We start from the raw sequence: 57,671 nt of genomic DNA on the forward strand, positions 1-57,671 counted from the left end.
ATTGTGACTGATATTGAAGGGACAACGACCGACATCCGCTTCGTGCATCAGGTGCTGTTCCCCTATGCTCGTGCCCGGTTGGCCGATTTTATCACCCGCCATGGGCAAGACCTGGAAGTATTGCAGGCATTGGATGCGCTGCGTGAAGAGATTAATGAACCGCAGGCTGAAATCGTCGAACTGGTCGATCAGCTCTACGTCTACATGGACAAGGACGAGAAATCCCCGGCGCTGAAAACGCTGCAAGGTATTATCTGGCGCACCGGTTATACCGCAGGGGATTTCCGAGGGCACGTTTATCCCGACGTTGTACCGCAGCTGGTGCAGTGGCAGCAGCAGGGCATCAAGCTGTTTGTTTACTCATCTGGCTCGGTCGACGCGCAAAAGCTGCTGTTTGGCTACAGTGAAGAGGGCGACCTTCTGCCGCTGTTCACCGACTATTTCGACACTCGCGTGGGGGCCAAGCGCGAGGTGACGTCCTATCAGAATATAGCCGAACAGCTGCTGCTGCCGGCGCAGGATATCCTCTTTTTATCAGACATTCGCCAGGAGCTGGACGCTGCGCGCGAAGCGGGCTGGAATACGTGCCAGCTGATTCGCGATGAGCCAGACGAGCAGAGTGACCACAAGCAGGTTAACCGTTTTGATCAGGTTGTGATTGACTGATCCACTGACCAGGAGTTTGCAATGAGTGCACTGACCATTTTCAGCGACAGCGACCCTTCGGCCCCTATCTGGGAAAGCCGCGACGGGGAGGCGATCGCCGCCGAGCTCAAGAAGATTGATGTCCGATTCGAACGCTGGCAGGCTGACCGTGAGCTCGGCAGCAATCCGCAGCCGGAGCAGGTTATCGAGGCCTATCAGCGCGAAATCAATAAGCTGGTGGCGGAGAAAGGCTATCAGAGCTGGGACGTTATCAGCATGCGCCCTGACCACGAACAGCGCGAAGCGTTACGCAGCAAATTCCTGTCCGAGCATACCCATGGCGAAGATGAGGTGCGCTTCTTTGTCGAGGGCGCGGGGTTATTCTGTCTGCATCTCAACGGCAAGATTTTCCAAATCCTCTGTGAAAAGAATGACCTGATTTCGGTCCCTGCCAACACGCGTCACTGGTTTGATATGGGCGGTTCACCGTCGTTTACCGCGATTCGCGTTTTTGACAATCAAGAAGGCTGGGTGGCGCACTTCACCGGCGACAAGATAGCCGATGCCTATCCGAGAATGGGGGAGTAATACGGCCATTTTCGGCTGGCGCACCGCCTAAATGGGTGAGAGACAACAGGGGAAGGTGTCATCTCTTGTCTCTCAACCCTAATCTTGGCCGGGCTTAATCAAATTTGCGTTTAAAGATCCCTTCTGCCACCTGTGCCGGCGTCACCACGCCACTGTCCAACACCCACCCACTGATAAGCTCGGCAGGCGTAACGTCAAACGCCGGGTTATAGACGTCAGCATCGACCGGTGCCCACTGCACGTCGCCAAAACTGCCCGATACGCCAGTCACTTCTTTGGCTGCGCGCTGCTCGATGGGGATGGCATCGCCGTTCGGACAGTGTGGATCGTGCGTCGTATGCGGCGCGGCGACATAGAAAGGAATACCGTGATAGCGAGCCAGTACCGCCAGACTGTAGGTGCCAATCTTGTTGGCGACGTCGCCGTTGGCCGCAATGCGGTCGGCGCCGACCCACACGGCATCGACCTGCCGCTTGGCCATTAGGCTGGCCGCCATCGAATCACAAATCAGCTTATAGGGAATGCCGAGCTCGCCCAATTCCCAGGCCGTCAGTCGACCGCCCTGCAATAAAGGACGCGTTTCATCGACCCATACCTGCGACACCTTTCCCTGCTGATGTGCGCGGTGGATAACGCCGAGCGCCGTGCCAACGCCCGCAGTGGCTAGCCCCCCGGTGTTGCAGTGGGTCAGCAGACGGCTACCTTGCGTCACCAGCGCCGCGCCATTATTGGCAATCCGGCTGCAAAGCTCGCGGTCTTCACCGACCAGACCTTCGGCTTCCTGAACCATCGCCGGGACGTGAAAGCGCTGCTCCAGTGCCACTTTCATGCGGTCGAGATTATTCATCAGATTTACCGCCGTCGGGCGTGACTCGCGTAGCGTTATCAGTGCTTTATGCAGATCCGCAACCGGCATGCCTTCTTCTGCGAGCTGGGCAAGCAGCAGGCTGGCGGATAAACCAATCAGCGGTGCACCGCGAACGCGCAGGGCGTGGATGTGCCCCACGAGGTCGTCAACGCTGCGGCAGAGGTGCCACTCGGCGCGCTGCGGCAGGGCCTGCTGGTCCAATATCCACAGCTGACTTTTGCGGATACGTAAACTGGTGGTGGTAAGAGTCTGCATTGTGATTTAAATCCCTGTTGCGCGGTTGCATCTGGCTGCTTATTCTGCCAACATAAGTTTCGGATGTATAGACGTCTAAATGCTTTTATGGCTATATGCTTTGGGTCAATAGAATTCAGTTTCACAATAAAACAAGTCGGGTTGTATAAGAAAGATTACGAGAGGTTAGGATGTCACGTTATTACACGTTTAGCGCCGCAGATGCCGTAGAGTACGCCCGCCAGTTTGGTGGCGTTGAAGACCCGCAATCGTTAGTCAGCGCCGAAGAGGTCGGTGACGGTAACCTGAATCTGGTGTTCAAAATTCGCGATACCGCAGGCGTGAGCCGCGTCATTGTGAAGCAGGCGCTGCCCTATGTGCGCTGTGTAGGTGAATCCTGGCCGCTGACTATCGACCGCTCGCGTATAGAAGCAGAAACCCTGATTGTGCACGCTGAATACTGCCCACAGCACACCGTGAAAGTCCTGCATCATGACCCGGAGTTGGCGGTCATGGTACAGGAAGATCTCTCCGACCATCTTATCTGGCGCGGCGAGCTGGTGAAGGGAAAATACTATCCTCAGGCGGCCAGCCAACTGGGTGAATATCTGGCTCAGACACTGTTCCACACTTCAGATCTTTATCAGGATGCCCAGAAGAAAAAATCAGAAGTCGGTCGCTTCCTTAACCCTGAGCTTTGTCTGATAACCGAAGATCTGTTCTTCACCGATCCTTATATCGAACACGAGCGTAACCGCTTTGAGCCGGCCCTCAAGCCTGAGGTTGATGCATTGCAGGCCGACATGACGTTGCGTCTTGCGGTGGCTTCGCTCAAGCAGCGGTTCCTCAGCAATGCCGAAGCCCTGCTGCACGGCGATGTACACAGTGGTTCGATTTTTGTGGCCGAAGGCAGTCTGAAAGTCATCGACGCCGAATTTGGCTTCTACGGCCCAATCGGCTTTGATCCAGGCTCTGCGATGGGAAATCTGCTGCTCAACTACTGTGCGTTGCCGGGACTGGTCGCCACCCGTGAAGCCGCCGACGGACGTGAGCAACGCCTACAGGAGCTGCGTGACCTTTGGTTGAGTTTCTCCGAACGTTTCCTACAGTTGGCGCGTGATAAAACGCAGGACGTCGTGTTTAAAGTACCGGGTTATGCCGAGCATTTCTTGCAGCAAATCTGGCACGACGCCGTAGGTTACTGTGGATCGGAGCTTATTCGTCGCACTATTGGTTTCTCACAGATTGCTGACCTCAAAAACATTCGCGATGACGAGATGCGTCATGATTGCCAGCGCCACGCGGTAAGCCTGGGCCAATGGTTGATCATCACCGCACCGCAGATTAACGATATCGAAGCGCTAATCGCCCGCATTCGCCAAAACGGCTAGATTTTCCTCTCTGTTTCGCCTAAAAACGCCGCGAACCCCTTCAGGGTGCGCGGCGTGTCAAATAAGTCATCAGAAAGAAGGGGCACTTGCGCCGCAGACTTGTATAATGCCCGGCTACGAGGTGCCAGCGGGTAAACCCAGTGCAGTTCCTCGGTTTACCAACTAACCCACACGGGAATACAGAATTATGATGAATAACGATGTCTTGCGCAGCGTTCGCTACATGCTCGATCTGAGCGAAGGCAGGCTGATTGAGATTTTGGCGTCTACCGGAACCATCATTACTCCAGCGGTGATGTCGCGTTATCTGAAAAAAGAAGACGAAGCGGACTATATGGTTTGCCCTGATGAAGTGATGGCAAACTTCCTGAACGGTCTGATTTTCTTCAAACGTGGTAAAGACGATCGCTTCCCCGCTCCGGAAGTTGAAAAGCGCGTCACCAACAACGTGATGCTGAAAAAGCTGCGCGTTGCCTTTGAGCTGAAAACTGAAGATTTGCAGGCCATTCTTGCGGCCGCAGATTTCAAAGTGTCTGAAGGTGAGCTGAGCGCGTTCTTCCGTAAGGAAGGCCACAAGAATTACCGCCCGTGCGGCGATCAGGTTCTGCGCTACTTCCTGAAAGGCCTGACCATGCGTGTGCGTCCGAAGAAAGGCTGATTGTTCTCTGATTTTTTCCTGAGAATACCGCCCACAAAAAAACCGCCTGATGGCGGTTTTTTTGTGCGGGTCCGGTCAGCGGCCTTTCCAGCAAGTTTTATGTTACATCACCCAAGCCTGAGTCAGTGACGTCACTGTGCTCGGATCAAGAGGGGAGGTCAAGCCGCTTCAATATGTTGAGTTGACGGCTTTTCCTGTTCTTTTTTCTCAGGTTTTTGCTGTGCCAGCTGGTCGGCCTCAAACTCGTCGACGTTAATCGAGCGCAGGCGGCTTTCCTCGGCGCGAGCCAGAATGCGGGCGTCATCGGCGCTCAAATGACCGGCGTCCATCCCCATTTGTGCCAGCTTGTCCAGACGGGTAAACGACAGTTTTTTACCCATCGCATCACACAGTCTTTTATGTACCGGTTCGGCGGCGATAATATCGGCCAATGCCTGCTCCATCTGACCCACCGGGTTATGCTCGCTTGGGGTCAGATATTGACCCCGCGCGATACGGCTACGGGTCGCAGACGGTACCTGAAGAATGCGCGCCAGCTGGTGGTCAAGCAGGTCAGACGGTGCACGATGCACGCGGCCAAGTGGGAAAATAATCATCGTCATCACCGCCGCAATAAAGCCGTTCGGGAAGTTGCGCAGCAGATCGGCGATGGCCGTTTCAGCCTGATTTAGACAGTCTTGCACGCCCCAATGTACCAGCGGCAGGTCAGCCTCGATGCGGCCCTCTTCGTCATAACGTTTTAGCGTCGCCGTTGCCAGATAAAGCTGGCTAAGGATATCGCCAAGGCGTGCCGAGATACGTTCACGGCGTTTCAGACTGCCGCCGAGCACGCCCATCGAGATATCGGAAAGCAGCGCCAGGTTGGCACTCAATCGATTGATATGCTGGTAATAGCGACGTGTCGCATCGTTCACCGGCGCACGGCTGGTGCGGCCATGCGTCAGTCCCAGCCACAGGCTGCGCACCTTATTGCTGCCGACGTGTCCAATATGACCAAACAGCGCACGGTCAAAGGCGTTGAGGTCGTTGCTCTCGGCCGCAGCCATCTCTTTGAGCACGTAAGGATGGCAGCGAATTGCGCCTTGTCCAAAGATTATCATACTGCGGGTGAGGATGTTTGCGCCCTCAACGGTAATGGCTATTGGAGCCCCCTGATACGAGCGGGCAACAAAGTTACTGTTACCGAGCATAATACCTTTACCGCCGGTGATATCCATGGCGTCCATTACCGCGCGCTGACCGCGATGGGTACAGTGGTATTTCACAATAGCCGACAGCACGGCGGGTTTTTCCCCGAGCATAATACCGTTAGTAATCAGCGTTGCGGCGGCGTCCATCACATAGGCGTTACCGGCGATGCGGGCCAGTGGCTCCTCAATACCTTCCATTTTACCAATCGGCAGTTTGAACTGACGGCGAATGTAGGCGTAGGCACCGGTGGCAACAGCCAGTGATTTCAGGCTACCGGTAGAGTTGGACGGCAAGGTAATACCGCGACCGACCGACAGACATTCAACCAGCATACGCCAGCCCTGACCGGCCATTTTTGGCCCGCCAATAATGTAATCGATCGGCACGAAAATACCGTTACCGCGGGTAGGACCGTTCTGGAACGGAATATTCAGCGGGAAGTGGCGATGGCCAATTTCTACCCCTTGAGTATCGGTCGGAATCAGCGCACAGGTAATGCCAAGTTCCTCGACGTCGCCCAGCAGATGGTCAGGGTCTTTCAGTTTGAAGGCCAGCCCCAGCACCGTAGCGATAGGTGCCAAGGTGATATAGCGTTTGTTCCAGGTCAGTTTCATACCGAGAACCTGTTTACCCTGCCATTCGCCCATGCACACCACGCCGAAATCTGGGATAGCGCCAGCATCTGACCCTGCCTCAGGGCTGGTCAATGCGAAGCAAGGTATTTCAAGACCTTTGGCCAGGCGAGGCAGATAGTGATTTTTCTGCTCGTCGGTGCCGTAGTGTTGCAGCAGTTCGCCTGGGCCGAGGGAGTTAGGGACACCCACGGTGATAGCCAGAATGCCGGAAACGCCCGCCAGTTTTTGCAGCACACGCGCCTGAGCGTAGGCTGAAAACTCGAGGCCGCCGTACTCTTTTTTAATGATCATCGCGAAGAAGCGATGCTCTTTCAGATAGGCCCACAGTTCGGGCGGCAAGTCTGCCAGCTCGTGAGTAATCTGGAAGTCATTTGCCATGCGGCAAGCTTCCTCAACCGGGCCGTCAATGAAGCGTTGTTCTTCTTCGGTCAGCGTTTGCTGAGGATAATCATGCAATTTCTTCCAGTCGGGCGTGCCGCTGAACAAATCGCCTTCCCACCAGGTTGTACCGGCCTCAATCGCTTCCTTCTCTGTGCGCGACATGCTCGGCATGACCTTACGGAAACTGCGCAGCGCAGCGCGTGAGAACAGGGCGCGGCGCAGCGGCAGCACATTCAAAGGCAGCAAAATAATCACCAGCGGCAGCAGGAGCCAAGGGGTCCACAGGCCTAAAAAGGCCATTGCGGCAGTGTAGACCAGCAGAATAGCGCTGCTCGCCGGCAGGTTGATGCGGTGATAAAACAAGGCTCCAATAAGAACCAGTAGGGCAACAATGCTAAGAACCATCATAGTAAAACTCCTGAGTTGTAGGAGGTCTGACCTGTTGAGTGGATACTATGGTTTTAGTCCAAGCGAAAGGCTTTATCAACGCGTTTACATCCTAATTACAACTTACGTCACAAAGTCGCAGCACGATGTGTCAAAAGCGTAAAGTATCTTATTTGGGACGGCTGGAAGACTTCTCGCTTTTTCGGCTTTCCGCTACACTGCACGGCAAAACAATTCAATGCTCGGTTAACCCGCGGCAACAGAAACGATAAGAGGCTGCCATGTACCTGGATATCATTCGTACTGAACTTAACGAAGCTGCTGAAGTTCTTAATAAATTCATCAGCGACGAGAACAACATTGCGTCTATTCAGCGCGCTGCAAAATTGATTGCTGACTCCTTCAAGGCCGGTGGCAAAGTGCTGTCCTGCGGCAACGGCGGCTCACACTGCGACGCGATGCACTTCGCCGAAGAGCTGACCGGTCGTTATCGCGACAATCGTCCCGGCTATCCAGCGATCGCCATTTCCGACGTCAGTCACATCTCCTGTGTCAGCAACGATTTCGGTTATGAATACATCTTCTCCCGCTATCTTGAAGCCGTAGGCCAAAAAGGCGACGTGCTGCTGGGCATCTCTACTTCAGGTAATTCCGGTAACGTCATCAAGGCGCTGGAAACCGCGAAAGCCAAAGGCATGAAAGTGATTACCCTCACCGGCAAAGACGGCGGTAAAATGGCGTCACTGGGTGCCGATGTTGAAATCCGCGTTCCACACTTCGGTTACGCCGATCGCGTGCAGGAAATTCACATCAAAATCATCCATATCCTGATATTATTAATCGAAAAAGAGATGGCGGAATAATAAGCTTGCTCAGGCAGGTTTTATTATTCCAATGTGAAAGTTAAGGAGACTGGCGATGTGCGAACTGCTCGGGATGAGTGCAAATGTCCCTACCGATATTTGCTTCAGCTTTACCGGGTTGGTGCAGCGTGGGGGGCTTACTGGTCCACATAAAGACGGCTGGGGTATTACCTTTTATGAAGGTAACGGCTGCCGAACTTTTAAAGATCCACAGCCCAGCTTTAATTCGCCCATTGCCCGCCTGGTGCAGGAATACCCGATCAAGTCTCTGGCTGTCATCTCGCATATCCGTCAGGCTAATCGCGGTGAAGTCTCACTGGAAAACACCCATCCGTTTACCCGCGAGCTATGGGGCCGTAACTGGACTTATGCGCACAACGGCCAGCTGCGAGGTTATCGCCAGCTAGACACCGGCACCTTGCGCCCGGTCGGACAAACCGACAGCGAATACGCATTCTGCTGGCTGCTGCACAAATTAACCCAACGTTATCCGCGCACGCCGCGCAGTTGGCCGTCGGTGTTTCGCTATATTGCCTCACTGGCGGATGAGCTACGTCAGAAGGGCGTGTTTAATATGCTGTTGTCGGATGGGCATTTTGTGATGGCGTACTGCTCGACCAATCTTCACTGGATAACCCGTCGTGCCCCCTTTGGCAAGGCGACACTGTTGGATCAGGACGTGGAAATTGATTTTCAGCAGCAGACGACGCCGGATGATGTTGTCACGGTCATTGCGACCCAGCCGCTGACGGGCAATGAAACCTGGAACAAGATTGCTCCAGGCGAGTTTGCATTATTTCACTGTGGCGAACGCCAGCTGTGAAGGCTGTGGCGTCAAGGCCTGTGACTGATTAACCACGTAATTGCCGTTGATCACTGAAACGCTCGGCGGCTGGTGGTATTTCTGGAAGTAGGCATAGCCAGGCTGCAGCTGACGCCAGAAATTGATGTAGTAAGAGCCTCTGTGCAACTGCATGTTGGAGTCGGTCATCTTGAACGGGTAGATGCTAATTTCAACGTTGCGCTGACCATTGTCGAACGCCGCCTGAACGTAGTTATAAATCACATTCATGTAGGCATCGGTCATTGCATAGCAGCCGATAGAAAGACAGTTACCGTGGATCATCAGATATTTACCTGAATAACCCTGAGCGCGGTCATAATCATTCGGGAAGCCGATATTAATAGCGCGATAGAAACGGCTGTCTGGCTTCAAGTGATGAATATCGATGTTATAAAAACCTTCTGGGCTTTTAAAATCGCCTTCACGACGTTTGTTGCCTAATCCACCTGAAAAATCACAAATGCGATACGCACCCACTAGCTGGAATTTATCTTCGACTTTGGCATAGAGTTCGAGAGTACGCTCTTGCTTAAATATCTGAATATAAACGGGTGAACCTAATAATTGCTGTTTAACACCACTCTCAACCGGGACCTGTTCGCTGGCGACAGCGGTGCTCACGGCAAAAAAGGGCAAACTGAAAAGCATCGCAAGCAGCAGCGCGATTCTGACCATTCTTAATCCTGCTTTATATACAACTCTATTATTTATTATCCGCAAACCAGACGTCGCGGACTGCCACTGATATTCACTAACCTTGAACGCAGCCATCTTAATACTGATTAATTTTTTATCAATGGTAAGAAATGTAATTTATTTCTATAACGGGCTAAAAAAAGCCTTTATTTGCAGCTTTTTACAAAACTCCCACAAATTAAGCTAAATTAAAGCGATTAATAGCCCGCGGTGAAGGCTTGAGATTTGGTAAGCTCACTGTATACTTATACAGTTATCAGAAAGCGGAGGGGGGCTATGCGCAAGATCATTCACGTCGACATGGACTGCTTTTTCGCCGCCGTTGAAATGCGCGACGATCCCTCACTGCGCGATATCCCGCTGGCCATCGGCGGCAGTAAAGAGCGGCGTGGGGTGATAAGCACCGCGAACTATCCGGCGCGACGCTACGGCGTACACAGTGCCATGTCCACCGCGATGGCACTCAAGCTGTGTCCGCATCTAAAAGTCATTCCCGGCAGGGGGGAAGCCTATAAAGAAGCGTCGCGGCATATTCGGCAGATTTTCTCTCGTTATACTCCGCTGATTGAACCGCTTTCTCTCGACGAAGCCTATCTCGACGTCACCAACAGCCCGCACTGTAGCGGCTCGGCGACGCTGATTGCCAGCGAGATCCGCCAGGCCATTTCCGACGAGCTTAATCTCACCGCGTCGGCGGGTATTGCGCCCATCAAATTTTTAGCGAAAATCGCCTCTGATCTGAACAAGCCCAACGGACAGTTCGTCATCACGCCGGACAAGGTGGCCGATTTTTTGCAAGATCTGCCGCTGGCTAAAATTCCTGGCGTTGGGAAAGTCACGGCGGCCAAACTCGAAGAGCAGGGGCTTATCACCTGTGGGGATGTACAGCGCTATGATGTGGCGCTGTTGCTGAAAAGGTTTGGCAAGTTTGGTCGGGTACTTTGGGAGCGCTGTCAGGGAATCGACGAACGTGAGATTTCAGCTGAGCGCCTGCGTAAATCGGTCGGCGTCGAACGTACACTGGCGGAAGATATTCACGACTGGGAAAGCTGTGTGGCGCTGATTGAGCGTTTATATCCCGAGCTTGAGACGCGTTTGACCCGCGTGAGCCCCAGTCTGCGTATCGCGCGTCAGGGCGTTAAACTCAAATTCCATGATTTTCAGCAAACGACGCAGGAGCATGTCTGGCCGATACTCAATAAAGATGATTTGCTCAAGGTGGCGAGAGAAGCCTGGGAAATGCGTCGGGGAGGGCGAGGCGTCAGGCTGGTCGGACTGCACGTCACGCTACAGGATCCGCAAATAGAACGGCAGCTTTTATTACCCTGGGAATAAAAATCCCCATCATCCTTCACGCAGCCAACGCACTTGCTGCCTGAAATCTAATGGGGATTGACGCATTTTAGAAATTAACCGCGTTCTGGAATTGCCTTCAGCAGCGCCGTCAACAGCTGCCAATACAGGTCAACGCTGCCGATGTGCACTTGCTCATCCGGCGAGTGAGGTCCGGTAATGGTCGGCCCAATCGAGACCATATCCATCTCCGGATAAGGCTTCTTGAACAGACCACATTCCAGGCCTGCGTGGATAACCATGATGTTCGGGGTTTTATTGAACAGACCCTGATAGATTTCGCGAACCTGCGCCATCACCGGTGATTCCGGATCGGGTTTCCAGCCTGGATAGCCGCCTTTCGGCTTGGTGATTGCGCCCGCCAGCTGGCCTACGGAAGTCAGCATGCTCACCACGTAGTCTTTACCGCTATCGATAAGAGAACGAATTAGGCAGATGATTTCTGCTTCGCCTTCTTTCATCGTAACAACGCCAACGTTGAGGGAGGTTTCAACTACGCCTTTTACGTCATCGCTCATGCGGATCACGCCGTTTGGCGTCGCGTTCAGCAGGCCCAGGAAACGGCTCTGGCTGTCTTTATTCAGCGCTTGGGTGCTGGTTGCGAAGTCTTCAACCAACAGCTTGATGTTTTTCTCAACGGCCGCCAGTTCAAACTGTACGGTTGCCAGGAATTCATCAGCGGCAGCTTTGAACGCTTCGACCTTGTCGGCTGGAACGGCCAACTGCGCGATAGCTTCGCGCGGGATGGCGTTACGCAGCGTGCCGCCGGTGAAGTCCAGCAGACGTACGTTCAGTTTCTCGGCATGTTCGCACAGGAAACGGGCCAGCAGCTTGTTAGCGTTGCCCAGACCCAGGTGAATTTCAGCACCGGAGTGGCCGCCTTTCAGGCCTTTCAGCGTCAGCTTCAACGGAGTGAAACCCGCCGGTACCGCTTCACGTTGCAGAGGCAGGGTGGTGATAAAGTCGATACCCCCGGCGCAACCCATGTAGATCTCACCCTCGGTTTCCGAGTCGGTGTTGATCAGAATTTCAGCCTGCAGCCAGTTTGGCTGGAGTCCAAATGCGCCATCCATACCGGCTTCTTCGGTCATGGTCAGCAGCACTTCCAGCGGGCCGTGCTCAACGCTTTTATCAACCAGTGCTGCCAGAGCAGACGCCAGACCGATGCCGTTATCGGCTCCCAGCGTGGTGCCGCGTGCTTTAACCCAGCCGTTATCAACGTAGGGCTGAATAGGATCTTTCAGGAAGTCATGAACGGTGTCGTTGTTTTTTTGTGGAACCATGTCAAGGTGCGCTTGCAGCACAACTGGTTTACGGTTTTCCATGCCTGCCGTTGCGGGCTTGCGCAGCAGGATATTGCCCACCTGGTCGCGCTCTGCATGGATACCTTGTTCGGCGGCCCAGTCTACAATGTGTTTTGCCAGCTCTTCTTCATGATAAGAAGGATGAGGAATAGAGCAAACTTTAGCAAAAATATCCCACAACGGTTGTGGAGAAAGTTGAGACAGTTCAGACACTGTGAGTCTCCCGGTTTTGGATGGTCAAAAGATGTGACGAGATGGCCGACAGAATAGCACTTTCTCCGGCGCTGTGCGCGATAGGCAAAGGGGATAATTCGCTAATTTTGGCCTTTGCGTACGGGATAACCGCTGGTTTTTAGCCGCAGGACTCACTATAATCTCGCGCAACAATTTTTCCCTGAATAAATTTTTTAAAAGCCGTTAATCTTAAAGGCTGGGGATCCCTATCTTGAGAGTTAAAAAATGAGCGAAAAGTACGTTGTAACTTGGGACATGCTGCAAATTCACGCCCGCACGTTGGCTAAGCGCCTGCTGCCGGTAGAACAATGGACCGGCATTATTGCCGTTAGCCGTGGTGGCCTGGTTCCAGCAGCGTTGCTGGCTCGTGAGTTAAACATCCGTCACGTTGATACCGTGTGCATCTCCAGCTATGACCACGACAATCAGCGTGAAATGCACGTCCTTAAGCGTGCAGAAGGCGATGGCGAAGGCTTTATCGTAATTGACGATCTGGTTGATACCGGGGGTACCGCGCAGGCTATCCGTGAAATGTATCCCAAAGCTCATTTCGTGACCGTGTTCGCAAAACCGGCTGGTCGTCCGCTGGTTGATGATTATGTGGTAGATATCCCACAAAACACCTGGATCGAACAGCCATGGGATATGGGCGTCGTCTTCGTTCCACCTATCGCAGGTAAGTAATCCCCGTTAAGCGGGAGAATCTTAATCGCGCCAAACGCCCGCCTCTGCGGGCGTTTTTGATTTAGGTCCTGATACGACTTCGCCAGACTTTGTTATAATCCGAGGCTGGGGAGGGTGCGCCCGCGCCTTCTCATCTGCCAAAAGAGGAAGTTAACTGTTATGGCGCCCACGAATCTTTCTGAAAAACTGTTCAAACCAAGATTTAAATATCCTGAGACTTCCACGCTGGTCGCGCGATCCGATCGTCATTCCTCGCCCACTGTCCATTCTGCGCTCGAAGGAGACTCGGCACCTTGCTGGTACAGGATAATTAACCGCCTGATGTGGCTGTGGCGCGGTATTGATCCCCTTGAGGTTGAAGAGGTCTTGTCCCGCATTGCCGTTTCGACCGCCGAGCGAACCGACGCCCAGCTGCTCGATACCGTGGTCGGTTATCGCGGCGGCAACTGGATCTACGAGTGGTCGAATCAGGCAATGTTTTGGCAGAAGAAAGCACAGGAAGAGCCGCACGCCGAAAAGGCCAGCGAGTATTGGCTAAAGGCCGCCAACTTTTACAGCATTGCCGGTTATCCGCACATTAAAGGTGATGCACTCGCCGAGCAGGCCGAGGTCTTGGGCAATAAGGCCTTCGAGCAATCTGCCGAGGGGTCGAGCTATAAACTGAAAGAGTTTTCTCTGCCGGTTGAAGGGACTAAGCCTATCGTCGGATTTGTTCATTTGCCGAATCAGGGTGAAGCCCCCTTTCCCGCCGTACTGGTTTGCGGTGGGCTGGATGCCTTACAGAGCGATTATCACCGCCTGTTCCGCAGCTACCTGGCACCGCTCGGTATCGCAATGATTACTATCGACATGCCATCGGTCGGATTCTCGGCGCACGCCAAACTGACGCAGGACACCAGCGCGTTACATCAGCAGGTGCTGACTCGGCTGGATAAAATTCCGTGGGTGAACGCGACGCGCATCGCCGTCTTTGGTACTCGTTTCGGCGGCAACGTGGCCGTGCGGCTTGCTTATCTTGAGCCACGCCGCATCAAGGCGGTTGCCTGTCTTGGGCCTATCGTCCATCAGATGCTCACCGACAGCGCCTGCCAAAAACGTATCCCCGATATGTATATGGACGTGCTGGCGAGCCGCATCGGCATGCATTACGCCAGTGACGCGGCGCTCAAGGTGGAGCTGAATCGGTATTCTCTGAAAATGCAGGGACTGCTGGGCCGACGAACGCCGGTGCCGATGCTGTCCTGTTATTGGGACAACGATCCCTTCAGTCCGAAAGAAGAATCGAGGCTGATAGCGGATTCCAGCCCCGACGGCAAGGTTATTGCTATCCCCTCAAAGCCGCTGTATGGCGGCTATGACAAGGCGCTAAAAGATATTTGCCAGTGGTTGAAACTAAAAATTGAATAACAAATAGATTGCTAATTCTTAACGGTTTGCTACAAATGTGGGTCTACATAAGGAGGTTGTACATGACGTTACCAAGTGGTCATCCTAAAAGCAGACTGATGAAACGTTTCGGCACGTTAGGCCCTTATATCCGCGAAGCGAAATGCGAGAACGAGCGTTTCTTCTTCGATTGTCTGGCAGTTTGCGTTAACGTGAAGCCAGCACCCGAGAAACGTGAATTCTGGGGATGGTGGATTGAGCTGCAGGCTGAAAGCGACCGTTTTACCTATGTTTACGAATATGGCCTATTCGACAAGGATGGTAATTGGAAAGCTCAACAGATTAAAAATACTGAAGTGATGGAGAAGCTTGAAACCACGCTGCAGGATTTTTATAAGAACCTGAACGCGATGATTGTGGAAATGGAACTCAAGCTCGAACCCGCAGAAGAACTCCCCAAAGACCCCATCAAGCTTCCCGCATAAAGCTGGATTTCGCTCTATCCAATTTGTATGTCATTATTTAGCGTTATGTCAGTTGGCATAACGCGCCCCAACTGTTAAAAAGACAGCATAGTGACGGCATACGTCCTTTCGATTCTTTAATTCAAGACAAATGGCAGAAAGATTATGAGTGGCAGCCAAACGTTGGTTGTAAAACTGGGCACCAGCGTGCTCACCGGTGGCTCACGCCGCCTTAACCGTGCCCACATTGTTGAACTGGTGCGCCAGTGCGCTCAGCAACACGCGGCAGGGCATCGTATTGTTATCGTCACCTCTGGCGCGATTGCAGCCGGACGCGAGCACCTTGGCTACCCCGAACTCCCCGCCACCATCGCCTCCAAGCAGCTGCTGGCGGCGGTAGGTCAAAGCCGTTTGATCCAACTGTGGGAACAGCTGTTCTCGATCTATGGGATCCACGTCGGGCAGATGCTGCTGACCCGTGCCGATCTCGAAGATCGCGAGCGTTTTCTGAATGCCCGCGACACCATGAATGCGCTGCTCGATAATCATATCGTACCGGTGATCAACGAGAATGACGCCGTTGCCACCGCCGAGATTAAAGTAGGCGATAACGACAATCTTTCTGCACTGGCCGCTATTCTCGCGGGTGCAGATAAACTGCTGTTGCTGACCGATCAGCCCGGCCTGTTTACCGCCGATCCGCGCACCAACCCTGACGCAGAGCTTATCCGCGAGGTGAGGGGAATTGACGACGCCCTGCGTGGTATCGCCGGCGACAGCGTTTCCGGACTCGGCACTGGCGGCATGGCAACCAAGCTTCAGGCTGCCGACATCGCCTGCCGTGCGGGCATCGATACCATCATCGCCGCTGGCAGCCTGCCGGGCGTGGTCGGTGACGTGATTGCCGGTCACTCTGTCGGTACCCGTTTCCACGCGATGGAAACCCCGCTGGAGAACCGTAAACGCTGGATCTTCGGTGCGCCCCCTGCGGGTGAAATCACCGTCGACGACGGTGCCGTTGCCGCCATGCTGGAACGTGGAAGCTCACTGCTGCCAAAAGGCATCCGCGACGTGAAGGGTGACTTCTCGCGCGGCGAAGTGATCCGCATCCGCAACCTGTCGGGACGTGACCTGGCGCACGGCGTGAGCCGCTATAACAGTGATGCAATGCGTATGATTGCCGGTCATCACTCTCAGCAGATAAGCGATATCCTCGGATATGAGTACGGTCCTGTTGCCGTTCACCGCGACGATATGATCGTAAGTTAAGGAGTTATTATGTTGGAGCAAATGGGTAAGGCCGCCAGACAGGCTTCCTACCAGCTTTCTACATTGAGTACTGCGCAGAAGAACGCGGCGCTGATGCTGATTGCCGACATGCTTGAGGCCAACAGCCAGAGCATTATTCAGGCTAACGAACTCGACATGGCGGCCGCGCGTGAAAGCGGCATGAAAGAGTCGCTGCTCGACCGACTGCTGCTGACGCCAGCGCGTCTGACCGCCATTGCCAACGACGTGCGCGACGTCTGCCGACTGAGTGACCCGGTCGGACAGGTCATTGACGGCGCACAAATGGACAGCGGCTTAAAACTGCAACGTCGCCGCGTCCCGCTCGGCGTTGTCGGGGTGATTTACGAAGCGCGTCCTAACGTAACCATCGATGTTGCTAGCCTGTGTCTTAAAACCGGCAATGCTGTGATTTTGCGCGGCGGTAAAGAGACGCATCACACCAATCTGGCGACCGTTAACGTTATTCAGAAAGCGCTCGAAGAGTGCGGACTGCCTGCTGCGTCCGTTCAGGCTATTCAAAGCCCGGACCGCGCGCTGGTTGCCGAGATGCTGCGCCTCGACAAGTATATTGACATGCTCATTCCACGCGGGGGCGCGGCGCTGCACAAGCTGTGTCGCGAGCAGTCTACCATTCCAGTGATCACCGGCGGGATTGGCGTGTGCCATACCTTCGTGGACGAAAGCGTTGATTTCGAGAAAGCCTTGACCGTGATTGAGAGCGCTAAAGTTCAGCGCCCAAGCGCCTGTAATAGTCTTGAGACCCTGCTGGTGCACGAGGCGATCGCCAGCCGATTCCTGCCTGCGCTGAGCGAGAAAATGCACTTTGCGGGCGTGACACTGCACGCCAGCAGCTCCGCGTTACCGCACCTGAAAGACGGTCCTGCCAGAGTCGTTGATGTAAAGGAAGAAGACTACCAGGACGAATGGCTGTCTCTGGATCTCAATGTCACCGTGGTAGCCAGTCTTGACGCCGCCGTGGCGCATATTCGCCAGTACGGCACCGAGCATTCCGATGCCATCCTGACCCGCTCAATCAGCAGTGCAGAACGCTTCGTCAATGAAGTTGACTCCTCGGCCGTCTACGTCAATGCCAGCACCCGCTTCACAGACGGTGGTCAGTTCGGTCTTGGCGCAGAGGTGGCGGTAAGCACTCAAAAACTCCACGCGCGTGGCCCTATGGGCCTCGAGGCGCTGACCACCTATAAGTGGATCGGCTATGGGGATGATTTGGTAAGACCTTGATTTAAAAACCTTTGAAATAATAAACCGGTGAAGCGCTTGGCGTAACACTGGTTTTTTTTAATTTATTTCTCTTAAGTTCTTCGTACCCTGATTTAACTTCCCGAGGGTGACTTACAGGAAAAATAAAAATATTTTATTAGCCGTCATTAACGTCGTTTTTTGCATTTTAGCCCCTTTTATTTGTGCTATCGTCATCCGAAAATTGGAGCGATGTTATGGATGACATAAAGTTTTTGAGTCTGCTAAATCGAACAGGAAAGTTACGCAAATTATTGATTTTAATTATAAATTTTAGCTCCCTCTCACAGGGGGAGTCTAATGAGTGATATTCCGCTCAGTGTTTCTACTCACCTCCCTTTGGCGAGATTTGCATGGGTCGCCGAGCCGCTTGAATCATCAACCCATTATCTTACTCCTCCACCGAATATCGCTAACGTTTCCCAAAGTGCCACCAGGCCTAACTCATTTTTTGAGTATCCTGAAACGGATTGCCAAGAGAGACAAAAGGGAAACGACTTACTGCCCTCTACGGCCGAATTTTATGGGTTACCGTTAAGCACCAAGCGTAATTTCAGTGAAAACAAAGTCAGTTACGCGCTTCGTATTAAAATGCTTTATCCAAACTTAAGCATGAGCAATACGGCAAAAATTGTGGGCGTCAGGGCGTGCGAACTATGGCATCTTCCTGTATTCAATGAGCTAACCGAGTCTGGCGCTGCCGCACAATGGCTAATGCCGCGAGAGCCTGACGAGAGTGACCATGAGTATGTAAGCCGCCTGAGAAGTATTTTTCCCGACCCCGAACTTACCGTTAAAGACCTGTGTCGCTTATCAGGTGTACAGGAACGTCGTATGCGAACGATGCCTGAATTTCTGACCTTGTCGTCCTCTGCTCAAGCGGCAATTGATGCCATAAAGAAAAGCAGTGATGAATCTTCCCGAGATTATGCGGTGCGTCTGACTAAGAACTTTAGCGGTTTACGTAAAAGGGATTTAAGCTGCATTTCAGGTCTCAGTTTACGTGAGTTGCGAAATACTCCCGAGTTGAGGGAGTTATCTCCGACAGCGCAGGCCGCGAGAATAGCTTGTCCAAAAACAGATGACGAGAACATGAGTGCTTATGCACGGCGGATAAAGTTAGCCCATCCGCATCTTACGATTTTAGAATGTTCATCGTTATCCGGCACCGATCCCTATAATCTGAGACGGATGAAAGTATTTATAGGGATGTCGGACAACGCTGTCAAAGCCGGAATGGAGGTGCCGCGCGTGCCGGGGGAATGCGACGCGTATTTCGCCAGACGAGTTAAAGCCAGTCATCCTAAGCTGACCTCTTCTGAGTGCGCCGCTATAGTGGGATGCTCCGAAAATACGTTTAGTCACTATGCTGAATTTAATATTATGTTAGAGGCTGCCCTGGACGTCAGGCAGACGGCTGCAACCAATCCCTCTGAGAGTTTCAACTCCCAGCTTAACCAGGCTTTATTGCTTGAGGTATATCGCGATGATTGCTCAGTCAGCGATATTCTTCCGCCAAGCAGCAAAAAAAGTAAACTCTGAAGCGAATAAATCGCGTTATAAACCGGGACAACTGAGGTTTGAAACCCGTTTAATACCTCATGTTGGCCGGTTTTTTCCTTTCTGAAATGCCATTTCGATAAAATCTCTAAATGTGTGCTCTTTCACACCTCAACGGAAGGTTCTTCTGTATCATTCTGATTTTTATAATTAAAAAACCGAATTAAGCTTTGGTGTGACCGCTTGAGCTTACTTGATTTTTTCCTACTCTTGGCGTCAGGTAAGTAAAGTTTCTATAAAATCAGAGTGGCACTTTGTTCAAAAATGAACTATTTTTATGACTTAACGTTTATGAGTCAATGCGTTACGGAAGACACTGTGTTTCAGCGAGCGCTTTAAAAATATTCTGTATTATAAATAGTTAATTTTTATTTTAGTGTGGGCAACATTTCTTTATGCCCAACCTAGAATTGAATTAGACGCAGTCATACTTGTAGGTACATGTATCCATGATCTTCAAAAGGAATGATATGACGAGTTTCCGACGGAGAAAATTCCATTATAGTGCACCGGTCACATCGCTCATACAAATTGTCTCGGATGTGTTGACCATTTTCTCTGGACTGTATCTTACACGCCTGCTGTTTGACGAAAAGTTCATGTATCAAGATCTTAACAGAGTCCTGGCGTCAATTATTGCTTTCCAGATGATTGGCAGCTTTACTGACTTTTATCGTTCATGGCGTGGAGTTAGGCTGAGTTATGAACTTAAGATTGTAATAAAGAGCTGGATTTTAACCATTTTAATGACCTTTGGTTTTTTATCCATTCTCAATGCGGAATATGAAAACTTTGTCATTTTTTCGGTATGGTTCCTTACGGTATATCTTGGGCTTGTTGTATCGAGGGTAATTATAAGGCTCGTCATCGGCTATCTTCGTAATAAAGGCTATAACACGCGTAATGTGGCTATTATGGGCGCTATGCCGGTAGGTCTTAAGCTCGCGGAGTCTTTACGTGATGCCCAATGGATGGGGTTTAATGTCTTAGGTGTTTATGATGACAGCGAGACGACATTAGATACAACTATTCCAAAGCGAGGGGGATTTGAACAATTAATCATTGATGCCAAGCTAGGTAAAATCGACCGTGTTTATATTGCATTACCCATGACTCAAGAGAAGATAATTAGAGATGTGGTCGAAGAGCTTGCTGATTCAACCTGTACCGTCGTACTTATTCCAGATATTTTCATGTTTGATTTACTTCATTCGCGCACGGAGGAAATTGATGGTGTGCCCGTTGTTTCCCTTGTCGATACTCCAATGATTGGTATGAACAAACTTATCAAAAGACTTGAGGACATCATTCTATCCGTAGCCATTTTATTGTTTATATCACCTATCTTCATACTTATCGCCATATTAGTGAAAGTAACTTCTCCTGGGCCTATCATCTTTAAACAGCAGAGATATGGTATTGATGGGCGGGGAATTGCGGTATGGAAGTTTAGAAGCATGGCCGTTATGGAAAATGGTGATGATGTCATTCAGGCTAAAAAGGGTGATAGCCGTATAACGCCCCTTGGCAGTTTTCTACGTAAAACTTCACTCGATGAATTACCACAGTTTATAAATGTTCTTGAGGGAAGTATGTCGATTGTTGGACCTCGTCCGCATGCAATTGCCCATAACGAACTTTATCGAAAAATGATATCAGGCTATATGCTACGCCATAAAATGAAACCTGGAATAACCGGCTGGGCTCAAATCAACGGCTGGAGAGGTGAAACAAATACTTTGGATAAAATGCAAAAAAGGGTCGATTTTGATCTTGATTATATCCACAACTGGAGCCTGAGCCTGGACTTGAAAATAATATGTCTGAGCATATTTAAAGGATTCGTCAATAAGTCTGCGTATTAGCCTCCTCAGAAGCCACACGGATTACTTCATGTGGCTTCTGATTTTATCTCTTACCGCCGTTATTCTACGGCGATCGGTTTCTCATCAATCTTCGCGGGTTCATTGCCCTGCAACGTTTTAACCCGTTGCTCGACTTTTTGTACCGCCGCAGCATCTTTTAACAGGGAATAGGTCAGGGTAAATTCTGCCGTTTGGCCCGGCTGAAGCTGCTTAACTCGGCCTTGTTGTTTCTCAACGGTGACAGGATAAGCGTAGTTAGTGCCTGGTTCGATACCAGTAACGTATCCCTGCTTCAGCGTATCGGTATTTTTCCACATCGTTAGCAGAGGCAATTGATGGGTATCAAACTCGATTGATGCACCTTTGTCTCCCTTGCTGTTAATGACGGCCGCGACGGTTTTACCGTTGCTGTCTGCCTTAGGCTTGAGATTAAATACCATCTCGTCGAAGTCTTTGGTTGGTGCGCCATAGGTTGCCCAGTTATTTAAGCCTTTTTTGGCGTAGTCATTAAACGGTGAGACTGATTCGAGTGGCGCGATAAAGCGTGCGTTTTCTTCGAGGATAGGCGTGCTGAAATTGCTGTGATAAATTATTTGATAATCATGCGGATAATCAGCTTTATTCGTCAGCACATCATGGATAGTGAATGAGTCGCTGCCCGGCACGTAGCGCAGTTCAGTCCATGTCTCGAGGTTGGCTTTCTTAAAAGTATGTTCTTTTAATAAACCACGAATGCGGATCTCGTGTGGTGCTTGATCATCAACAATGACCTCAACTTTTGACGCTGGCGTATTACCGGCTTTACCGTGAAGCGTATAAATAACGCCATCTTTAGTGACGGGGTGCCCGGTCCATTCGTAGCCACAGCGCACCATCATCTCGTTGAAACCTTCCAGCCATCCTAACCCGTTTCGACTCTCAAGATTGATATAGGCCGGATTAACGACCTCATTTACCGGCGAATCCCAGCCTAAACGGATGCCATGTCCGGTGACACGGAGCAAGTCCATGCCGCGTGTCGGGCTAAGCAGGATAGTGAGCCCATCTTTGCTGGTTACGGTGATGACCTTTGATCCCTCTTGTTTCCCGCCGTGAAGCACTTTTTGTTCGATGCTGAAGGGCTCACCTTCTAACTTCAGCTGCGCGCTGCTTATTTGCCAATTTCCCTGTTCCGTACTGCTGTCAGCATCGGTCAGCACCCACGTCTTTGCCGCGACTTGTCCACTGATTAATGCCAAAACGACGCCTGCCAGAATATGTTTTTTCATCACTCATTCCCTTTAGCTGAATTGATTTAGCTTGAACCAACCGCAGACTACAAAGTTAGAGGAGTTAAAAACGTGAGGATTATCACTTGGACGTTAATTATGATCGAAAGCTGTCTGAATTAGGATTCTCATCACAATATTAAATGTTTTTTATAATTCTTTGCATTCAACACTGTGAAGTGAGTGGGCTGAAATTTTTCATAATGAAATCGATTCAGCTGCTTTTATAAAGTAAGAACAGATTGATGAGCAGGCACAACCCAATAATTTAGCGGGAGGATCCTTCACATTGCCGGATTGAAGAGGAATTGTCAGGGCCATTTTCATTGCCTGAGGGAGAGAGGATTAATCATTGTTATTATTTCGAGGATGACTTTTCAAAGAAGCCCATAACTCACTTTTTTCACGGTCAGTCTGGGCTTGCTTTTATTATTTAAAAGCGGAACTCCCTTCCGCTGTAGCTTCCTCTTCCTTAACATCAACGCTTGACGGTTTTAATACCGAATACATCACGCCGGTGACTATTGTTCCAGCAATAATAGAAAGCAGATACATGCCGACGTGGCCCACGGCATGGGGGATCGCGAGAACAAAAAGTCCGCCGTGTGGAGCCATCAAAGTGCAGCCAAAGAACATCGACAGGCCACCTGCCAAGGCACCGCCGGTCATGGTGGAGGGGATAACTCGCATAGGGTCGCGAGCCGCAAAGGGGATTGCGCCTTCGGAGATAAAGCACAGCCCGAGGACAAATGATGCCTTTCCGGCTTCACGTTCAGACTGGGTAAATTTGGATTTTGCAAGCCAGGTCGCAACGCCCATTCCCAATGCCGGCAACATGCCTGCTGCCATAATGGCGGCCATCGGACCATAGGTCTGCGATGCAAGCAGGCCGACGCCAAAAGTATAGGCGGCTTTGTTAACAGGCCCTCCGAGGTCGAAGCACTGCATCGCGCCGAGTAATATGCCCAACAGTACGGCGTTGGCCGTGGTCATACTGGCAAGGAACGTGGTGAGGGCGCTCATGGCGGCGGCAACGGGTCCGCCAACCACATAAATCATGACAAGTCCGGTGAACAACGTTGCCAGCAATGGGACGACTAAAACGGGCTTTAGCGCGTCCATCTCCGCAGGGAGCCTGATTTTCTCAATCAGGAATTTAGCGGTATAGCCGGCAAGAAAACCGGCAACAATGCCCCCCAGAAATCCTGCGCCTCCTAAGCTTGCCAGCATGCCGCCTATTAAACCTGGCGCGAGCCCGGGGCGATCGGCAATAGAAAAGGCGATGTATCCTGCCAATACCGGCACCATCAGGGCAAAGGCGGCTTTACCGCCGATGTCCATCAGGGCGGCAGCGAGCGTGCCGGGTTCCTTAAATGCTTGAATACCAAAAACAAAAGAGAGAGCTATGCACAGTCCTCCGGCGACAACCAGAGGAAGCATATGCGAAACGCCGGTCATGAGATGTTTATAAATGCCATTATTCATAGGGTACGCCTTCTATTTTTATGTCATCGGATAACGAGTATCGATAGGTTTTTTTTATATAAAAGACTGAGGTGTGATGCTGTGTTTAGGCTCCGGCGCGTGCGTAATGTGCAGCCTGCTGAAACAGCTCATCGTCGGGCCTGACGCCGGTATAGAGAACAAATTGCTCAACGGCTTGAATCGCAAAAACTTCAGCGCCAGTAATGACGGCCTTATTCTTGCTTTTTGCATAGGTGAGCAACGGCGTTTCTGCAGGGAGAGCAACGACCTCAAAGATGACTTGTGCCTGTTCAATCTGCTGCTCGGTAAACGAAAGTTTGTTGGCGTCTTCGCCATTTGCCATACCGATTGGCGTTGCGTTGATCAGCAGATCCGCGTTGAGATTTCCCATCTCTTTGCGCCATTCAAAGCCATAAAGACTGGCTAATTCAGGGCCGGTTTTTTCATTTTTGGCAACAATCACCCCTTTGTTGAATCCAGCATCTTTGAGTGCGCAGGCCACCGCTTTAGCCATGCCGCCGCTGCCGCGCAGGGCAAAGGTAAAGTCGGTGGGGACCTGATATTGCTTCAGCAGGGTAGCTATGGCGATGTAGTCGGTGTTATAGGCTTTGAGATAGCCGTCGTTATTAACAATGGTATTGACCGAGTTGATGGCTTTTGCGGAAGCATCTAGCTCGTCGAGCATCGGAATACATTCCTCTTTGAACGGCATTGAGATAGCACAACCACGAATGCCCAATGCGCGAACGCCGCCAATGGCTGCTTTCAAATCCCGGGTAGTAAAGGCCTTATACAAATAATCGAGATCCATCGCATCGTAGAGATAGTTATGAAAACGGGTGCCAAAATTACTCGGTCTGGCGGCCAGTGACATGCAAATAGTGGTGTCTTTGTTTAAATGTTTAGTCATAACGAACGCCTTAAGATAAATATTTCTGTTATCAAACGGGATGGAACCTTTGCTTTAACCATCAGCCGTTGCGGTTTTGGAAATAATGGCCTAAAAAGGTGAGATTAAAAACTGCTGCATTTTATGCTCTGGAGTTCCTCTTTTATGGCCAGTCGTCGGCTTGAACAACAATATCTGCGCCTGCTGGACGTTTTCCCGGCACAGAGCGGCAGTACCACTCTGCAGGAGTTAGCGGATAAACTGCACTGTAGTAAAAGGCACATGCGTAGCCTGTTGGTGCAGATGCAGACATTAGGTTGGGTTGACTGGCTATCGGTTGCAGGGCGGGGGCATCGGTCGCGGTTGACTCTGCTGAGAAATGCCCATCAGCTGCTGGTTGAAAAGGCTGATAAGCTCATAGGCGAGGGCAGTTTTGACGAGGCAATAAGTCTGCTTGGCGAAGAAAAGCAACTGGTGACTTCGCTGCTTCGTAGCAAGCTGGGCTATAGCATTCGCAATGAGTATCAGTCACTTAGCATACCCTATTATCGCACTATGCCGAATCTTTACCCTGGAACGCCGCTGCGTCGTTCCGAAGTGCATCTGGTGCGGCAAATTTTCAACGGGCTCACCCGTATCAATGAGGATACTGGCGCGCTTGAGCCTGACCTCGCACACCAATGGCGGCAGGTTGACGAGCGACATTGGCGATTCTATTTGCGGCCGGGCGTGTTGTTTCACGACGGACGTGAGCTGGCCAGCCAGGATGTCGTTGAGTCGTTGACTCGCTGTGCGCAGCAGCCTCTTTTCTCTCATATTCAGCGGGTCTACCAGAGCGGTACGCTAAGTGTGGTGGTTGAGCTCAGTCAGGAAGATCCGCAGCTTCCGCTTTTATTGTCTCATCCGACGGCGCTGATTTTGCCCGCCGACCATGCGTTGCGTGCTGATTTTGCCGCACATCCCATTGGCACCGGGCCGTATCAGGTGAGTGAAAATAACGACTGGCGTCTGCTTCTAAAGGCCTATGACCGCTACTTCGGGTTTCGGGCGCTGCTTGATGAGGTGGAAGTATTGATGTGGCCAGATCTCGCTACGCTGTCATTAGGCGATAAAGCCACCAATTCGACAGCGGTTAACGCTGTGCCCGCGCAGTCTGCCGCCTGGCTGAGCTCAAGCATTAGTGACGTGGATTATGTCGCCGGTCATGCGGTGAATTTCACGGGGAAACCGTCTGACCTTTCAAGCGAGATGTTTCTTGAGCGCGGAGGATATTTTTTGCTTTGCGACAGTCGCTCGAGCCAGTGGCAGAGCATTGAAAAACGACGCTGGCTGCGCGAAAAACTCAATCCGAACCTGTTAATACAGAAACTGATAGAGCCGATTCGACAATTCTGGGTGCCGACAGGAAGCCTGTTGCCTTCATGGTTTCACTGCATGGATGCCGGAAAATCGCAGGCACCGCAGATACCTTGTCGCTTAAGGTTGGCTTATCACGCTCAGCATCCTGAATATCGGATGTTGGCAGGCGATATGAGAGATGTTCTTGCCGATTCAGGCGTCGAGCTTGAGCTCATCGAAATAGAGTATGAGCGCTGGGCAACGGGAGAGGTAAAAGCGGATCTGTGGTTGGGGACAGTTAATTTCCCCGCTCCCGAAGCCTGGAACGTAGGAGCATGGTTGTTGGGCATGCCGCTGTTAAAAGATCACATTTCTGGGGGTAACGCCGAGATTTTCAACCAGTGGTTGCAGCAGTGGCGAGAAGAGACGCTGACCTCTCAGCAATTGGTGCAAAATGTAGTCGGTGAAGGTTGGTTACAGCCGCTGTTTCACCACTGGATGCGCCTGAAAGGGCCTGAACAGGCGCAGGGGATTCACCTTAACAATCTCGGCTGGTTTGATTTTAAATCGACGTGGATGGAGCCAGAATAGTCTGGCAATCGGGGATGCCCTTCATTGCCTCCAGCAGCTGGTCGTAATAACGTTCGGCGGTACGCAGACGCAGCAGACAACCGAGATAAAATTCATTCTTTGATTCAGGATGCTGGCTGACAATGACGTTGATCACGTTATAAAGCCAGTCATCACCATGTTTGATATCGACTTCAATATGCTCGGCGTAATAGTGGAAGTCTCGTTCCGTGAGCCCCAACCTTGTGCAGCCCTTTACTAATTTTGAATACTGCGGGGGATCCAAAACCTCCGTCATGGCCATGACACCGAGTAATTTATAATAATGGCGTCGATTTACCCCGCCCAGCATAAAAGCATTATGTCCGGACAGTGCCTCCGCGCCATAAAGTTCGACATAGTGATGGGTGGGTAAATTTATGCCTCGTCTTTCGAGCAGGTCTTTATACAGATTTACATGGGTGAAATAACGATCGCCATGCCCCACTTCATCCCATATATTTTCGCTTATGGTTCCTCGGGTCTCAGGGTGAGATCCAATCAGCGTATAGGCGACAAGGTCGAAGAAAATTAGATTTAATGCACTGTCACTCTTGAGGAAAAGGTAAAGCTGTTCCTGTGTTGCATCAGTCTCGATAAAGTCGAACAGGGGATGATGTGAGGCGTTATGCGTTTTCCACAGGTTTATCAAGAACTCAGCGAAACTTTTATTTTTAGCCGGTACCTCGAGGTTTGGCGTATCTTTAAACTCGTGATAAAGCCAACGGGCCTCAATCTTATTCTTTATATTAATAATTATAGGGTCATACTGCCGCTGAGCCGGTATTGATAGGGGATAGCACAGGTTTATCTGGTAAATCATAAATAATGCGTTGTGAATAACCTTTTGTGCTTCGGGTAACGACGTTTCATAGGCGTCATATAAAATAGCGTCGATGTCGTTATCGATATCCCCATTAACGTCTGCAATTGAACTGTTAATATAATGCTTAAGTCTTGAGGAGAAGTTATAAGTATCACTTTCGAATGTTGATTTGACTTCCTTTAAATTAAACATGCAAGCCTCCTTTCCATTGGGGTTGCCGCTAGTCTAGAACGATTTAATTAATTATCTACAACAAAATAAATTATGCTCGTTTTGTTATAATATGCCTTATCAACATGACGAGCCTGGCAAGGCTTTAATCCTCGAAGGCGAAATCAGCCTTCGCCCTGCAGACGGGGAAACGACCTATGCAGTGGGTGAAATTTTTCATCTACGGCCGAATGAACCCCATTAGGAAACCTTCGGGCCGCCAGGCGTCCGATATCTTTCCGGACGAAAGCCCTTTTAAAAGAGGAAGTGAATGGCGGACAAAATCTTTAACTGGTGTTCTATTAGCTTGAGCGGGCGCAGGGAAACCAGCGCTTTGCCGAACGCCCGTTTCCCTTACTGGAGCTTTACCAAAACGGTTATCGCTATTTGTGCGTTAAAGCTTTCTGAAGCAGGCGTGATTGATTTAGATGCACCGCTCGCGGGTGAGGCCTTTACGCTGCGTCAGTTGCTCATGCATACCGCCGGGCTTAATGACTATGCTCAGATAGCCGAATATCATCGCGACGTTGCTGCTAATCAGCTGCCCTGGCCGCGTGAAAGGCTGCTTAAAGCGGTACTTGCCCAAGGTCCGTTATTCACACCGGGCAACGGCTGGTGTTACTCCAACGTGGGTTATATGCTGGCACGCGAGCATATTGAAGCCGTTTCTGGAAAGCCCTTTGCTCATTGGGTCGCTGAGTTTATCTCCCTTCCACTCGAACTACACAGCGTTGAGCTCGCGACGACTCAGGCACAGTTTGCCACACTGCATTGGAAGGCTGCCGCTCATTATCATCCCGGCTGGGTGTATCACGGCTGCCTTATCGGGACGGCGAGCGACGCCGCGTCAATTCTGCATGCGCTGTTTTGCGGCAAACTCGTGTCGACTGCAACACGAGAGCAAATGCTGATGCGTTACCCTTTGGGGGGCGCTATTGAGGGAAGACCTTGGACCGAATGTGGCTACGCGCTTGGCCTGATGAGTGGCCGCGTAGCCGACGGTGTTCGCGCCATCGGGCACTCGGGAGCTGGGCCGTTTTGCGTCAACGCTGTCTATCATTTTCCCGACAGCGAGGACCCAATGACGGTCGCCTGTTTTACCGAGGGCAGCCATGAAGGCGTGGCGGAGTACTATGCTTTAAATCTTTTAAGGCGTTAGCAGAGCAATACTCTGGCGAATTTCTCTTTCAATATCCGCTTCACTCCAGCCCGCAAGCACCGATGAGAAGGGTTCAAACGAATAAATCCCCTGATAGCCTAATCTTTCAAGTCGTAAGACTTGCTCGATATTTTTCATCAAATCTCGTTCGCTAAGCATCAGACGTTCTTCATCGGTCAGCAACGCTTTTCTTCTGTCGTCCTCTACACCAGATACGTGCACCAAACCGATGAGACTGATATCGATTTTGGTCTCAAAATTGACTTCATCTTCCACGTATAAGTAGTGATGGAAGGTATCCAAAACAATTTTGAATGGCACCTGAGCTTCTCGGATCAGCGTTTGTGTTAGCACGGCGGAACGCAGGGAGCTCATTTCAAAGCCAAGGGGCTCCACTAAACCGGCTATACCATATTTCTCGAATAAGGGGGCCAGGGTTTGCATGGCGCTGACGGTGTCTTCGAGTGAAATAGGATTACCGTCATTGAGTGGGCAAAGCACCAACGCCTGAGCACCGATAGCTCTCGCTTCTTTAAGCAACCCTTCTGTTTTCTCCAGCAAGGTGCTGGTTATCTGATTGAATGGATATACCGCATTGATTGTTACTATCTCCTGACGGTATTTTTCTGCCAAAGCATTAACCTGCAGTGCCGAGAGGGAATCGGTGACCTTTCCACTGGGCATATCATTACGCATTTCAACTTTATTCAGACCACAACGCGCCATTAACTGAAAAAATTGTTCGATAGTTAGATTGGGTGCAATTTTACGATTAACGCAAAACCTATTTAGATCAATACCCATACCGAGACTCCTGCCTCATTTTCCGCGAGGATGTTGTAATTCGCCTATTCAAGACAACCAGCGTCGTACTGAATACTTGTGGGTTGGTAATGTCATTGTGCCACTGCAAGAAAATCGACCAATGATGCGACAGTCATTGTCAGCGAAAGGTAAAAGGTTTCAGTCTCTGACAACGATAAATTCATGAAAACATTTATTTCATATTAAGTTAATTGTGAAACTTTAATTTTTAGATCTAGCTCATAAAAAGAATCGTGGCGAGGCGGGTCAACCGTAATCAGCATTGTCTTGAGCTACCTCCTATACTGTTACCGAGATCACAAAACTAAGGCCTCTCATTTACCACTCTACTGCTTTAATTATAAGATATTGATTTTAATTAAATAAAATGCTCTTTCCGTTCATCGCGCTGCCAATTTATCGACTTCCTGAAAAAATTAACTTCCAAGATTTGATCCGCCTCCCAGAATAAAACATATTTTTTGTATTATTGTTTTATGGAAAATAAGTTCCACTTGGCGTTGAGGTGGATGCTGTGTACCACAGTCAGGTGCCGTGCCCAGGTAAATGATGTGACGCTGATTAGGGGCGGCTTAAACATTTGAAGCTAAAAATTCATGTTTTACAGGAGAATAAAGATGACGCTGAAATTAGGGGTGATTGGTACTGGAGCCATTGGCCAGGAACATATCCGCCGCTGTAGCTATGTGTTACAGGGGGCAAAGGTGGTCGCAGTTTCCGATATCAACCTCAAAGGAGCTGCCGAGGCGGTTAAACGTCTCGGTTTGGAAGCAGAGGTGTTGTCCGATGGCGAACAGGTCATCAATTCCTCCAATGTGGATGCTTTGATTGTGACTTCCTGGGATCCCACCCACGAAGCGTTCGTTTTAGCTGCGATTGCCGCGGGCAAGCCGGTATTTTGTGAAAAACCGCTGGCGATCACGGCTGAAGGTTGTAAACGCATTGTCGATGCTGAAATCGCTTATGGCCGTCGTCTGGTGCAGGTCGGTTTTATGCGTCCCTACGATCAGGGTTATCAAGCCTTGAAAAAAGTGATCGACAGCGGTGAAATCGGACAGCCCTTAATGCTGCATTGCGCGCACCGCAACCCTGCCGTGGATGAGAGTTACAGTACCGATATGGCAATCACCAATACGCTAATCCACGAATTAAGCGTATTACGATGGCTGCTGAATGAAGATTTTGTTTCGGCTCAGGTCATTTTCCCACGGGCGACGGCGCATACCCACGCTAAATTGCGCGATCCGCAAATTGTATTGCTGGAAACGGTCAAGGGTGTACGCATTGATGTAGAAATTTTCGTTAACTGTAAGTACGGCTATGACATTCAAACTGAAGTAGTAGGGGAAAGCGGTATTGCCAGCCTGCCGGAGCCAAGCAGCGTTTTATTACGCAGCAATGCCAAACGTTCACACAATATTCTCACCGATTGGAAAGATCGTTTTATTGATGCCTATGATACCGAACTACAAGACTTTATTAATGGTGTTATTAAAGGGGAATTGACGGGGCCTTCCGCCTGGGATGGATATGCGGCCTCAACGGCGGCAGATGCTTGTGTTAAAGCGCAAAACACCTCAGGTCCTGTGAGTATTTCTTTGCCTCCGCGCCCGGCTTTTTACGAGCGTTGAATACTCGTGCGTAAATTCGCATAAGACGGCTTGAAAACCGTTGTTGGACAATTTCACTCTTTAAGGTGCGTTTATCATGGACAAAAATAAAGTCAGACTCGGCATTGCGCCTATCGGTTGGACGAATGACGACATGCCCGATTTAGGCAAGGAAAATACATTTCAGCAAACGGTAAGCGAGATGGCGCTTGCCGGTTTTACAGGAAGTGAAGTCGGCAGCAAATATCCACGCGATCCAAAAATTCTCAAGCCGATGTTGGATTTGCGCGGCATTCAAATATGCAATGCCTGGTTCAGTACTTTTTTCGCCGACGGAGAAAAAGCGCGCACCATTGATGAATTCATCATACATCGCGATTTCCTTCATGCGATGGGAGCGAAGGTTATCGGCTGTTCGGAGCAGTCGCGCAGCACGCAGGGCACACCGCGTCCCGTGCTTGAAGGGCGGCCAATTTTTACCGACAGTGAATGGCAACTCGTGGCGAATGGCTATAACGAATTGGCCGACCTCGCTGCCGAGAAAGGAATGACGGTAGGTCTTCATCATCATATGGGGACTGGCATTCAAACCGCGAAAGAAATTGAGCATTTTCTTGATATCGTCAATGACGATGTTTATCTGCTCTTTGATACCGGTCATGCCTATTATTCCGAAGGATCTCAGGAAGCGATGTTACAAATCCTGAAGGCGCATTTGCCACGTATTAACCATGTTCATCTAAAAGATGTTCGAGACAGCATAGTGAATGAGGTTCGTACTCATAAACTGAGTTTTCTTGAGGGTGTTAAAAAAGGCACTTTTACCGTACCGGGTGATGGAATTATACAATTCAAACCTGTCTTTGAGTTATTAGAGGATTTTGGTTACGAAGGATGGATTGTCGTAGAGGCAGAACAGGATCCCGCCAAAGCTAACCCGTTTGAATATGCCCTCAAGGCGCGTCGTTACATTCAGGAAGTGGCTGGAATTTAACGTCATTTCTTAGATATTGGTTTATTGATGTTTTCCCCGCGGGGTAATTAATTCGCCTCGCGGGAGTTAAATCATTAAGACAGGTTATTAATAAAAAAATTAACGTAAAAAAGAAGCTTTCACTCAGCGAGTAATTGAGTACCAACGGCTACGCGCGGTGATAAATAAAGTATTTATTCGATAAGTTAGAATTAAAAGCCTTTGATGAATATTGGGTTTAATTTGTAAGTCACCATGACGGGGTTACATATCATGTTAGCCAGATGAGATATCAATTCCTAATTGATGAAGTATTTAGATTAATTGTTGCCCATTCCTATTACTGCAATATGTCCCTACAACAGAGTCTAAACGATCATTGGAGTCACTATGGAACATGAACAGTTTATAACAAAAAATACGGCCTCCGGCCCGAACAGCACGACCAAGACAGAACCGTTCGTCAAGGTCATTGCTATCATCTCAACACTAGGGGGCCTGTTATTCGGTTATGACACAGGCGTTATTTCTGGCGCATTATTGTTTATGGGCAAAGAATTACACCTGACTCCTTTTACCACAGGGCTAGTGACCAGCTCCTTGCTGTTTGGTGCAGCATTTGGTGCCTTGGCAGCCGGACATCTCGCGGATAGCGCTGGGCGTAAGAAAATTATTATCCTACTGGCGATTATCTTTGCGGTGGGCGCTGCGGGTACCGCCATGGCACCCGATGTGAATTGGATGATTTTCTTCCGTCTGGTTCTCGGTCTGGCCGTGGGCGGTGCGGCGGCGACTGTGCCGGTTTATATTGCAGAAATTGCGCCAGCGAATCGGCGTGGCCAATTAGTGACCATGCAGGAGCTTATGATTGTTATCGGGCAAATGCTGGCGTATATCACTAACGCAACCTTCCACGAGATCTGGGGCGGTGATACCACCTGGCGTTGGATGCTGGCCATTGCCACTATTCCTGCAATCATGCTCTGGTTCGGCATGATGTTTATGCCAGACACGCCGCGCTGGTATGCCATGAAAGGCCGTTTTGCCGAGGCTCGCCGTATTTTGGAACGAACCCGTGCCAAAGAGGATGTAGAGTGGGAATTGACCGAAATCGAGGAGACTATTGAAGAGAACCGCCATAAAGGTAAAGGGAAACTGCGAGATTTGGCCACACCTTGGTTAGCCAAGCTGTTCTTTCTCGGCATCGGTATCGCCACTATTCAGCAGCTTACGGGCGTTAATACCATTATGTATTACGCGCCAACCGTACTTAAAATGTCTGGTCTAAGCACCGATGCGGCTTTATTTGCCACCATTGCGAATGGCGTAATATCGGTATTGATGACCTTCGTAGGTATTTGGATGCTGGGCCGCATTGGGCGCCGTCCGTTGGTATTGATAGGGCAAATAGGCTGCACTGCCTGCTTATTCCTGATAGGTCTCGTCTGTATGCTGCCCGAATTTCATGCTAACGGCGGAGTGAATCTTGTTCGTTGTTATATGATCTTGGCCGGTATGTTGCTGTTCCTTAGCTTCCAGCAGGGCGCATTATCACCCGTCACGTGGCTGTTACTGTCTGAGATTTTCCCGACCAGAATGCGGGGGATCTGCATGGGAGGAGCCGTATTCTCACTATGGATAGCCAATTTTATTATCTCGATGGCGTTTCCACTGTTACTGGCCTATTTCGGTCTGGCGGGAGCATTCTTTATCTTCGGCGTTATCGGTATCGGCGGCGGAATATTTGTCATTCGCTGTATTCCCGAAACGCGTGGCCGCAGCCTGGAGCAGATCGAGCATTATTTTTATGCAAAATATAATTCTAGCGCGAAAGTGAAGGGGCTGTTAAACACCATTGAGAAACGCAAAGTCTGATGTTGTTCTGTTACGCGCTGGCCGTTATTAGCAGGGCCGGCGCGTAGTGCGTTAATCCGCTAAGTTAACTCGTAAAACTTGAGAGAGACGCCCTGCGCCGTTCGTTGGCCAGTGCAAATGAATATAGATTCAGTCATCCAGCGCAGTGCCTCGCTATACACCTCGAACTTGGGGACAGCACGAAAATAGATTTCCTCCTGCGGGATCAGGTTAAAGAACGACATATCGTCACTAAACAGTTTTTCTCTCCACTCCGCAGGAATGCGGCGGATGCCGTTATTCTCAACATAGACCCGGCCCTCGCTGGTTTCCAGTCCGTATCGCGCGGAAAGCTGGCAGGTTCCGTCGGGGTGAATAATTTGGCTGTCGATGCCCCCTGGTAGTACCTGCCCACGTAATCTTCCGCTGACTTCCCCTTCTAGAATCGCGATCAGTTGGCGTTTTCCGCCTTCTGCTGTGGCATTCACGACTATCGGTTTATCGACTTTGATCTCCACAGAAAAACTGTGTTTGAGCTCTGGATGCATTATTCCTCCGCAGTTTGAGCGATTTATAGCTGTGTATAAAACGGAAGCGCTTTAGCTTGTATCGGCTAATGGGTTTCTGTTTTTCAATTAAAAATCAAAAATTTCAAGGAAAGAACGAATGAACTATAACATTGCGGAGCGCTTGTGTAAGACTTTGAACAACATGGGTTATCCGGTTGAAGAAAATCAGTTTGACGCCCACTCCACCATTGAAATCAGTTTTGCCAACATTCCCAGCCTGTTTTTCTCTGTCATTGACGACAGATTATGGCTGTGGAGCGCCCTGACATGGATGGACAGCTCAACCTTTACCTCCTGGGGGGCAGAACTCTGGGAAGAGTTACAGGCGGCGCTGTGCTGGGTTGTGACGGGTCAGCCGGTTCTCGGGCTTGGCAGCGAAGGCTATGAGCTGAAAGCGCTGGTGGATGACCACTGTTTTGATGAAGAGGCGCGTCTTGAAGAGTTGCTGGAAGGTTTCTATGTACTTTGTGTTCGTCTGCATGAGCGTTTTAGTCAGTCCCGCTAGGCTCCTTGCCGTTGTCCAGCACTATCTTGAGGGGTATCCATCGTTAATTTGACGGCTATCACGATATGTGAATTTCATAAATAAAATAAATGGCTTGTTTGTTTCGTTTTGTGCACAGTAGATCCTATCGAACTGTTTAGCGACCTGTTTCACCTAGTTTTGAGAATAATGAAAAAGGCATTCCACGGAGTCTCTGTATAGTTTTTGGGGATAGCAACGCCGTCACACCGCTGAGAATAGCCACTGAAACAGGGTTTGATGCGCCTGAGGTTAGCGGTATTAATGGCCTGAGGCGCATTGGGGGGCATAAGCCCGAAGAGGTCGCGGAATGGACGTCAATCTTATCTACGGTATTCACTTCTGTGGCGGACGTGTGGTGTCCTGAGCCGCTTAGCCCGACGCATTTGAAAGATGACCTGTGGCAAAGGGGTAAAGACAATTTCGATAGCCTGACTGCCTGGACTCACCGTTAGCGCCGGAGAGTAAGAACAAGGATGTTCTTAAAGTGGGATCCGGCTTGGGGTCTACGAATGAAATTTTTTATTCATTTTGTTAGACTGAAACATTCACTATGATGTTAATTAAGGGCGGCTTCCCGTGTCGAAACATACCACTCAATTGTCTATTTTACAGGAAGACATTCGTACCCGTTACGACAGTCTGAGCAAGCGTCTTAAACAGGTAGCACGCTATATTCTTGATAATAGCAACAGCGTAGCGTTTGATACGGTGGCGTCCATTGCTCAGCGTGCCGACGTGCCGCCCTCGACGTTGATTCGTTTTGCCAGCGCTTTTGGCTTTAGCGGTTTCAACGAAATGAAACAAGTATTCCGTCAACACCTGATGGAAGAGACGGTCAGCTATACCGAGCGTGCGCGCTTATTTCGAAAGTCTTCTACCGAGGAAGGCACTGCCGCACCGGAAAAACCGGACGAAGTGTTGAACATGTTCTCGATGGTCAATGCGCAGGCGCTACAGCAGTTGCCTGCACACATTACCGCCGAACAGCTTGACCAAGCGATCGCCATGCTCTCGCAGGCGGAAAACATCTATATTATCGGCCTGCGTCGTTCCTTCAGCGTGGCCAGCTATTTAACCTATGCGCTGCGCCATCTGGAGCGTCGTGCGTTTCTGATTGACGGACTCGGCGGGATGTTCTCAGAACAGTTGAGCATGGTGAGCCCAAAAGATGTGGTCATTGCTATCAGCTATTCGCCTTACGCCAGTGAAGCGATGGAACTCGTCCAGCTCGGTGCACGTCGCGGTGCGCGGCAGATAGCGATTACCGACAGCCAGGTCAGCCCATTAGCGGCATTCAGCGACGTCTGCTTTGTCGTGCGCGAGGCCCAGCTCGACGGTTTCCGTTCACAGGTTGCATCAATGTGTCTTGCGCAGACTATTGCAGTGTCGTTAGCGTTAAGTAGTGCAGAGTAGGTTTTGATTTTCAAATAAAATCGCCGCCAAATGAATCCAAAAAGCGCGCAATCGCGCTGTTGGAATCCCCCGACGCCCATGCCTCCATCCCGACCACGCCGCGATACCCTGTCTTATAAAGCGCGCGTGCGATCGCCGGGTAGTTAATTTCTCCGCTGCCCGGCTCTTCACGGCCTGGTACATCTGCGACCTGAACTTCACCAATGTAGGGCGCCGACTGGCGAATCAACTCAATTAGATTACCTTCACCAATTTGCGCGTGATACAGGTCCAGATTCATCTTTAACCACGGGCTGTCGACGGCTGAAATCAGCGTCAGAGTGTCCTGTGCGCTGGCGAAGGGGGTTCCCGGATGATCAACCTGGGTATTGAGGTTCTCCAGCAAAAATACCTGCTGGTGGCGTTCGCCCAATTTGGCAATTTCGCTCAGTGTTTTATAGGCCTTAATCCACATCGCGCCGGTGACGTGGCTTTTCGGTTTGAGCGGCAATCCCTGTCCGTCTAGGCCGGTACCGTGCAGATTGAGGCTAGGGCAGTTCAGGCGCCTGGCAATCTCAATCGAGACTTCGGCTGTTTCAAGCAGACGCGCAATGCCGTCATCATCCAGCAGATCACCGCTGATGTAGCCGGTCATTGAGGTAAAGCGTGCACCGGTTGCGGCAAGCGCGTCGATGTCTTTTTGAGTCCAGTCCCAGATTTCTACCGCAAATCCCGCCTGATGAATACGTTTAACACGCTCAACAAAAGGCAAGTCCAGGAAGACCATTTCGGCGCAGACTGCCAACTGGAAAGGAGAGCTAAGGGCCGTGGACATAATATTTTCCTAATCAAAGATCTTAAAAAGCAGCCCGGAGGCTGCTTAGAAGTTTGAAGTGAAAGGCCTAATGCAACTGATTAAACCTTATTTCTTGGATATTGATCTGAGTTTACCCAGGCGTGGTCCTTTTCCCAGGTAAATTGCCATTTACGTTCCGGACCGGCCATAACGTTCAGATAATAGTTATCGTAGCCGGCAATGGTTGCCACCGGGTGATAACCGCGTGGAACCTGCACGACGTCGCGATCGTATGGCGCCATGCATTCATCCAGGCTGCGATCGTCGGTGTAGACGCGGTGCAGCGCAAAGCCCTGCGGGGGATCAAAACGGTGATAATAAGTTTCTTCCAGATAGGTTTCCTTACCTTCCACCGGCGTATCGTGCTTGTGGCTAGGATAAGAACTGGAATCGCCTTCATCGGTATAAACCTCAACTACCAGCAGGCTGTCGGCTGGCTTGTCGTCAGGGAGGATGTTATGCACCAGACGGCGGTTACGTCCTTTGCCGCGACGCTCAACGCCCACGTCTTTCGGCGCAATCAGTCGTGCAGGCAATTTGCCGAAGCCGGGGGCACTGCATACTGCCAGCTCCAGCGCGGTTTCAGCTTTCACTTCTGAGGGCGTATTGTGCGGTACGTAGACCGACCACGCGGGAATGCGCTCAAACGGGCTCATTCGTTGGCCAATATGCTCAAACTTTTCTGCAGGAGTGACCACGCTTGCCCGTCCGGAAACGAGCACCAGACAGCGTTCTTTATCATCCGCTGGCAGGGTCAGCGTCTGACCCTCTTCAAGTTGATAAACGTCGAAACCCACATACTTCCAGCCCGCACTTTCTGGCGTAATATGCTGGATACGCCCGTCTTTCGACGGGGCATGCTTACTGAGCAAGCGGGACATGTTCCTCTCCTTGTGTAGAAAATATTAACCCAGCGTCGGCATGCTGAACTCGGCAACGGTATGTTGCCCGGTTGGCCAGCGAGTGGTCACGGTTTTCATACGCGTATAGAAGCGGACGCCGTCTGGCCCATGCACGTTCAACGCGCCAAACACCGAGCGTTTCCAGCCACCAAAGGAGTGGAAGGCCACCGGTACCGGCACAGGAATATTGACACCCACCATGCCAGCCTCAACGTTTTGCACAAACTCACGAGCATAGTGACCGTTGGTGGTGAAAATCGCGCTGCCGTTGCCAAATTCATGGCCGTTAACAGTGTTTAGCGCCGAGTCGAAATCTTTCTCGCGGACGATGCCTAAGACTGGTCCAAAAATCTCTTCGCGGTAAATCTTCATATCGGTGGTGACATTGTCAAACAGTGTACCGCCAACGTAGAAGCCTTCCGGATGACCTTCAACCTTGTGGTTGCGGCCGTCGATAACCAGTTTCGCGCCTTCGGCAACGCCCTGATCGATATAGCCAACGACCTTGGACTGGTGAGCCTTAGAGATGACGGGGCCCATTTCATTTTCTTCTTTACCGCGCAGATTTCCCGGGCCGATACGCAGCGCATTGACCAGCGGTGTCAGCTTAGCAATCAGTTTGTCGGCGGTGTCATCACCTACGGCAACCACGATTGGCAGCGCCATGCAGCGTTCACCGGCAGAGCCGAATGCGCCGCCCATAATGGCTTGCACGGTCGCATCGAGGTCGGCATCCGGCATGACGATAGCGTGGTTTTTCGCGGCACCAAACGCCTGTACACGTTTACCGTGGGCGCTGGCGGTAGCGTAGATATGCTGAGCAACCGCAGAGGAGCCCACAAAGCTGACTGCCTGGATACGTTCATCGCTGGTTAACAGGCTGGCGGCTTCGTTGCCACAGTGAACGACGTTGAAAACGCCGTCCGGCAAGCCTGCTTCTTTCAGCAGTTCAGCCAGACGGATTGAGGCAGAAGGGGCTGGAGCCGGTGGCTTGAGGATAAAGGTATTACCGCAGGCCAGTGCGACCGGGAACATCCACATTGGCACCATTGCCGGGAAGTTAAATGGCGTAATTCCCGCTACCACGCCCAGCGGCTGCATGACCGAGAAACTGTCTACGCCAGTGCCGACGGTGTTGGAATACTCGCCTTTTAACAGGTGCGGAATACCGCAGGCGAATTCAACCACTTCCAGACCGCGGGTCAGCTCACCCAGCGCATCGGAATAGACTTTACCGTGTTCGCTGGTGATCAGTTCAGCCAGCTCATCACGGTTCTTCTCGATCAAGGCTTTGAATTCAAAAAGGATACGTGCACGGCGCAGAGGCGGAGTCTTGGCCCATGAAGGGAAAGCCTTGTGTGCATGCTCGATAGCCTGTAACACTTCCTTCTCGGTGCTTTGTGTGACCTGACGGATGACCTGACCGGTAGCCGGATTAGTTACCGGCAGAGTTTCTTTGCTGCTGCTCGTGTGGAGCTGGCCATTAATGAAATTCGCGATTGTTTCCATCTTCTCTACCTTACCTCAGAACCGTGATGAGTATGCTGGACCCTGCTAAGGATCGCCCGACTGAATTAACCTTATTACTTTGAACTAAATGTTTCAAATTAAATTTTATGGAATTTATGTTTCTGTGATCGGTAGCAGGATTTTATGATCTCAACTTGCGGAGATGTGCACCTAAAATACAGGTCTTAAGATTATATCTATATGATTTAAATGCTTTAAATTTTTGATGAAATGCCGTCAGATAAGGCCTGGGCTGAAAAAGTCATAGAGACCGTTGTCATGCGCACGAGAATGTCTGACATTTCATTTTAACGGTATAAAAAGTTCATTACAGGTGTTTTCTGGACACTGGGGCGTGGATTTATCCTCGTTTTGTCAGACCGAGTTTCACCAGCAGCATGCCGAGAAAAGCGCACACCGCTGCCAGCAAAAATACGCTGCGATAGCCCGCGTGGCCTGTGAGAATCCCAGCCAGAGGGCCTGTCAACGCATAGGCCAAATCTTGAAAGGCCGAAAATCCCCCCAATGCCGTACCTCTGGCCTCTGGCGGTACACGGCGCACTACCTCAACGCCAAGCGAAGGGAAGATAAGCGAACAGCCACAGCCAGTGAGCGCGGCACCGGCCAGCGCCATCAAGGGATTAACCGCCAGAAAAATCAGCAGCAGCCCGGCGCATTCCACCAGTAAGGAAAACTGTGCCACCTTAATGCCGCCCATCTTGTCCGGCAGGTTGCCAAAAGTCAGCCGGACGGCGATAAACGCACTGCCAAACGCCGTCAATGCAAAACCGGCATATGGCCAGCCAAATTGGGCAAAATAAAGGGTGACAAACACGCTGAGCACCGAGAACCCGATACCCTGTAGCATAAGGCCCAGACCCGGTCGCCAGATGAGCAGCCAAATAGCGCTGAGCAGCTGTCTTTTGCCAGTATGTACGGCAACCGGTGGTACGCCTTTGTCGATAACCAGTGCAATCAGCGGCAATACCAACATCAGACCCGAGGCGGCGGCCATCCCCTGAGAGTGGTAAATTGCTAATCCCAACGGTGCACCGGCTGCCATCGCGCCATAGGTCGCGATTCCATTCCAGGACATGACCTTACCCGCCAAACTGCTGCCAGCCAGCCCCATTCCCCAGGTCAGATTGCCGGTCAGTAACAGGCTTTCGCCCACGCCAAGCAGTACGCGTCCGCCGATCAGTAGGCCGTAAGCCAGCGCGAGAGCATTTCCCGGCATCAACGCGGCAGCAAGCGTGGCAATGCCTGAACCCACGCAGCTGGCCATGCCCAGAAAGGCGGTGCGCCGCGCGCCCTGATGATCGGCCCAGCGGCCTGCGGTACTTCGCGTGATAAGCGTGGTCAGAAATTGGGTACCGATGGCGATACCGACCATCACGTCGTTCAGCCCTAGCTGTTGATGTACGTAAAGCGGAATAATCCCCAGCGGCAGGCCAATCGACAGATAGGCGACAAACATGCCGATACTGAGCCGTAATAAAAGGCGGCGAGGGTGTGGCTCCTGAATTAATGTCGTCATCGGCGGAACCCATTGTGGTTAATGAATGACATGAGCGGTTAAATGCGACAAAGCTGAAAATAGCGAGGGCCTGACTGTCGAGCGGAAGTCAGGCCCCAAGGGCAGAGTATTAGCGATGGCTAGCCGGGCGATATTCACGCCAGTATTTGATGAGCGTGAGGTAACGCTGCTTCACGTCGTTAATCAGTTCTTCATCATTAAACTTGTTTGCCAGCCACTGGCGGGAGGATTCGCCAAAGATGGTGCGTCCTACCGCAAAGCCTTTGACCCATGGAATATCTGCTGCGGCCGCAAAGCCGGTTTTCAGCGTAGATTCTGGTGCGTCGAGGCCGAGGATCAGAATGCCGCGGCAATCAGGATCGTTGTTGTCGATAAGCTGACCTATCGCTTTCCAGCCTTCGACACTTTGCGCAGGAAGTTTCCACCAGTCAGGCTGGATCCCGAGGGAGTAGAAGCGCTCAACGGTCTGGGCATAATATTTCTCGTCCTGGAAGGGACTGTCGCTCGGAAGGATAATCTCGAGCAGCAGCTCGTGGCCGGACTTGCAGCACGCCTGGTAAACTTCCAGCGCCAAGGCCTCCTGTTCTTCACGCAGTGCAGCATCGTCTTTTGGATGGTAGAACATCAGGCATTTCACCACGTGTTCCAGCGGCCAATCGATCAGCTGCGAACCAATGTTCCCGTGTTCAAGGCGCAGAGGACGCGAACTCGGCAGCTCAATCGGGCGACCAATCCACCAGCCTTCGCCGGTAATGGCATTCAGTGCGTTCTGTCCGAAGGTCGTGTCGGCAAGAATACCGCTGTTGTTACGCAGCCCGGCCTCTTTAGCCGCCTGACGCGCACCCTCGAGCAGCAATACTTTCAAACGTGGGATCTCGTTGACGTTAGCGCCTACTTCCTGCGCCATGTCCACTAGCTGTTTACGGTGGTCGAAGGCGAAGATGCACAGTTCTGGCCACTGCTGCTTGCGGGTGGTGACCCGATGCAGGTGGTTCAGGCGGGCGTCTTTGTCTGGCTGCGGCACAGATTTGTCGCGCAGCAGATAGTCGTCCAACTCTTTTTTGGTTGGCATGGCGGGCGCACAGCCGTGGCGTGAAACCACCAGCGCACCGCAGGCGTTGGCGTAGCGGCAGGCTTGTTCCCAGCCTTCGTCATTGAGATAACCGCGCAGCAGGCCTGACATGAATGCGTCGCCCGCCCCCAGTACGTTCAGCACTTCGACACGAACGCCGGTTTGCAGTTTTACCTCATCCCAGGACGTGGGGATCTGCTCTTCAAATACCGAGCAGCCTAATGCACCGCGTTTGCAGACCAGGGTGGCATCGGTCAGTTCACGAACGCGCGCCAGGGCGGTCAGGGTATCGGTGCTGCCGCCTGCGATGTGGAACTCTTCTTCCGTCCCGACAATCAGGTCAAAGTGATGCAGCACCTCTTGAATCTCGCGGGTGACCTTCTCGGATGAAACAAAGCGGGTTTCACCGTCACCCAGCGCGGTCAGGCCCCACAGCACCGGACGATAGTCGATGTCCAGCGCCCGACGCAGGCCGTGTTTTTTGGCATAGTCCAGCGCGGTCAACACCGCCTGGCGGGTATCGGGATGCGAAAGGTGTGTTCCGGTGATAGCCAGAGCGCGCGAAGAAGCGATGTAGTCTTCGCTGATGTCCTGTGGCTTCAGCGCCATGTCGGCACAATTATCGCGGTAGAAGATAAGCGGGAAAGTGTCTTGATCCTTGATGCCCAGCAGCACCAGGCCGGTCAGACGATCTTTATCGGTAATCAGATATTGGGTATCGACGCCGACGCGGGTTAACTCTTCGCGCAGGAAACGTCCCATGTGTTCATCGCCGACGCGGGCGAGCATGCCGGAGCGCAGCCCCTGAATAGCCGTTCCGTAAGCCACATTACCCGACGATCCGCCGAGGTATTTGGCAAAGGAGCTTGCATCTTCCAGGCGGGCGCCAATTTGCTGCGCATACAGATCGACGGCGATACGTCCCAAACAGATAACATCCAGTTTCTTTTGCACGTTGTTCATCTTCCTATCCTCAACCCAAGCTGAATGGCCTTTAAAGTATATTAAGGATTAATAATTTCATTTTCAATATAAATGAAATATTTTAACGCATTGTTTTTATGATGTTGCTCACAAATTATCATATTTGTGAAAGGTTTAGTCTTGCGTTATTTTGTTAATTTGTTGTTTTTTATAAAAAATAAATTAAATTGTGAACTCGCTGGCAAAATGAAATGAAATATCCTATTTTGACATTTTTAATTCATTTTATGTCTATCCCATAAACAAATGACCCGGACTCTCATGATGAGGAGCCGGGCCATCTGGTCAGGTCAAAGGAACGCTTATTTTATGCCATCACCCAGGGGGCCGATGTTTTCGCCGTGAACCGGTTCAACGTCGTCTTCGATATCGCGACCATAGTATTTTCTCAACACGATGGCTTCGATTCTTTCTAACGGAACGTTAGCTGTTTCAGGCACATAGCGATAAGTAAACAGGAACATCAGCAACGAGAAGCCCGAGAACAGCAGCAGCGGGAACCCACCGTGAAACACCTGCTGCAGGTAGGGGTTGCTGTTCATGATAGGGAAGGTGGTGCTGACGGCAAAGTTAGCGACAGACAGCGAGCACACCGAAATACCTACACAGATAGAGCGAATTTCCATCGGGAAGATTTCGCCCAACACGGTCCAGATAACCTGACCCCAGGTGATACCAAACAAAAACATAAAAGCAAACAGACCCAATACAGAGTATACCCCTGCGAAGCGCAGATAGAATGCGGCGAAGGAGTAGGCCAGACAAACTGTCGAAGCGAGTGCGCCCCACAGCAGCAGTTTACGTCGCCCCACTTTATCCAGCAGAAACATGCCCACTACGACACCAAGGAACTGCGCAAAGGCAAGCACGAAGGCCAGGAACATTGCAGTGTTGTTATCGCTGGAGATATTTTTCATCAACGTAGGGCCAAAATACTGAATGACGTTTACGCCGCTCAGTTGGTTACCCAAGGCAAGGCCAATACCAATGATTAACAGAGGAAAGGTTTTTTTATTCAGTGTGAATTTAGCTTTTACCGTACTGTGGATATCGGTCTTAATTGAATCTTTGATTTCACCAAACACGGTTTTGGCATGTTCAAGGTTTGAAATTTTACCCAGGGTAGTCAGCGCTTCTTTATCGCGACCCTTAAATACGCTCCAGCGTGGCGATTCGGGGATAAACGAGATAAACACCAGTAAAGCGATGCAGGGAACCAGCGCCGAGGAAAGGATTAGACGCCAGCCGGTATCCACTAAAACGGCGGAGGTCATTGATTTACTGATGAAGAAGTTGGTCAGCATCACCACGCTTTGACCGCCCACACAGCAAATAGAGTAAAGCGCGGTGGTTCGACCGCGATATCTTGAAGGAGAAAGTTCCGCCAGATAAATGGGAGAAATCACGCAGGCCAAACCAATAGCGAGTCCGCCAATCAACCTGAACAAAATAAAGACGGTGAAGTTATGTGCCAGCGCTGTGCCGACAATGGACACCGCGAAAATAATGGCAGTCACGCAAAGTGAACGCTTTCTGCCGAAATGGTCACTTATTTTTGGCGCAACCAGACAGCCGATGAGGCTTGATACTTGAATACAGGACACAGCCCAACCGGTTTCTGCCGGGCCGAGCTGGAAGTAAGCACTGAGTGGTTCAATCGCCCCTGAAATGATTGAGCTGTCGTATCCCATCAGCAGGCCCCCAAAAGCAGCGACGGTGCAACAAAGCATCAGGTAGACCAGGTTGTAATGAGTCTTGTTTGTAGCCATTTTTACCCTCCCTTTTCACATTCAGTAGCGCACTCAATTGCGAAAGGATTCTGTACAGGTTAATGAGACATTCTATAAAAAATTGCTTTTTTTGAAATAAAAATTCGCAAATGAATATTAGTGAATTATATGTTTCATTAATGTGAGGGGGGCGACAATTTAAAAAATAGTCTCGTTTTATGAAGAAAATTTTATCATTATGTTTTTAAAGTATTTTATGTGAATTTTATTGCGAAGGCGGGAATAATTTGTGACGTGGTCGATGTTTTTATTGTGTTAACCTGGCTAAAAAGCGCTGTATAAAATGAGCCAAAGCCTGACATTAATTTTCGAAAAGACTCCTCAAATATAAGGACTTTCTATTGAGTTACCCGTAGCTAAAACCGCGGCTGCATAGCTTTGCCGAACGTAAACGGGTCAACGCCTTTTTACCTGCACCTTAAACAGCCACATGCAGTGACGCTGAATTATTTGCCGCATGATGATGGCTGTCAGTGACAGCAAGTGAAAGATTTATTCGGAATGGCAAAGTGTGCCTGCGATGAGGTTATTTAGGCGCATGTTTCAGGCCATAAGCAGATAAGTGGCATAACCGACGATGCCCCAAAATGTTAATGAAGAGCATACCATTCCGATCCAGACTTTACCTTTAAAGGTCATTTTAAATTTCTCTTAACTAATTGAGTTGGCTTGAGTTAACCGATAATTTATCTGTCTGATCCTCCTGATGCACTTTGTTTGGCCTTAAAATAAGACTTCCACAGCAATATTCAGAAATTTTGAGCGCTTATTGCAATATTGAGGCAAGCATTAACGGCCTTAAAGAAACCTTAATTGCCTTAGTTTCTTGATTGATATTATTCAAATGAATCTGCTATAACACAGACTTAACCCCCCTAATTTAATTCCTGCTCTATGATTGTCAGACCCCATCAACATTGGTTCCGAAGATTGTTCGTTTGGCACGGCTCTGTGCTGTCCGAGATCTTATTTCGTTTAAGCTTGAATCTGGCGATGTCGGTAGTCGCTATTCTCTGCTTCCAGTGGTACGAAGCCCTTGGCGTCAAGCTGACGTTGGCTCCCTTTAGCCTGCTGGGCGTCGCGATCGCCATCTTCCTCGGTTTTCGCAACAGCGTCAGCTATGCGCGTTTCACCGAGGCGCGAGTACTTTGGGGAAGTTTGCTGATTGTTAATCGCTCTCTATTAAGACAGGTTAAAAGCATTCTGCCGCAGCGTCCTGAACTGGCGCAGGAGTTTGCAGCACTGCTGATAGCCTTCAGTTATTGCCTGAAACATCAGCTGCGCGGGACGTCAATGCGTGAAGATTTGGCTCGTCTTTTGCCAAATCACGACCTGAAGTCGCTGGAGAGCAGCGCGTCGCCCTGTAATCGAATCCTGCTGCTAATTGGGCAGTGGCTGGGAGAGCGCCGTCAGGCGGGTGAGGTGTCGGACATTCTGTTTCAGAGCGTTGACCAAAATATTAATCAGCTGTCTTCTGTGCTGGCGGGCTGCGAGCGTATTTCTAATACGCCTATTCCGTTTGCCTACAGCCTGATTGTGCATCGCACGGTCTATCTGTTTTGTTCGCTGTTGCCTTTCGCGCTGGTGCCTGATTTGCACTACATGACGCCGCTGGTTTCGGTATTTATTTCCTATACCTTTATCTCGCTGGATGCGCTGGCGGAAGAACTGGAAGATCCGTTCGGCACGGCACCGAACGACCTACCGTTGAACGCAATGTGCAACGTTATTGAAATCAATCTTCGTGAAATGAATGACGAAACGAACCTTCCGCAAAGACTGCGACCGGATAAACAGTTCCAGCTAAACTGATTTATTTGTCAATCTTCTTACCCTCAATATGACCCAGTGAGCGCTCAGGAAAACAGATATCTCGCACCCTTTGTTTTATCTGGGCGGCATCTGGAAAGCCGCCGTCTCGTTTGCGTTCCCAAAGAATGTGGTCATCGAGGGTAATTTCATAAATACCGCCGGTGCCTGGCATGAGTGTCACGGAGGCGAGATCGGTACTGAAGGAGTTCAGCAGCTCCTGTGCCATCCAGGCTGCGCGCAGCAGCCAGTTGCACTGTGAGCAGTATTTGATGGTAACAGTGGGGCGTTTTTCCATGTGGATGGCTTCCGTTAAAGTGAATGAATCCTCGAATTCTCTACCGCAATAATCTAAATCGTTCTCGCCTTACGAGCAATGTGCAGTGTTTTAGGCCATGAAGGCGGAGTTTTGCATCACAATATGCTGAAGAAACGCTCAATATGAGATACATCTGGTAACAGTTGCTTAAATAAGTAAATGATAATGATTATTAATCGTAAATCCTCTTCATGAGATTTATCTTAAATGGTATTATCTCTTCACCCCCCTTATACAGAGCTAACGCCGTTTCAAGCGAGTGCCGGAGATAAGCGCCGGAAGGGGGGGGATCCTTCCGGCTGCCTTTCCCAATGCGGTTAAGCGTCTATACTTAGTTCTGTGTTAAACAGAACAGAGGAAATTATGGCGACTATTCATAAGTATGGACAGGCTCACTGGGAAGGCGACATCAAGAAAGGCAAAGGGACCATCACCACTGAAAGCGGTGCGCTGAAAGACCAGCCTTACGGGTTTAATACTCGCTTCGAGGGTAAACCTGGCTCCAACCCGGAAGAGTTGATTGGCGCTGCACACGCAGCCTGTTTCTCGATGGCACTTTCTCTTATCCTCGGCGAGGCGGGTTTTACGCCGGAAGGCATTGATACCAAGGCCACGGTTTCACTCGATAAAGTGGACGGCGGCTTTGCCATAACGGCTATTAAGCTGGACAGTGCGGTTAAACTGCCGGGAATTCCCGAGGACAAATTCGACGAGCTGATTAAGAAAGCGAAAGCAGGTTGCCCTGTGTCGAAGGTTCTGAATGCTGAAATTACGTTAGAGTACAAACTCCATAACTAGGCTTCCTATGACCACTGAGCTCTCAGTGGTCATCATTCCCTCTTTCGTCATCCTCGATAAATCGCCCCTGATGATCGGACTGCAACTTTTTTACGCTGTCATAACGACCCCATAGCCGGTAGCGGTTAAGGGCGATGCGATTATAGCAGGCGTCTCTGAGCGGCAGCGGCAATCGGCGCAGTGCTGTGAGCATACGCCACGGCCACGGCAGAAAGGACATCACCCGAAATATGGCTTCTGAACGTTTATACAGGTTTTCGCCGTCGATGAGCACGAGAGTGTTGACGTTCTGCGGGGATAATCCGGCCCATTTCAGCAACGCCTCTCCTGCCTCGGATTGTACGGCGACAAGGCGCACACTGTGATTTTTATCATGACGAATCAGGAAGTTGACCCACCCATTGCACAGTCGGCAGACGCCGTCATAAATCACGACGCGCTCGCCTTGACGTAAGTAAGGGGCAGGCCCCAGCGTGGTCATCATCCCTGCACCGAAACTTGCTCTTCTTCCTGCGCTTTCTGAATAGGTTCTTTTTCAGGCCGTGGATATTTCCACAACCAGCGGCCGCTGGCCATACGCCAATAGAAGAATATGCCGCGAACGATCCAGTCGAGGAACATGCCTAACCATACGCCGACGACGCCGAACCCCAGCACCACTCCCATCGTGTAACCAGCGACAATACGGCATCCCCACATTCCCAGCATCGATACCCACATGGTGAACCGCGCATCGCGTGCGCCTTTCAGGCCTGCGGGCAGGACCCATGAGGCGGCCCAGAAGGGAATAAAGGCGGCGTTGAGCCAGACGAGGATTTTAACGACGTGAATAACCTCGGGGTCACGGGTGTAGAACGACGCCAGCAGGCCCGCGAGCGGTACTGAAAGCAAGGCGAGCGAGCAAATCCCGATGGCGGAGAGCCAATAGACATGACGCAGCTGAAACTCTGACTGAGCTATCTCACCTTTACCCAGGCGCGTCCCGACGATGATGGTCGCTGACGAACCGAGGGCGTTGCCCGGCAGGTTAATCAATGAGGCAATCGAGAAAGCGATAAAGTTACCGGCAATAACGCTGGTGCCCATCCCGGCGACAAAAACCTGCGTAAGCAGTTTACCGCCGTTAAACAGCACCGATTCTATGCTGGCAGGAATGCCGATACCCAGCACCTCGACCAAAATACTGGTATTGATACGGGTGAAATAGCTTTTCAGAGAGATTTTTAGAGAGGGATTAAAGCCGATTGCCAGCACATAAAGCACCGCGATGGCACCGATATAGCGTGAAATCGTCAGTCCTAATCCTGCGCCGATAAATCCTAGCCCCTTCCAGGAAAGGCAGCCGTAAATCAGCACGGTAGTGATCACGATATTCAGTATGTTCATTCCGCCGTTAATTAGCATCGGAATTTTGGTATTACCCGCTCCACGCAGTGCGCCACAGCCTATCAGGGCGATTGCCGCCGCCGGATAGCTCCACACCGTAATACGCAGATAGCTCAACGCCAGCGCCTTAACCTCGGGCGCGGCGTTGCCGGCAATCAAATCGATGATACCTTGCCCATAAAACTCAATGATCATCGCCAGCAGTATGGCGAACAACGTCATGATGATTAATGACTGTCGCGCGGCATCGCGGGCGCGTTCGTGATTAAGTTTTCCCAGGCTGAAGGCCACCACCACAGTAGTACCGAGATCGATGGCGGCAAAAAAGGAAATAACAACAATATTAAAGCTGTCGGCCAGACCCACCCCGGCCATCGCCTCTTTGCCTAACCAACTGACAAGAAAGGTACTTAACACCCCCATTAGCAACACACAGGCGTTTTCGAAGAAGATGGGCACCGCGAGTGGCGTTATTTCTCGCCAGAACAGTACCCGATAGGAACGTCGCTTGGGATACCAGGGTGTACGCTTGATAGCGTTGAGCACTGAGGCTCTAAGGTTTTGCAAAATAGTTCCAGCTTTAAGAAAAAGTGAATTTCACTAAATAAGCATGATTAAAGAATAACAATTATGCAAAGTCTTTTTGTGCCAGATTTAATTAATTCAAACCGCCATTTCAGATTGGTTGAACAGTTGCACCAAATGGGGGGGATAGCCCATCATGGCCCAGTCAATAAGCCGATTCTTGGTGCTTTTTCACTAGGCCAAGTGCGGTGATGATAGTCGCCATCAGGTATCACGAGCCGCAACGGCAGATACCTTGCAGGCAACCATCTTCCAATATTGAAAAGGGTTTTTTTATGTCCCAGCGTATCGACTATTACAATGTGTCTTCCGAGATTGCTAAAAAATATCTCGACTTTAACAACTCGGTCAGCAAAAGCGCCGCGGCGAAAGAATTTAAGATTCTGGTCACTATTCGCGCCTCGCAAATTAACGGCTGTGGATTTTGTCTCGACATGCACGTTAAAGAAGCCAAAATCAGCGGTGAACGTGACCTGCGCGTGCATCATCTTGCCATCTGGCGCGACTCGCCGCTGTTCACCCCGCGTGAACGCGCGGCGCTGGAGTGGACTGAAGCCCTGACTACGCTGTCCGCGCACGGCGTATCCGACGAGATTTACGACCGCGTGCGTACGCATCTTACCGAGCAGGAAATTTCGGATCTCAGCTTCGTGATTATCGGCATCAACGGCTGGAACCGGCTTGGGGTCGCTTTTCGCGTCGAACCTGGCTCAGCGGATGCCGCCTATGGGTTGGAAAAATCCGGGCTGCGCTAAAGCAGTCCCAGGATCTTCTGGCCAATTTTCTCGGCCTGCGCCTGAGATTCAATATTGGTGAAACTGACAAGCAGGCCACGCTCAGTACTGGCGTGGCTGCTCCAGTTTGAAATTGCATGAACGTATAGCCCGTTGGCACGCATGCGGGCGGCAATCTCGACGTCGTTGAGGCCGTTGTGGAGTCGCAAAACCAGATGCATACCGCCCGGTTGGGGGTCGATGTGAAGATGCTGGCTCAGTATCTTGTTTAATCCCGCTGCCGCATGCTCGCGTCGTTCTGCATACAGCTTTCTCATACGGTGAATATGTCGCGAAAAGTGTCCTTCCTGCATAAAAGCGCTGACAATCGCCTGATTCATCTCACCCATACCTTCCAAGAACCCCAGACTGGCCTGCTCAAAGCGCTGCACCTCATTTTCCGGTACCACCAGATACGCAAGTCGGATGCCGGGAAACAGCACTTTACTAAAGGTGCCGCAGTATAAGACACGCCCTGCGGTATCCAGACTTTTCAGCGCCGGAAGCGGACGGCTGACGTAGCGATATTCACCGTCGTAGTCGTCTTCAATAATCCATGATTTTTGCTGTGTGGCCCATTCCAGAAGGGCCAGACGGCGTGACAGGGACAGCGAAACACACAGCGGGCTTTGATGCGCTGGCGTGACCACTGCCGCACGGGCATTTTTTGCCAGCGTTATCCCGCTATGCACCTGAATTCCCTCAGCATCGACCGGTACGGCAACCTGTCTGAGCTGCGCGTTATGCAGCAGTTGACGCGTTAGCGGAAAGCCGGGATCCTCGACCCATACGGCGTCGTTGGCCTTAAGCAAGGTGTGAGCAATCAGTTGCAAGGTGCTGCGATAGCCAGAGGTGATAAACACCTGCGCGCCCGTGCAGGCTATCCCACGCGCCATGTGCAAATAGGCCGCAATCGCGTCCCGCAGCGCAGGGAGTCCGAATTGCGCCGGATATTTCATGTCATTGGGCTGCATGGCGCGCAGGTATCTGGCGCCCAGCCTTGCCCAGATTTTGCGCGGGAAAGCGTCCATCGCTGGTAGGCCCATCTGTAGAGGCAAAATGGCCGGGGTATGCATACCAAAAGCCTTTGTCGGCGCACGCTGTGGCTGCGTTTTGTTTTCAGGCTGGGGCTGCACATTAGCCGCAATGCGGGTTCCAGCTTGCCCCTGAGACTGAATGTAACCTTCGGCGGACAACAGCGCATAGGCTGACTCGATAGTCCCGCGCGCCAGCCCCAGCTCTTTCGCCAACTGCCTTGCCGAGGGCAGGCGATCGCCGGGTTTTAGCAACTCCTGGTTGATAGAAGCCCTGACTCGGTGATAAATCTGGCGATAAAAAGGCTCATCGCTGGTACTTTCAATAGTAAGCAACGGTCTGCTGGCTGAGGATTTCATGGCCTACTCATTTATGCAGGTTGTGGGGATTTAATTATGTCATCTCGCCTTTGGCATGCAAGACGATGCCTGCCTGCAATCATTTAAAACAGAGAAGAGGGATTGTCGATTGAGCAGAGGACACATTGAGGCACACAGTATCTCCCATGCGGGATGGCTGCGCGCCGCGGTACTTGGGGCGAATGACGGCATCGTGTCTACCGCCAGTCTATTGCTTGGCGTCGCTGCGGCGCAGGTCGGCCACAGCGGTCTGCTGCTCACTGGATTAGCCGGGCTGGTGGCTGGCGCGATGTCAATGGCGACGGGCGAATACGTGTCGGTCTCTTCGCAGGCGGATATTGAAGAAGCGGCGCTAAAAGAGGAGCACAGAGAGCTGGAGGAGGATTACCACGGTGAATTTCGCGAGCTGGCGGGGATCTACGTCAAGCGTGGACTGAGCCTGCCGCTGGCGAAACAGGTTGCCGAAGCGTTGATGGCGCACGATGCGCTCGGTGCACACGCCCGTGACGAGCTGGGTATTTCAGAGATAACGACGGCACGTCCTTTGCAGGCGGCGCTGACATCCGCCTGCAGTTTCGCCCTCGGTGCCGCGCTGCCGCTGTTAGTCACGTTACTGGTGCCGCACGCCTGGGTCATCGGCGCTATCGTCGTGTCGACGCTGTTATCGCTGGCGATACTTGGCGGTCTCGCAGCAAGAGTCGGCGGTGCCTCGGTGTTGCGCGGCGTGGTGCGAGTCACCTTCTGGAGCGCGCTGGCCATGGGCGCTTCTGGAATTATTGGTTCGCTCTTTGCCCATTTCAGCGGTTGAGCAGGGTGTTGCTGCACATTAGCGGTCGACGGCAAAGGTGTGTTCACACAGAAAGTCGATCAGCACCCGGAGTCTCGGCGTCATGCAGCCGCCCGAGGGCCAAAGAATGTTGAACGATGCACGGTGGGAGACGTACTGTTCCAGCACGCTGTGCAATCTGCCAGCGGACAGACCTTCACGTACCGAGAACTCAGGCAGGCAGGTAATTCCCCGGCCCTGTTCGGCAAAAAAAACCTGTGCCTCTAGGTTATTGCAGACCATCGACAGCGGCAAATCGACCGGATTATCAAAGGTGAGCGGCCAGGGTTCGATTTTTCCGCTGCGGCTGAAACGGTAGTGCAGGCAGCTGTGCTGTGGTAACTCTTCTAAGGTTTGTGGTGTGCCGTGCTGCGCCAGATAGTCGGGAGAGGCGACCACGTATTTGGTGTAATCGCCGAGCTTTCGCAGGTTGAGGCGTGAGTCGGTTATCTCTCCGGTGCGGATCACCGCGTCGAAGCCTTCCTCGATGACGTCTACCATTTTATCGGTGAAATTAAGCTCCAGCTCAATGTCTGGGTACTGCCCCATAAATTCGCTCAATACCGGCAGCATCAGTGAACCGACCATCGGCAGGCTGATGCGTAATCTGCCGCGTGGAAACTGGGTCGCAAGGCTCAGTTCGTGCTCAGCGGCTTCAAATTCGGCCAAAATACGCCTGCTGCGTTCGAGAAACAGCGCGCCTTCCGCCGTCAACGTCAGGCTTCGCGTACTGCGGTGAAACAGCCGCACGTTCAGCCGGCTTTCCAGTCGCGAAATGCTCTTGCCGATTGCCGAGGCCGATACGCCCAACACGCCTCCTGCGGCAACAAAACTGCCGGTTTCCGCCACCTGTACAAAAACGCCGAGACTGCTCAGGCTGTCCATAGGTTTCTCCCCATTGCGGACAAAAAGGTCCGCAGATAAGAGAAATCTACCCCACTTTTTCCGTAACCCCTAGCGATCTATCTTGAATCTCTGGTTCATTACTTTTGGAAAAAGCATTATGCAACTCTCAGCTCTGGAAACAAAAAGCAGTGAGCATCAGGTCGTGGAAACGTTGCCGTTTGCTTCGGTTGATGCCGTTATCCAACGTGCACTCGAAGAGAAACGTCTGGTTGGTGCGGTAGTCATGGTCGCGTATCGGGGGGAGACGCGCTACCAGCGCGCGCACGGCTGGGCGGACAGAGAAACGCAGCAGGTGATGTCTTTAACGACGCTGTTTCGCCTGTCATCGGTGTCAAAACCTATCGTTACCGCGGCGGCGATGGTGCTCGTCCAGCAAGGGCGTCTTCATCTCGAACAGTCGCTGAATACGCTGTTGGCCGACTTTCATCCGCGCTTGCCGAACGGTGAGGTGGCGACCATTACCGTACGTCAATTAATGAGCCATACCGCCGGTTTCGGTTACCGTTTTCTGGAAAGCGATGAGCAGGGGCCTTACGCGCGTGCGGGAGTCTCTGACGGTATGGACGACGCTACGCACTCACTGAGTGAAAACCTGCAACGTATTGCCGACGTGCCGCTGCTTTTCACGCCGGGTAGCGCCTGGTGCTACTCGTTGTCCGTCGATGTATTGGGTGCAGTGATTGAGCAGGTTTGCGGGCAACGGCTCGACCAGGCAGTTAAAGCTCTAATCGTCGATCCGCTACAGATGCACGACAGTGGTTTTTACACCCTGTGGCCTGAGCGCCTCGCCACTGCTTACGTCAACGACAGACCCGAGCCGCATATATTGCAGGAAAATGAATATGTTGCTCCGTTTCCCGATACCGCCGGTATCCGCTTTTCGCCAAAGCGCATTCTAAATCCCGAGGCTTTCCCCTCGGCGGGGGCAGGTATGGTCGGTAGCGCACCGGACCTGCTGCGTTTCTTCGAGTCCTTGCGTTCAGGCAAACACGGTCTGCTTTCAAAAGCGTTAATCGAGGAGATGGGCCGCGACCAGACGGCAGGCGCAATTTTACCAGATGCGCCCGGCTTCGGTTTTGGCCTCGGATTTTCTGTGCTGCGTGACCCAGAGGAAGCTGGCTCGCCGGAATCCGTCGGCACCTGGCGCTGGGGTGGGGTCTACGGCCATTCCTGGTTTGTCGACGCACAGCGTGAACTGACGGTGGTCGCGTTAACCAATACCATGATGGAGGGAATGTCGGGCGCATTCGTTAACGAACTGCGTGACGCCGTGTATGCGAGTCTTTCAGGAGTAACACAGCCATGAGCGACACTTCAAGGCTGCCGGTTTCGGGGCTGCTGGCGCTGGCGATGACCGGATTTATTGCCATCATGACCGAAACCTTGCCCGCAGGACTGCTGCCGCAGATTAGCAGCGGTCTAGGTGTTTCAGCCTCAATGACCGGTCAAATGGTCACGCTTTATGCCCTCGGTTCGCTGGTGGCGGCAATTCCGCTAACGGTGGCAACCCGTGGATGGCGTCGCCGCCGGGCATTGCTGGCATCGGTGTTGGGCTTTCTGCTATTCAACACCCTGACAACATTTTCGACCGACTATAGTCTGACGCTGGTGGCACGCTTCTTTGCCGGTGCCTCGGCCGGGCTGGCGTGGGGACTGATCGCGGGTTATGCCCGCCGAATGGTCGAGCCTGCCTTGCAGGGTAAAGCCATGACGCTGGCAATGATCGGCACGCCGTTGGCGCTGTCGCTCGGCGTGCCGCTGGGTACCTGGTTTGGCTCGCTAGTGGGGTGGCGCACCGCGTTCGGCCTCATGTCGGCGATGACCCTGCTGCTAACGGTGTGGATCCTGCTCAAGGTTCCCGACTTCCCGGGCGAGTCACGCCAGAAACAGCGCTCGCTATATCAGGTGTGGCAACTGCCGGGCGTACGTTCGGTGCTGTGGGTTATCTTTACCTGGATAACGGCGCACAACATCCTTTATACCTACATTGTGCCTTTTTTGGCTCGGTCAGGGCTCGCGGGACAGGTGGACAAGATGCTGCTGCTGTTCGGATTGAGCGCCATGCTTGGCATTGGGTTGACCGGTTGGCTGGTGGACCGCTGGCTGCGTCGCACGGTGCTGTCGAGCCTTGTCCTTTTTGCGTTGACCTGCCTGGCGTTTGGCGGTCTGGGGGCCTCTGCGTCGGTGCTGTATCTGGGCATTTTTGTCTGGGGTCTGACCTTCGGCGGTGCGGCAACGCTGCTGCAAACCGCTTCGGCAGACGCGGCGGGTGACAGCGCAGACATCGCACAATCGATGATTGTCGTGGCCTGGAATCTGGCAATCGCAGGAGGAGGAATAGCCGGGGGGGTGCTGCTTAAAACGCAGGGTGTTTCGTCGTTCCCCTGGGTGATGCTGCTGCTATTGGTGCTGAGTCTGGCTATTGTACTGCGTGCAAAAAACAACGGATTTACGCCCGGCTCGCGGATGGCAGAGTCAACTGAGAAGGCAGGCTGTTAGCCCTCCTCTGAGAGACAGGCAAGTTGCCGAATGCGGCTGGCTGTGGCAGGTCGGCCGCCCGAGACTTTCGTCGCCTTGGACGGATCCCCGGCGACGAACTCCAGCGTCGGCGAAAAGTAGAAGGGCAGCCAGCCACCGTAGCCACTTTCCCACTCCCATCGGACTGGGCAAGGCCACAGAATGTCTTCATACAGGATGTAATACGTCCAACGTCCGGGGGGACGGCGTGGTTTGCGTGCGTTCATAGGTCCGACACTGATATCAATGTGAAAAATAAAATCGACCTATTTTCTCTCTCGAGGCATCAGGTTTCAACCAATTAACATGATAGAACAAAAATTAATCAGCGTGCGGGCGGTGTGACCAAGTTGGGGGCTGAAACGCTTGCAGCAGACTGATGAAGTGTCGTGTGGTGTGGCGCAAAAGCAACAGATAGCGCTCAATGTCGCGGCCATCCTGCGACAGCTTTCTCTCCAGCGTAAGACACAGGTTTTGCCCCGCCTCGAACTGCGTTAGCGCAAAATTCCCTTTTAGGCGATGAACCTTTCCTTTGAGCGTGTCGATGTCTCCAGTCTGCCAGGCCTGCTCGATCAGCAGCAGATCCTCTGCGCTGCTCTGTTTTAACTCGTTGATGATATTATTGATAATAGTCGACTGCCCGGCAGAAAGTGCCATCACCTCGTCGAGGTCGATACGCCGATTTTGCAGCAACTCCTGCAAGCAGTTCTTTAGGTCCGCCTGCGTCATCGGCTTGGTCAAATGAGCGTCCATCCCGGCTTTCAGGCACTTGGTTTCCTCGTCGGAAAAAGCGTTAGCGGTACAGCCCACGATGGGCAGATGAGACGGACTGTCGCCCTCCCACTCACGTACCCGATTGGCAAAGGCATAGCCAGACATCTCGGGCATCTGGCAGTCGGTCAGAATCATATCCACTTTAGGCGCTGGATGACGTTGCAGCTCGGCGAGCGCCTCGGCTGCTTTGTTAAAGGTAGTCACCTGATGCCCTAGCGCCGAGAGCTGCATTTTCATTACCAACAGGTTGGCGGGCAGATCGTCGATAACCCAGAGCCTAAACCCTTTGTTGACCGCCGAAAAATCTGCCGTGGAGGAGGGCGCTTGGTCGGCCTCAACTCGTTTCAGCGTCAGCCTGACGCTGAACGTCGAACCGATGTTCTCACGCGAGCTTATCTCGAGCTTGCCCCCCATCAGGACGACAAGTTGATGACAGATAGTCAGGCCAAGTCCGGTGCTGTCTGGCGTAGACGAGGATATCTGCCGATAGGGTTTAATAATGCCGGGCAGCAGCGCGGGCGCAATACCGATGCCGCTGTCCGTGATGCTAATGATTAATTCCTGATTTTTATCTGAGGAACTCTGGGATACCCGTCGCACCGACAGCACGACGTGCCCGG

The 57,671-nt window shown here is 51.5% G+C and carries 49 protein-coding genes and 1 pseudogene (2 of these 50 running past the window's edge); 27 read left to right on the forward strand and 23 right to left on the reverse strand.

All coding sequences use genetic code 11. The annotated features are described in order from the left end of the window. Together mtnC and O1V65_RS00520 are read left to right on the forward strand one after the other, a co-directional pair. On the forward strand, positions 1-666 hold the 3' portion of the coding sequence (gene mtnC, locus O1V65_RS00515; protein WP_017491115.1) for an acireductone synthase. 12 nt of this gene lie to the left of the window's left edge; 666 of the gene's 678 nt are visible here — the last part of the coding sequence; its start codon lies off the left edge, out of view; the stop codon is at positions 664-666. A gap of 21 nt (positions 667-687) precedes the next feature. Further along, on the forward strand, positions 688-1,233 hold the full coding sequence (locus O1V65_RS00520; protein WP_017491114.1) for a 1,2-dihydroxy-3-keto-5-methylthiopentene dioxygenase: 546 nt from the start codon (positions 688-690) through the stop codon (positions 1,231-1,233). 94 nt (positions 1,234-1,327) lie between these two features. Here the strand turns inward: O1V65_RS00520 and mtnA are convergent, their stop codons facing one another. After that, complete coding sequence (gene mtnA / locus O1V65_RS00525) at positions 1,328-2,356, reverse strand: S-methyl-5-thioribose-1-phosphate isomerase (protein WP_017491113.1); 1,029 nt, start codon at positions 2,354-2,356, stop codon at positions 1,328-1,330. A gap of 170 nt (positions 2,357-2,526) precedes the next feature. On the opposite strand from mtnA, the gene mtnK reads away from it, so the two are divergent. After that, positions 2,527-3,726, forward strand: coding sequence for an S-methyl-5-thioribose kinase (gene mtnK / locus O1V65_RS00530; RefSeq protein WP_269130077.1), 1,200 nt, complete (start codon positions 2,527-2,529; stop codon positions 3,724-3,726). 187 nt (positions 3,727-3,913) lie between these two features. Then, positions 3,914-4,384: a YehS family protein gene (locus O1V65_RS00535; RefSeq protein WP_017491111.1), complete on the forward strand. Its 471-nt coding sequence runs from the start codon at positions 3,914-3,916 to the stop codon at positions 4,382-4,384. Between the two features lie 158 nt (positions 4,385-4,542). Here O1V65_RS00535 and fadE read toward each other — a convergent pair whose 3' ends face one another. Continuing rightward, on the reverse strand, positions 4,543-6,999 hold the full coding sequence (gene fadE, locus O1V65_RS00540) for an acyl-CoA dehydrogenase FadE (RefSeq protein ID WP_017491493.1): 2,457 nt from the start codon (positions 6,997-6,999) through the stop codon (positions 4,543-4,545). A gap of 260 nt (positions 7,000-7,259) precedes the next feature. Here fadE and lpcA point away from each other — a divergent pair, with 260 nt between their 5' ends. After that, a complete protein-coding gene (gene lpcA / locus O1V65_RS00545) occupies positions 7,260-7,841 on the forward strand; it encodes a D-sedoheptulose 7-phosphate isomerase (protein WP_055781231.1) in 582 nt (193 codons plus the stop codon). 55 nt (positions 7,842-7,896) lie between these two features. Beyond that, the gene (locus O1V65_RS00550; RefSeq protein ID WP_017491491.1) at positions 7,897-8,664 is read left to right on the forward strand and encodes a class II glutamine amidotransferase; all 768 of its coding nucleotides are present in this window, start codon (positions 7,897-7,899) and stop codon (positions 8,662-8,664) included. On the opposite strand, the gene dpaA is transcribed toward O1V65_RS00550, so the two are convergent. Further along, positions 8,635-9,360, reverse strand: coding sequence for a peptidoglycan meso-diaminopimelic acid protein amidase (gene dpaA / locus O1V65_RS00555; RefSeq protein ID WP_017491490.1), 726 nt, complete (start codon positions 9,358-9,360; stop codon positions 8,635-8,637). The genes O1V65_RS00550 and dpaA overlap by 30 nt on opposite strands. 297 nt (positions 9,361-9,657) lie before the next feature. Here dpaA and dinB point away from each other — a divergent pair, with 297 nt between their 5' ends. Next, entirely contained in the window at positions 9,658-10,716 is a 1,059-nt protein-coding gene (gene dinB, locus O1V65_RS00560) for a DNA polymerase IV (protein WP_017491489.1), read from the forward strand. A gap of 74 nt (positions 10,717-10,790) precedes the next feature. Here dinB and pepD read toward each other — a convergent pair whose 3' ends face one another. After that, on the reverse strand, positions 10,791-12,251 hold the full coding sequence (gene pepD / locus O1V65_RS00565; protein ID WP_084912879.1) for a beta-Ala-His dipeptidase: 1,461 nt from the start codon (positions 12,249-12,251) through the stop codon (positions 10,791-10,793). Positions 12,252-12,497: 246 nt separating this feature from the next. Between pepD and gpt the strand changes: the two genes are divergently transcribed. The 7 genes from gpt (at position 12,498) to wcaJ (ending at position 20,781) form a co-directional block, all read left to right on the forward strand. After that, positions 12,498-12,956, forward strand: coding sequence for a xanthine phosphoribosyltransferase (gpt, locus tag O1V65_RS00570; protein WP_026110476.1), 459 nt, complete (start codon positions 12,498-12,500; stop codon positions 12,954-12,956). 159 nt (positions 12,957-13,115) lie between these two features. Beyond that, a complete protein-coding gene (frsA, locus tag O1V65_RS00575) occupies positions 13,116-14,363 on the forward strand; it encodes an esterase FrsA (protein ID WP_084912878.1) in 1,248 nt (415 codons plus the stop codon). Positions 14,364-14,425: 62 nt separating this feature from the next. Next, positions 14,426-14,827 carry a sigma factor-binding protein Crl gene (crl, locus tag O1V65_RS00580; protein ID WP_017491485.1) on the forward strand — a complete coding sequence of 134 codons (402 nt, stop codon included), beginning with the start codon at positions 14,426-14,428 and terminating at the stop codon, positions 14,825-14,827. Between the two features lie 144 nt (positions 14,828-14,971). Continuing rightward, positions 14,972-16,075: a glutamate 5-kinase gene (proB, locus tag O1V65_RS00585; RefSeq protein WP_017491484.1), complete on the forward strand. Its 1,104-nt coding sequence runs from the start codon at positions 14,972-14,974 to the stop codon at positions 16,073-16,075. 9 nt (positions 16,076-16,084) lie between these two features. After that, entirely contained in the window at positions 16,085-17,338 is a 1,254-nt protein-coding gene (gene proA, locus O1V65_RS00590) for a glutamate-5-semialdehyde dehydrogenase (protein WP_017491483.1), read from the forward strand. A gap of 318 nt (positions 17,339-17,656) precedes the next feature. Then, entirely contained in the window at positions 17,657-18,898 is a 1,242-nt protein-coding gene (locus O1V65_RS00595; protein WP_269130078.1) for a hypothetical protein, read from the forward strand. Between the two features lie 488 nt (positions 18,899-19,386). After that, a complete protein-coding gene (gene wcaJ / locus O1V65_RS00600) occupies positions 19,387-20,781 on the forward strand; it encodes an undecaprenyl-phosphate glucose phosphotransferase (protein WP_084913317.1) in 1,395 nt (464 codons plus the stop codon). 59 nt (positions 20,782-20,840) lie between these two features. Here wcaJ and O1V65_RS00605 read toward each other — a convergent pair whose 3' ends face one another. From O1V65_RS00605 to O1V65_RS00615, 3 genes and pseudogenes are all read right to left on the reverse strand, one after another. Continuing rightward, the gene (locus O1V65_RS00605; protein ID WP_165429278.1) at positions 20,841-22,049 is read right to left on the reverse strand and encodes an aldose 1-epimerase family protein; all 1,209 of its coding nucleotides are present in this window, start codon (positions 22,047-22,049) and stop codon (positions 20,841-20,843) included. A gap of 429 nt (positions 22,050-22,478) precedes the next feature. Continuing rightward, positions 22,479-23,525: pseudogene (locus tag O1V65_RS00610) on the reverse strand (fructose-specific PTS transporter subunit EIIC); the annotation flags it as partial. Positions 23,526-23,619: 94 nt separating this feature from the next. Beyond that, positions 23,620-24,444 (reverse strand): shikimate 5-dehydrogenase, encoded by an 825-nt coding sequence (locus tag O1V65_RS00615; RefSeq protein ID WP_017491478.1) that lies wholly within the window; start codon positions 24,442-24,444, stop codon positions 23,620-23,622. A 144-nt stretch (positions 24,445-24,588) separates the two neighbouring features. Between O1V65_RS00615 and O1V65_RS00620 the strand changes: the two genes are divergently transcribed. Then, positions 24,589-26,352 carry an SgrR family transcriptional regulator gene (locus O1V65_RS00620; RefSeq protein ID WP_269130079.1) on the forward strand — a complete coding sequence of 588 codons (1,764 nt, stop codon included), beginning with the start codon at positions 24,589-24,591 and terminating at the stop codon, positions 26,350-26,352. On the opposite strand, the gene O1V65_RS00625 is transcribed toward O1V65_RS00620, so the two are convergent. Next, the gene (locus O1V65_RS00625; RefSeq protein WP_017491476.1) at positions 26,324-27,388 is read right to left on the reverse strand and encodes an iron-containing redox enzyme family protein; all 1,065 of its coding nucleotides are present in this window, start codon (positions 27,386-27,388) and stop codon (positions 26,324-26,326) included. The genes O1V65_RS00620 and O1V65_RS00625 overlap by 29 nt on opposite strands. Before the next feature lie 289 nt (positions 27,389-27,677). On the opposite strand from O1V65_RS00625, the gene O1V65_RS00630 reads away from it, so the two are divergent. Beyond that, the gene (locus O1V65_RS00630) at positions 27,678-28,565 is read left to right on the forward strand and encodes a serine hydrolase domain-containing protein (RefSeq protein ID WP_017491475.1); all 888 of its coding nucleotides are present in this window, start codon (positions 27,678-27,680) and stop codon (positions 28,563-28,565) included. Here O1V65_RS00630 and O1V65_RS00635 read toward each other — a convergent pair. Next, positions 28,554-29,369, reverse strand: coding sequence for a TIM barrel protein (locus tag O1V65_RS00635; RefSeq protein ID WP_084913319.1), 816 nt, complete (start codon positions 29,367-29,369; stop codon positions 28,554-28,556). The genes O1V65_RS00630 and O1V65_RS00635 overlap by 12 nt on opposite strands. A gap of 638 nt (positions 29,370-30,007) precedes the next feature. Here O1V65_RS00635 and iolG point away from each other — a divergent pair. The 3 genes from iolG (at position 30,008) to O1V65_RS00650 (ending at position 33,848) form a co-directional block, all read left to right on the forward strand. Next, positions 30,008-31,021, forward strand: coding sequence for a bifunctional inositol 2-dehydrogenase/D-chiro-inositol 1-dehydrogenase (gene iolG / locus O1V65_RS00640; protein ID WP_017491473.1), 1,014 nt, complete (start codon positions 30,008-30,010; stop codon positions 31,019-31,021). A gap of 76 nt (positions 31,022-31,097) precedes the next feature. Next, positions 31,098-31,994, forward strand: a complete 897-nt coding sequence (iolE, locus tag O1V65_RS00645; protein WP_192504027.1) for a myo-inosose-2 dehydratase — start codon at positions 31,098-31,100, stop codon at positions 31,992-31,994. Positions 31,995-32,363: 369 nt separating this feature from the next. Next, the gene (locus tag O1V65_RS00650) at positions 32,364-33,848 is read left to right on the forward strand and encodes a sugar porter family MFS transporter (RefSeq protein ID WP_017491471.1); all 1,485 of its coding nucleotides are present in this window, start codon (positions 32,364-32,366) and stop codon (positions 33,846-33,848) included. Between the two features lie 59 nt (positions 33,849-33,907). Here the strand turns inward: O1V65_RS00650 and O1V65_RS00655 are convergent, their stop codons facing one another. Then, positions 33,908-34,375, reverse strand: a complete 468-nt coding sequence (locus tag O1V65_RS00655; RefSeq protein ID WP_017491470.1) for a DUF3237 domain-containing protein — start codon at positions 34,373-34,375, stop codon at positions 33,908-33,910. Between the two features lie 118 nt (positions 34,376-34,493). Between O1V65_RS00655 and O1V65_RS00660 the strand changes: the two genes are divergently transcribed. Next, positions 34,494-34,901 (forward strand): InvB/SpaK family type III secretion system chaperone, encoded by a 408-nt coding sequence (locus tag O1V65_RS00660; RefSeq protein WP_017491469.1) that lies wholly within the window; start codon positions 34,494-34,496, stop codon positions 34,899-34,901. 597 nt (positions 34,902-35,498) lie between these two features. Then, positions 35,499-36,335, forward strand: coding sequence for a MurR/RpiR family transcriptional regulator (locus O1V65_RS00665; protein WP_017491468.1), 837 nt, complete (start codon positions 35,499-35,501; stop codon positions 36,333-36,335). Positions 36,336-36,345: 10 nt separating this feature from the next. Here the strand turns inward: O1V65_RS00665 and O1V65_RS00670 are convergent, their stop codons facing one another. The 6 genes from O1V65_RS00670 to O1V65_RS00695 form a co-directional block, all read right to left on the reverse strand. Further along, positions 36,346-37,149: a TIM barrel protein gene (locus O1V65_RS00670; RefSeq protein WP_227977666.1), complete on the reverse strand. Its 804-nt coding sequence runs from the start codon at positions 37,147-37,149 to the stop codon at positions 36,346-36,348. An 80-nt stretch (positions 37,150-37,229) separates the two neighbouring features. Next, positions 37,230-38,051 (reverse strand): 5-deoxy-glucuronate isomerase, encoded by an 822-nt coding sequence (gene iolB / locus O1V65_RS00675; RefSeq protein WP_017491466.1) that lies wholly within the window; start codon positions 38,049-38,051, stop codon positions 37,230-37,232. Positions 38,052-38,075: 24 nt separating this feature from the next. Further along, positions 38,076-39,581 carry a CoA-acylating methylmalonate-semialdehyde dehydrogenase gene (locus O1V65_RS00680; protein WP_017491465.1) on the reverse strand — a complete coding sequence of 502 codons (1,506 nt, stop codon included), beginning with the start codon at positions 39,579-39,581 and terminating at the stop codon, positions 38,076-38,078. A gap of 361 nt (positions 39,582-39,942) precedes the next feature. Continuing rightward, the gene (locus O1V65_RS00685) at positions 39,943-41,118 is read right to left on the reverse strand and encodes an arabinose transporter (RefSeq protein ID WP_269130080.1); all 1,176 of its coding nucleotides are present in this window, start codon (positions 41,116-41,118) and stop codon (positions 39,943-39,945) included. A 109-nt stretch (positions 41,119-41,227) separates the two neighbouring features. Next, positions 41,228-43,153 (reverse strand): bifunctional 5-dehydro-2-deoxygluconokinase/5-dehydro-2-deoxyphosphogluconate aldolase, encoded by a 1,926-nt coding sequence (locus O1V65_RS00690; RefSeq protein ID WP_017491463.1) that lies wholly within the window; start codon positions 43,151-43,153, stop codon positions 41,228-41,230. A 323-nt stretch (positions 43,154-43,476) separates the two neighbouring features. Then, complete coding sequence (locus tag O1V65_RS00695) at positions 43,477-44,943, reverse strand: sugar porter family MFS transporter (RefSeq protein ID WP_017491462.1); 1,467 nt, start codon at positions 44,941-44,943, stop codon at positions 43,477-43,479. A 915-nt stretch (positions 44,944-45,858) separates the two neighbouring features. Here O1V65_RS00695 and O1V65_RS00700 point away from each other — a divergent pair. Continuing rightward, a complete protein-coding gene (locus O1V65_RS00700) occupies positions 45,859-46,776 on the forward strand; it encodes a bestrophin family protein (protein WP_026110474.1) in 918 nt (305 codons plus the stop codon). Position 46,777: 1 nt separating this feature from the next. Here the strand turns inward: O1V65_RS00700 and O1V65_RS00705 are convergent, their stop codons facing one another. After that, complete coding sequence (locus O1V65_RS00705; protein ID WP_017491460.1) at positions 46,778-47,071, reverse strand: Rdx family protein; 294 nt, start codon at positions 47,069-47,071, stop codon at positions 46,778-46,780. 384 nt (positions 47,072-47,455) lie between these two features. Between O1V65_RS00705 and O1V65_RS00710 the strand changes: the two genes are divergently transcribed. Then, positions 47,456-47,890, forward strand: coding sequence for an OsmC family protein (locus tag O1V65_RS00710; RefSeq protein WP_017491459.1), 435 nt, complete (start codon positions 47,456-47,458; stop codon positions 47,888-47,890). 22 nt (positions 47,891-47,912) lie between these two features. Here the strand turns inward: O1V65_RS00710 and O1V65_RS00715 are convergent, their stop codons facing one another. Together O1V65_RS00715 and O1V65_RS00720 are read right to left on the reverse strand one after the other, a co-directional pair. Further along, a complete protein-coding gene (locus O1V65_RS00715) occupies positions 47,913-48,374 on the reverse strand; it encodes a thiol-disulfide oxidoreductase DCC family protein (protein WP_269130081.1) in 462 nt (153 codons plus the stop codon). Continuing rightward, positions 48,371-49,843, reverse strand: coding sequence for an EmmdR/YeeO family multidrug/toxin efflux MATE transporter (locus O1V65_RS00720; protein WP_026110473.1), 1,473 nt, complete (start codon positions 49,841-49,843; stop codon positions 48,371-48,373). The genes O1V65_RS00715 and O1V65_RS00720 overlap by 4 nt, the downstream gene beginning before the upstream one ends. Positions 49,844-50,136: 293 nt before the next feature. Between O1V65_RS00720 and O1V65_RS00725 the strand changes: the two genes are divergently transcribed. Beyond that, on the forward strand, positions 50,137-50,616 hold the full coding sequence (locus O1V65_RS00725; protein ID WP_017491456.1) for a carboxymuconolactone decarboxylase family protein: 480 nt from the start codon (positions 50,137-50,139) through the stop codon (positions 50,614-50,616). On the opposite strand, the gene pdxR is transcribed toward O1V65_RS00725, so the two are convergent. Beyond that, complete coding sequence (pdxR, locus tag O1V65_RS00730; protein WP_269130082.1) at positions 50,613-52,028, reverse strand: MocR-like pyridoxine biosynthesis transcription factor PdxR; 1,416 nt, start codon at positions 52,026-52,028, stop codon at positions 50,613-50,615. The two genes, O1V65_RS00725 and pdxR, sit on opposite strands and share 4 nt — an antisense overlap. Positions 52,029-52,137: 109 nt before the next feature. On the opposite strand from pdxR, the gene O1V65_RS00735 reads away from it, so the two are divergent. Continuing rightward, on the forward strand, positions 52,138-52,836 hold the full coding sequence (locus tag O1V65_RS00735) for a VIT1/CCC1 transporter family protein (protein WP_017491454.1): 699 nt from the start codon (positions 52,138-52,140) through the stop codon (positions 52,834-52,836). 18 nt (positions 52,837-52,854) lie between these two features. Here O1V65_RS00735 and O1V65_RS00740 read toward each other — a convergent pair whose 3' ends face one another. Then, the gene (locus O1V65_RS00740) at positions 52,855-53,739 is read right to left on the reverse strand and encodes a LysR family transcriptional regulator (RefSeq protein ID WP_017491453.1); all 885 of its coding nucleotides are present in this window, start codon (positions 53,737-53,739) and stop codon (positions 52,855-52,857) included. Between the two features lie 118 nt (positions 53,740-53,857). Here O1V65_RS00740 and O1V65_RS00745 point away from each other — a divergent pair, with 118 nt between their 5' ends. Both O1V65_RS00745 and O1V65_RS00750 read left to right on the forward strand, forming a co-directional pair. Then, on the forward strand, positions 53,858-55,066 hold the full coding sequence (locus O1V65_RS00745; protein WP_269130083.1) for a serine hydrolase domain-containing protein: 1,209 nt from the start codon (positions 53,858-53,860) through the stop codon (positions 55,064-55,066). After that, a complete protein-coding gene (locus O1V65_RS00750; RefSeq protein ID WP_227955801.1) occupies positions 55,063-56,259 on the forward strand; it encodes an MFS transporter in 1,197 nt (398 codons plus the stop codon). The genes O1V65_RS00745 and O1V65_RS00750 overlap by 4 nt, the downstream gene beginning before the upstream one ends. On the opposite strand, the gene O1V65_RS00755 is transcribed toward O1V65_RS00750, so the two are convergent. Both O1V65_RS00755 and O1V65_RS00760 read right to left on the reverse strand, forming a co-directional pair. Further along, on the reverse strand, positions 56,256-56,504 hold the full coding sequence (locus O1V65_RS00755) for a hypothetical protein (RefSeq protein WP_081601383.1): 249 nt from the start codon (positions 56,502-56,504) through the stop codon (positions 56,256-56,258). The two genes, O1V65_RS00750 and O1V65_RS00755, sit on opposite strands and share 4 nt — an antisense overlap. A 94-nt stretch (positions 56,505-56,598) precedes the next feature. Further along, on the reverse strand, positions 56,599-57,671 hold the 3' end of the coding sequence (locus O1V65_RS00760) for an ATP-binding protein (RefSeq protein WP_227977668.1). It continues 1,681 nt past the right edge of the window; the window shows 1,073 of its 2,754 coding nt (coding positions 1,682-2,754); its start codon lies beyond the right edge, outside the window; its stop codon occupies positions 56,599-56,601.

Source organism: Rouxiella badensis, assembly GCF_026967515.2.
GTDB lineage: Bacteria > Pseudomonadota > Gammaproteobacteria > Enterobacterales > Enterobacteriaceae > Rouxiella > Rouxiella badensis.

What these genes read in the sequence shown, in the direction of transcription:
- O1V65_RS00635 (WP_084913319.1), bottom strand. Translation starts at nt 29,369, where the DNA reads ATGGGTATTGATCTAAATAGGTTTTGCGTTAATCGTAAAATTGCACCC.
- O1V65_RS00710 (WP_017491459.1), top strand. Translation starts at nt 47,456, where the DNA reads ATGGCGACTATTCATAAGTATGGACAGGCTCACTGGGAAGGCGACATC.
- O1V65_RS00740 (WP_017491453.1), bottom strand. Translation starts at nt 53,739, where the DNA reads ATGGACAGCCTGAGCAGTCTCGGCGTTTTTGTACAGGTGGCGGAAACC.
- O1V65_RS00695 (WP_017491462.1), bottom strand. Translation starts at nt 44,943, where the DNA reads ATGGCTACAAACAAGACTCATTACAACCTGGTCTACCTGATGCTTTGT.
- O1V65_RS00520 (WP_017491114.1), top strand. Translation starts at nt 688, where the DNA reads ATGAGTGCACTGACCATTTTCAGCGACAGCGACCCTTCGGCCCCTATC.
- O1V65_RS00755 (WP_081601383.1), bottom strand. Translation starts at nt 56,504, where the DNA reads ATGAACGCACGCAAACCACGCCGTCCCCCCGGACGTTGGACGTATTAC.
- dpaA (WP_017491490.1), bottom strand. Translation starts at nt 9,360, where the DNA reads ATGGTCAGAATCGCGCTGCTGCTTGCGATGCTTTTCAGTTTGCCCTTT.
- proB (WP_017491484.1), top strand. Translation starts at nt 14,972, where the DNA reads ATGAGTGGCAGCCAAACGTTGGTTGTAAAACTGGGCACCAGCGTGCTC.
- wcaJ (WP_084913317.1), top strand. Translation starts at nt 19,387, where the DNA reads ATGACGAGTTTCCGACGGAGAAAATTCCATTATAGTGCACCGGTCACA.
- O1V65_RS00620 (WP_269130079.1), top strand. Translation starts at nt 24,589, where the DNA reads ATGGCCAGTCGTCGGCTTGAACAACAATATCTGCGCCTGCTGGACGTT.
- O1V65_RS00630 (WP_017491475.1), top strand. Translation starts at nt 27,678, where the DNA reads ATGGCGGACAAAATCTTTAACTGGTGTTCTATTAGCTTGAGCGGGCGC.
- frsA (WP_084912878.1), top strand. Translation starts at nt 13,116, where the DNA reads ATGGCGCCCACGAATCTTTCTGAAAAACTGTTCAAACCAAGATTTAAA.
- mtnA (WP_017491113.1), bottom strand. Translation starts at nt 2,356, where the DNA reads ATGCAGACTCTTACCACCACCAGTTTACGTATCCGCAAAAGTCAGCTG.
- iolB (WP_017491466.1), bottom strand. Translation starts at nt 38,051, where the DNA reads ATGTCCCGCTTGCTCAGTAAGCATGCCCCGTCGAAAGACGGGCGTATC.
- O1V65_RS00550 (WP_017491491.1), top strand. Translation starts at nt 7,897, where the DNA reads ATGTGCGAACTGCTCGGGATGAGTGCAAATGTCCCTACCGATATTTGC.
- O1V65_RS00625 (WP_017491476.1), bottom strand. Translation starts at nt 27,388, where the DNA reads ATGTTTAATTTAAAGGAAGTCAAATCAACATTCGAAAGTGATACTTAT.
- lpcA (WP_055781231.1), top strand. Translation starts at nt 7,260, where the DNA reads ATGTACCTGGATATCATTCGTACTGAACTTAACGAAGCTGCTGAAGTT.
- mtnK (WP_269130077.1), top strand. Translation starts at nt 2,527, where the DNA reads ATGTCACGTTATTACACGTTTAGCGCCGCAGATGCCGTAGAGTACGCC.
- O1V65_RS00690 (WP_017491463.1), bottom strand. Translation starts at nt 43,153, where the DNA reads ATGAACAACGTGCAAAAGAAACTGGATGTTATCTGTTTGGGACGTATC.
- O1V65_RS00670 (WP_227977666.1), bottom strand. Translation starts at nt 37,149, where the DNA reads ATGTCCACGGCCCTTAGCTCTCCTTTCCAGTTGGCAGTCTGCGCCGAA.
- fadE (WP_017491493.1), bottom strand. Translation starts at nt 6,999, where the DNA reads ATGATGGTTCTTAGCATTGTTGCCCTACTGGTTCTTATTGGAGCCTTG.
- O1V65_RS00685 (WP_269130080.1), bottom strand. Translation starts at nt 41,118, where the DNA reads ATGACGACATTAATTCAGGAGCCACACCCTCGCCGCCTTTTATTACGG.
- proA (WP_017491483.1), top strand. Translation starts at nt 16,085, where the DNA reads ATGTTGGAGCAAATGGGTAAGGCCGCCAGACAGGCTTCCTACCAGCTT.
- O1V65_RS00745 (WP_269130083.1), top strand. Translation starts at nt 53,858, where the DNA reads ATGCAACTCTCAGCTCTGGAAACAAAAAGCAGTGAGCATCAGGTCGTG.
- O1V65_RS00535 (WP_017491111.1), top strand. Translation starts at nt 3,914, where the DNA reads ATGATGAATAACGATGTCTTGCGCAGCGTTCGCTACATGCTCGATCTG.
- O1V65_RS00705 (WP_017491460.1), bottom strand. Translation starts at nt 47,071, where the DNA reads ATGGAAAAACGCCCCACTGTTACCATCAAATACTGCTCACAGTGCAAC.
- O1V65_RS00595 (WP_269130078.1), top strand. Translation starts at nt 17,657, where the DNA reads ATGAGTGATATTCCGCTCAGTGTTTCTACTCACCTCCCTTTGGCGAGA.
- O1V65_RS00715 (WP_269130081.1), bottom strand. Translation starts at nt 48,374, where the DNA reads ATGATGACCACGCTGGGGCCTGCCCCTTACTTACGTCAAGGCGAGCGC.
- dinB (WP_017491489.1), top strand. Translation starts at nt 9,658, where the DNA reads ATGCGCAAGATCATTCACGTCGACATGGACTGCTTTTTCGCCGCCGTT.
- iolE (WP_192504027.1), top strand. Translation starts at nt 31,098, where the DNA reads ATGGACAAAAATAAAGTCAGACTCGGCATTGCGCCTATCGGTTGGACG.
- O1V65_RS00725 (WP_017491456.1), top strand. Translation starts at nt 50,137, where the DNA reads ATGTCCCAGCGTATCGACTATTACAATGTGTCTTCCGAGATTGCTAAA.
- iolG (WP_017491473.1), top strand. Translation starts at nt 30,008, where the DNA reads ATGACGCTGAAATTAGGGGTGATTGGTACTGGAGCCATTGGCCAGGAA.
- O1V65_RS00660 (WP_017491469.1), top strand. Translation starts at nt 34,494, where the DNA reads ATGAACTATAACATTGCGGAGCGCTTGTGTAAGACTTTGAACAACATG.
- O1V65_RS00680 (WP_017491465.1), bottom strand. Translation starts at nt 39,581, where the DNA reads ATGGAAACAATCGCGAATTTCATTAATGGCCAGCTCCACACGAGCAGC.
- gpt (WP_026110476.1), top strand. Translation starts at nt 12,498, where the DNA reads ATGAGCGAAAAGTACGTTGTAACTTGGGACATGCTGCAAATTCACGCC.
- O1V65_RS00655 (WP_017491470.1), bottom strand. Translation starts at nt 34,375, where the DNA reads ATGCATCCAGAGCTCAAACACAGTTTTTCTGTGGAGATCAAAGTCGAT.
- O1V65_RS00700 (WP_026110474.1), top strand. Translation starts at nt 45,859, where the DNA reads ATGATTGTCAGACCCCATCAACATTGGTTCCGAAGATTGTTCGTTTGG.
- O1V65_RS00650 (WP_017491471.1), top strand. Translation starts at nt 32,364, where the DNA reads ATGGAACATGAACAGTTTATAACAAAAAATACGGCCTCCGGCCCGAAC.
- O1V65_RS00750 (WP_227955801.1), top strand. Translation starts at nt 55,063, where the DNA reads ATGAGCGACACTTCAAGGCTGCCGGTTTCGGGGCTGCTGGCGCTGGCG.
- pdxR (WP_269130082.1), bottom strand. Translation starts at nt 52,028, where the DNA reads ATGAAATCCTCAGCCAGCAGACCGTTGCTTACTATTGAAAGTACCAGC.
- O1V65_RS00615 (WP_017491478.1), bottom strand. Translation starts at nt 24,444, where the DNA reads ATGACTAAACATTTAAACAAAGACACCACTATTTGCATGTCACTGGCC.
- O1V65_RS00605 (WP_165429278.1), bottom strand. Translation starts at nt 22,049, where the DNA reads ATGAAAAAACATATTCTGGCAGGCGTCGTTTTGGCATTAATCAGTGGA.
- crl (WP_017491485.1), top strand. Translation starts at nt 14,426, where the DNA reads ATGACGTTACCAAGTGGTCATCCTAAAAGCAGACTGATGAAACGTTTC.